This is a genomic window from Roseovarius sp. (assembly GCF_965228755.1).
In the GTDB taxonomy this organism is placed as follows: Bacteria; Pseudomonadota; Alphaproteobacteria; order Rhodobacterales; family Rhodobacteraceae; genus Roseovarius.
In genome coordinates, this window is the sequence record NZ_CBDDIG010000013.1 from 557,284 (window position 1) to 614,954 (window position 57,671).

The 57,671-nt window shown below is 67.8% G+C and carries 40 protein-coding genes (2 of these 40 only partly in view); 16 read left to right on the forward strand and 24 right to left on the reverse strand.

The window, feature by feature from the left end; translation table 11 throughout:
* The 5 genes in view from ACO07J_RS21035 to ACO07J_RS21055 are tightly spaced (at most 16 nt apart) and all read right to left on the reverse strand, a layout consistent with a single transcriptional unit that may run on beyond the window.
* Positions 1-951 carry the 5' portion of a class I adenylate-forming enzyme family protein gene (locus tag ACO07J_RS21035; protein WP_422032613.1) on the reverse strand. The gene continues 558 nt to the left of window position 1, outside the view, so the window shows 951 of its 1,509 coding nt (coding positions 1-951); its start codon is at positions 949-951; its stop codon lies off the left edge, out of view.
* A 16-nt stretch (positions 952-967) separates the two neighbouring features.
* Entirely contained in the window at positions 968-2,062 is a 1,095-nt protein-coding gene (locus ACO07J_RS21040; protein WP_422032615.1) for an acyl-CoA dehydrogenase family protein, read from the reverse strand.
* Positions 2,063-2,064: 2 nt separating this feature from the next.
* Positions 2,065-3,261, reverse strand: coding sequence for an acyl-CoA dehydrogenase family protein (locus ACO07J_RS21045; protein WP_422032617.1), 1,197 nt, complete (start codon positions 3,259-3,261; stop codon positions 2,065-2,067).
* A gap of 4 nt (positions 3,262-3,265) precedes the next feature.
* The gene (locus ACO07J_RS21050) at positions 3,266-4,444 is read right to left on the reverse strand and encodes an acetyl-CoA C-acyltransferase (RefSeq protein ID WP_422032619.1); all 1,179 of its coding nucleotides are present in this window, start codon (positions 4,442-4,444) and stop codon (positions 3,266-3,268) included.
* A gap of 16 nt (positions 4,445-4,460) precedes the next feature.
* The gene (locus ACO07J_RS21055; protein WP_422032621.1) at positions 4,461-6,551 is read right to left on the reverse strand and encodes a 3-hydroxyacyl-CoA dehydrogenase NAD-binding domain-containing protein; all 2,091 of its coding nucleotides are present in this window, start codon (positions 6,549-6,551) and stop codon (positions 4,461-4,463) included.
* A gap of 206 nt (positions 6,552-6,757) precedes the next feature.
* Here ACO07J_RS21055 and pcaC point away from each other — a divergent pair, with 206 nt between their 5' ends.
* The 3 genes from pcaC to pcaG are packed head-to-tail and all read left to right on the forward strand — an operon-like array spanning position 6,758 to position 8,489.
* On the forward strand, positions 6,758-7,144 hold the full coding sequence (gene pcaC / locus ACO07J_RS21060) for a 4-carboxymuconolactone decarboxylase (RefSeq protein ID WP_422032623.1): 387 nt from the start codon (positions 6,758-6,760) through the stop codon (positions 7,142-7,144).
* On the forward strand, positions 7,141-7,869 hold the full coding sequence (gene pcaH / locus ACO07J_RS21065; protein WP_422032625.1) for a protocatechuate 3,4-dioxygenase subunit beta: 729 nt from the start codon (positions 7,141-7,143) through the stop codon (positions 7,867-7,869). Before pcaC ends, pcaH begins: the two co-directional genes overlap by 4 nt.
* Positions 7,869-8,489 carry a protocatechuate 3,4-dioxygenase subunit alpha gene (gene pcaG, locus ACO07J_RS21070; RefSeq protein WP_422032627.1) on the forward strand — a complete coding sequence of 207 codons (621 nt, stop codon included), beginning with the start codon at positions 7,869-7,871 and terminating at the stop codon, positions 8,487-8,489. The genes pcaH and pcaG overlap by 1 nt, the downstream gene beginning before the upstream one ends.
* A 137-nt stretch (positions 8,490-8,626) precedes the next feature.
* Here the strand turns inward: pcaG and ACO07J_RS21075 are convergent, their stop codons facing one another.
* The 4 genes from ACO07J_RS21075 to ACO07J_RS21090 are packed head-to-tail and all read right to left on the reverse strand — an operon-like array spanning position 8,627 to position 14,591.
* Positions 8,627-10,123 carry an aldehyde dehydrogenase family protein gene (locus ACO07J_RS21075; RefSeq protein ID WP_422032629.1) on the reverse strand — a complete coding sequence of 499 codons (1,497 nt, stop codon included), beginning with the start codon at positions 10,121-10,123 and terminating at the stop codon, positions 8,627-8,629.
* Positions 10,120-11,163 (reverse strand): ACP S-malonyltransferase, encoded by a 1,044-nt coding sequence (locus ACO07J_RS21080; protein WP_422032631.1) that lies wholly within the window; start codon positions 11,161-11,163, stop codon positions 10,120-10,122. The genes ACO07J_RS21075 and ACO07J_RS21080 overlap by 4 nt, the downstream gene beginning before the upstream one ends.
* Positions 11,160-13,349 carry a dehydrogenase E1 component subunit alpha/beta gene (locus tag ACO07J_RS21085; RefSeq protein WP_422032633.1) on the reverse strand — a complete coding sequence of 730 codons (2,190 nt, stop codon included), beginning with the start codon at positions 13,347-13,349 and terminating at the stop codon, positions 11,160-11,162. The genes ACO07J_RS21080 and ACO07J_RS21085 overlap by 4 nt, the downstream gene beginning before the upstream one ends.
* A 21-nt stretch (positions 13,350-13,370) precedes the next feature.
* Positions 13,371-14,591, reverse strand: coding sequence for a pyridoxal phosphate-dependent aminotransferase (locus ACO07J_RS21090; RefSeq protein ID WP_422032635.1), 1,221 nt, complete (start codon positions 14,589-14,591; stop codon positions 13,371-13,373).
* Positions 14,592-14,692: 101 nt separating this feature from the next.
* Between ACO07J_RS21090 and ACO07J_RS21095 the strand changes: the two genes are divergently transcribed.
* Positions 14,693-15,574: a LysR family transcriptional regulator gene (locus ACO07J_RS21095; protein ID WP_422032637.1), complete on the forward strand. Its 882-nt coding sequence runs from the start codon at positions 14,693-14,695 to the stop codon at positions 15,572-15,574.
* An 87-nt stretch (positions 15,575-15,661) separates the two neighbouring features.
* Here the strand turns inward: ACO07J_RS21095 and ACO07J_RS21100 are convergent, their stop codons facing one another.
* Positions 15,662-16,945, reverse strand: a complete 1,284-nt coding sequence (locus ACO07J_RS21100) for an NAD(P)/FAD-dependent oxidoreductase (protein WP_422032639.1) — start codon at positions 16,943-16,945, stop codon at positions 15,662-15,664.
* A gap of 633 nt (positions 16,946-17,578) precedes the next feature.
* On the opposite strand from ACO07J_RS21100, the gene ACO07J_RS21105 reads away from it, so the two are divergent.
* The 3 genes from ACO07J_RS21105 to ACO07J_RS21115 all read left to right on the forward strand — a co-directional run bounded on the left by ACO07J_RS21105 (position 17,579) and on the right by ACO07J_RS21115 (position 20,627).
* Entirely contained in the window at positions 17,579-18,262 is a 684-nt protein-coding gene (locus tag ACO07J_RS21105) for a sugar transferase (protein WP_422032641.1), read from the forward strand.
* A gap of 59 nt (positions 18,263-18,321) precedes the next feature.
* A complete protein-coding gene (locus ACO07J_RS21110; protein ID WP_422032643.1) occupies positions 18,322-19,293 on the forward strand; it encodes a CpsD/CapB family tyrosine-protein kinase in 972 nt (323 codons plus the stop codon).
* A gap of 71 nt (positions 19,294-19,364) precedes the next feature.
* Positions 19,365-20,627: a GumC family protein gene (locus tag ACO07J_RS21115; protein WP_422032645.1), complete on the forward strand. Its 1,263-nt coding sequence runs from the start codon at positions 19,365-19,367 to the stop codon at positions 20,625-20,627.
* Between the two features lie 4 nt (positions 20,628-20,631).
* Here the strand turns inward: ACO07J_RS21115 and ACO07J_RS21120 are convergent, their stop codons facing one another.
* Positions 20,632-22,002, reverse strand: coding sequence for an oligosaccharide flippase family protein (locus tag ACO07J_RS21120; RefSeq protein WP_422032647.1), 1,371 nt, complete (start codon positions 22,000-22,002; stop codon positions 20,632-20,634).
* Positions 22,003-22,176: 174 nt separating this feature from the next.
* Here ACO07J_RS21120 and ACO07J_RS21125 point away from each other — a divergent pair, with 174 nt between their 5' ends.
* Complete coding sequence (locus ACO07J_RS21125) at positions 22,177-23,376, forward strand: glycosyltransferase (RefSeq protein ID WP_422032649.1); 1,200 nt, start codon at positions 22,177-22,179, stop codon at positions 23,374-23,376.
* A gap of 185 nt (positions 23,377-23,561) precedes the next feature.
* Here the strand turns inward: ACO07J_RS21125 and ACO07J_RS21130 are convergent, their stop codons facing one another.
* From ACO07J_RS21130 to ACO07J_RS21165, 8 genes are all read right to left on the reverse strand, one after another.
* On the reverse strand, positions 23,562-24,404 hold the full coding sequence (locus tag ACO07J_RS21130; RefSeq protein WP_422032651.1) for a glycosyltransferase family 2 protein: 843 nt from the start codon (positions 24,402-24,404) through the stop codon (positions 23,562-23,564).
* A gap of 1 nt (position 24,405) precedes the next feature.
* A complete protein-coding gene (locus tag ACO07J_RS21135) occupies positions 24,406-26,094 on the reverse strand; it encodes a hypothetical protein (protein WP_422032653.1) in 1,689 nt (562 codons plus the stop codon).
* The gene (locus ACO07J_RS21140) at positions 26,091-27,047 is read right to left on the reverse strand and encodes a hypothetical protein (protein WP_422032655.1); all 957 of its coding nucleotides are present in this window, start codon (positions 27,045-27,047) and stop codon (positions 26,091-26,093) included. The genes ACO07J_RS21135 and ACO07J_RS21140 overlap by 4 nt, the downstream gene beginning before the upstream one ends.
* A 25-nt stretch (positions 27,048-27,072) precedes the next feature.
* Positions 27,073-27,807: a 4'-phosphopantetheinyl transferase family protein gene (locus tag ACO07J_RS21145; protein ID WP_422032657.1), complete on the reverse strand. Its 735-nt coding sequence runs from the start codon at positions 27,805-27,807 to the stop codon at positions 27,073-27,075.
* Positions 27,804-32,399, reverse strand: coding sequence for a MupA/Atu3671 family FMN-dependent luciferase-like monooxygenase (locus tag ACO07J_RS21150; RefSeq protein WP_422032659.1), 4,596 nt, complete (start codon positions 32,397-32,399; stop codon positions 27,804-27,806). The genes ACO07J_RS21145 and ACO07J_RS21150 overlap by 4 nt, the downstream gene beginning before the upstream one ends.
* Complete coding sequence (locus tag ACO07J_RS21155) at positions 32,396-33,406, reverse strand: glycosyltransferase family 2 protein (protein ID WP_422032661.1); 1,011 nt, start codon at positions 33,404-33,406, stop codon at positions 32,396-32,398. The genes ACO07J_RS21150 and ACO07J_RS21155 overlap by 4 nt, the downstream gene beginning before the upstream one ends.
* 5 nt (positions 33,407-33,411) lie before the next feature.
* A complete protein-coding gene (locus ACO07J_RS21160; protein ID WP_422032663.1) occupies positions 33,412-39,858 on the reverse strand; it encodes a type I polyketide synthase in 6,447 nt (2,148 codons plus the stop codon).
* A gap of 348 nt (positions 39,859-40,206) precedes the next feature.
* A complete protein-coding gene (locus ACO07J_RS21165) occupies positions 40,207-41,643 on the reverse strand; it encodes a hypothetical protein (RefSeq protein ID WP_422032665.1) in 1,437 nt (478 codons plus the stop codon).
* A gap of 113 nt (positions 41,644-41,756) precedes the next feature.
* Between ACO07J_RS21165 and ACO07J_RS21170 the strand changes: the two genes are divergently transcribed.
* Entirely contained in the window at positions 41,757-42,521 is a 765-nt protein-coding gene (locus ACO07J_RS21170; RefSeq protein WP_422032667.1) for a WecB/TagA/CpsF family glycosyltransferase, read from the forward strand.
* Here the strand turns inward: ACO07J_RS21170 and ACO07J_RS21175 are convergent.
* Together ACO07J_RS21175 and ACO07J_RS21180 are read right to left on the reverse strand one after the other, a co-directional pair.
* Entirely contained in the window at positions 42,518-43,492 is a 975-nt protein-coding gene (locus tag ACO07J_RS21175) for a glycosyltransferase (RefSeq protein WP_422032669.1), read from the reverse strand. The two genes, ACO07J_RS21170 and ACO07J_RS21175, sit on opposite strands and share 4 nt — an antisense overlap.
* Positions 43,493-43,504: 12 nt before the next feature.
* Positions 43,505-44,614: a glycosyltransferase family protein gene (locus ACO07J_RS21180; RefSeq protein ID WP_422032671.1), complete on the reverse strand. Its 1,110-nt coding sequence runs from the start codon at positions 44,612-44,614 to the stop codon at positions 43,505-43,507.
* 283 nt (positions 44,615-44,897) lie between these two features.
* Here ACO07J_RS21180 and ACO07J_RS21185 point away from each other — a divergent pair, with 283 nt between their 5' ends.
* Entirely contained in the window at positions 44,898-46,469 is a 1,572-nt protein-coding gene (locus ACO07J_RS21185; RefSeq protein WP_422032673.1) for a hypothetical protein, read from the forward strand.
* A gap of 10 nt (positions 46,470-46,479) precedes the next feature.
* Here ACO07J_RS21185 and ACO07J_RS21190 read toward each other — a convergent pair whose 3' ends face one another.
* Together ACO07J_RS21190 and ACO07J_RS21195 are read right to left on the reverse strand one after the other, a co-directional pair.
* Positions 46,480-47,700 carry a GNAT family N-acetyltransferase gene (locus ACO07J_RS21190; protein ID WP_422032675.1) on the reverse strand — a complete coding sequence of 407 codons (1,221 nt, stop codon included), beginning with the start codon at positions 47,698-47,700 and terminating at the stop codon, positions 46,480-46,482.
* Positions 47,701-47,702: 2 nt separating this feature from the next.
* On the reverse strand, positions 47,703-48,746 hold the full coding sequence (locus ACO07J_RS21195; protein ID WP_422032677.1) for a hypothetical protein: 1,044 nt from the start codon (positions 48,744-48,746) through the stop codon (positions 47,703-47,705).
* 381 nt (positions 48,747-49,127) lie between these two features.
* Between ACO07J_RS21195 and ACO07J_RS21200 the strand changes: the two genes are divergently transcribed.
* From ACO07J_RS21200 to ACO07J_RS21225, 6 genes are all read left to right on the forward strand, one after another.
* Positions 49,128-50,540 carry a hypothetical protein gene (locus tag ACO07J_RS21200; protein WP_422032679.1) on the forward strand — a complete coding sequence of 471 codons (1,413 nt, stop codon included), beginning with the start codon at positions 49,128-49,130 and terminating at the stop codon, positions 50,538-50,540.
* Between the two features lie 187 nt (positions 50,541-50,727).
* Positions 50,728-52,629, forward strand: a complete 1,902-nt coding sequence (gene speA, locus ACO07J_RS21205) for a biosynthetic arginine decarboxylase (protein ID WP_422032681.1) — start codon at positions 50,728-50,730, stop codon at positions 52,627-52,629.
* Between the two features lie 11 nt (positions 52,630-52,640).
* A complete protein-coding gene (locus ACO07J_RS21210) occupies positions 52,641-53,849 on the forward strand; it encodes a saccharopine dehydrogenase family protein (protein WP_422032683.1) in 1,209 nt (402 codons plus the stop codon).
* Between the two features lie 290 nt (positions 53,850-54,139).
* Positions 54,140-55,309 carry a carboxynorspermidine decarboxylase gene (nspC, locus tag ACO07J_RS21215; protein WP_422032685.1) on the forward strand — a complete coding sequence of 390 codons (1,170 nt, stop codon included), beginning with the start codon at positions 54,140-54,142 and terminating at the stop codon, positions 55,307-55,309.
* Positions 55,306-56,148 (forward strand): agmatinase, encoded by an 843-nt coding sequence (gene speB / locus ACO07J_RS21220; protein ID WP_422032687.1) that lies wholly within the window; start codon positions 55,306-55,308, stop codon positions 56,146-56,148. Before nspC ends, speB begins: the two co-directional genes overlap by 4 nt.
* A gap of 29 nt (positions 56,149-56,177) precedes the next feature.
* Positions 56,178-56,900, forward strand: coding sequence for a hypothetical protein (locus ACO07J_RS21225; protein ID WP_422032689.1), 723 nt, complete (start codon positions 56,178-56,180; stop codon positions 56,898-56,900).
* A 13-nt stretch (positions 56,901-56,913) separates the two neighbouring features.
* Here ACO07J_RS21225 and ACO07J_RS21230 read toward each other — a convergent pair whose 3' ends face one another.
* A protein-coding gene (locus ACO07J_RS21230; protein ID WP_422032691.1) for a helix-turn-helix domain-containing protein crosses the window boundary here: on the reverse strand, positions 56,914-57,671 show its 3' portion. Its footprint extends 55 nt past the window's final position; the window shows 758 of its 813 coding nt (coding positions 56-813); its start codon lies off the right edge, out of view — the gene reads right to left on this strand; it ends in the stop codon at positions 56,914-56,916.

Below are 57,671 nucleotides of genomic sequence, written 5' to 3' on the forward strand. Positions count from 1 at the left end.
GCCGACGCTGATGTCGGGGTCGCCGATGGGGTTCTTCGTGGCGCAGATGCCGGCGGCGGTTTCGGTCAGGCCATAGCCGTTCTGCATGGCGGTGCCGTAGAACGCCTCGGCCTTGCGTTTCCAGGTCGGGTCGAGCGGGGCGCCGCCGGAGGAGACGTATTTGAGGCGGTTGCCGGAGGGGCGGGGGAGGTTGTTGGTTTCGGTGTAGTGGAACAAGTGAGCGTGCATCTGCGGTACGGTGGGCAGGACGGTGACATCCTGTTGCACCGCGTCATAGAGGCGTTCGGCCGAGAAGCGGGTTTCGAGCCGGCAGGCGCATTGGCGCGACGCCACGGCCATCAGGACGACGACGCCGAAGATATGGCTGGTGGGCAGGACGAGATAGACCACGTCATCGGCGGTCATGTCGCGCTGGTGGGCGGCGGCGTCGCCGGCGGCGATCATGTTGGCGTGGGTCATCATCGCCGCCTTGGGCGTGCCGGTGGTGCCGGAGGTGTAGAGCAGCATGGCGGTCTGCTGGGCCGGGTCGTCGGGCGTGGCGCCGGGGTGGGAGAGCAGGGCGGCGCGGCCGAAGCTGCCGGAGATGTCGCGCGCGCCGAGGGTGGCGGCGTGGCGCGCGGCGTCGGCGGAGGCGGCGGTGGTGAGGATGGTGACGCGCGGTTCGCAATGGCCGGTGATGCGGGCGATTTCCGGCTCGGTCTGGCGGGCGTTGGTGAGGACGGCGCTGGCGCCGATCAGGCTGGCGGCGAAGAGGAAGGCGGTGGCTTCGACCGAGTTTTCGGAGATGAGCAGGACGCGGTCGCCCGGGCCGGCGCCGGCGTCGTGGAGGTGGTCGGCGGCACAGGCCGCGTGTTCCGCGAGGTCGGCCCAGGTGACGTGGCGCGTGCCGTTCTCGAGGATGGCCAGCGCCTCGGGCCGGGCGCGGGCGGCGGCGAGGAGGAGATCATGCACCCGGCCCGTCATCGCGTCAGCCGCCCGAGAGGTGGATGAAGCGTTCGAGATGGTGGTCTCTGTCGCCGAAGAGGTGGTCGGCCATTATGAGGCGGCGGGCGTGGTGGGAGAGGGCGTATTCCTGGGTCATGCCGATGCCGCCATGCATCTGGATGGCTTCCTCTGCGACAAGCGCGGCGACGCGGCCGATCAGGTTCTTGGTGGCGCTGACATGGCGTTCGCGGATGTCGCGGGGGGCGTCGAGGTGGCCGGCGAGGTTGAGCACGGCGGAGCGGGCCTGTTCGATCTCGGTCAGCATATCGGCGAGGCGGTGTTGCAGGGCCTGGAAGGTGCCGATGGGGCGGCCGAATTGCTGGCGCTCCTGCAGGTAGGCGAGGGTGAGGTGCTTGGCGGCCTCCATGGCGCCGAGGGTTTCGGCGGAGAGGGCGAGGATGGCGTGGGCGGTGGCGGTTTCGAGGAGGGCGTGGCCCTGGCCGGGCGCGCCTATCGGCGTGGCGGCTTGGGTGTCGGTGAAGGTGACCTGGGCCGAGGCGGTGCCGTCGACATTGGTGATGGGCGTGATGGCGATGCCGGGGGCGTCGGTGGGAACGAGAAAGAGGGAGATGCCCTCGGGGGAGAACCGGTCGCCGGTCTCGCGGGCGGAGACGATGAGATGTGTCGCCTGTGCGCCGTAGAGGACGTTGGTTTTGGTGCCGTTGAGGGTGGGCTTGGCCGGAAGGGTGACGTCGGCGAGGTCGTAGCGGGCGTGGGGCTCGGTGTGGGCGAGGGTGACGATGCTGTCGCCGGCGATGATCTGCTGGGCGAGGTCGGGGTGGTCGGTGAGCAGCGGCGCGGCGAGGGCGGCGGGGAGGATGGGTTCGAGCGTACCGGCGCGGCCGAGGGTTTCGAAAACGATGGCGAGGTCTGGGCCTTTGCCGCCGAAGCCGCCCGCCTCTTCGGTGAAGAGCGCAGCGAGCACGCCAAGGTCTGCGAGGCCATTGAAGAGGTCGGCGTCGTAGGGGGCGCCGCTGTCGAGTGTCTTGCGGCGGCGCTCGTGGTCGAGGTTGTCGGCAAGGTAGCGCGAGAGGCTGTCCTGCAGCATGCGGCGTTCGTCGGAGAGGGTGAAATCCATCGTCAGCTCCCCAGCACGGATTTTGCGACGATGGTGCGCTGGATTTCGTTCGAGCCGCCGAAGATCGAGAGCTTGCGCATGTTGAAATAGGCCGGCGCCGCGCCGGGGGCCTGTTCGTGGCCCAAGGGTTCGGCATTGTCGCCGCCGTCGAGGAAATCGGGCTGGTGCGGCAGGGCGTGGGGGCCGAGCGCGCGGCGGAGGAGGGAGGTCAGCTCCTGCCGGATGACGGTGCCCTTGAGCTTGAGCATGGAGCTTTCCGGGCCGGGCGCGCGGCCTGCTTCGGCGGCGGCGAGGATGCGGAGGTTGGTGGTGGCCATGGCCATCAGGTCGATCTCGACCTGCGCGAGGCGGGCGGCGAAGAAGGGGTTTTGCGCCAGCGGCTTGCCGCCCGAGGTGACCTCGGAGGCGACGCGCTTGACGGTGGCGAGGGCCGCGTTGGAGAAGCCCACGCCCGCGATGTTGGTGCGCTCGTGGGTCAGCAGGTACTTGGCGTAGGTCCAGCCCTTGTTCTCTTCGCCGACGAGGTTCTCGGCCGGCACGCGCACGTCGTCGAAGAAGACCTCGTTCACCTCCGCCTGCCCGTCGATGAGGGTGATGGGGCGGAGGGTGACGCCGGGGGTGTCCATGTCGATCAGCAGGAAGGAGATGCCTTCCTGTTTCTTGGCGTCGGGGTCGGTGCGGACGAGGCAGAAGATCTTGTTGGCGTATTGGCCAAGGGTCGTCCACGTCTTCTGGCCGTTGACGATGTAGTGGTCGCCATCGCACACGGCGCGGGTCTTGAGCGATGCGAGGTCGGAGCCGGCGCCGGGTTCGGAATAGCCCTGGCACCACCAGTCTTCGCCGCTGAGGATGCGGGGGAGGTAGTGGTTCACCTGTGCGTCGGTGCCGAAGGCGAGGAGGACGGGTGCGAGCATGGTGATGCCGAAGGGCACGGTGCGCGGGGCGTGGGCGAGGCAGGCTTCTTCCTCGAATATGTGCTTTTGCACCGGGCTCCACCCTGCGCCGCCGTGCTCGGGCGGCCAGCCCGGGGCGAGCCAGCCCTTGTCGTTCAGGATGGCGTGCCAGCGCTGGAAGTCGTCCTTGCCCAACCGCTTGTTCAGGCGGACCTTTTCGGACAGGTCGTGCGGCAGGGCGGTGGCGAGGAACTCGCGCACCTCCTGCCGGAAATCCTGTTCGGCCTGCGTGAAGGCAAGGTCCATGGGATCAGTAGATCTCGAAAAGCCCGGCCGCGCCCATGCCGCCGCCGATGCACATGGTGACGACGCCGAGCCTGGCGCCGCGGCGCTTGCCTTCGATGAGCAGGTGGCCTGTCATGCGGGCGCCGGTCATGCCGAAGGGGTGGCCGATGGAGATGGAGCCGCCGTTGACGTTGCAGATCTCCGGGTCGATGCCGAGCCGGTCGCGGCAGTAGAGGGCCTGGCTGGCGAAGGCCTCGTTCAGTTCCCACAGGTCGATATCCTCGACCTTGAGGCCGTGGCGTTCGAGCAGGCGGGGAACGGCGAAGACCGGGCCGATGCCCATCTCGTCGGGCTCGCAGCCGGCGGTGACGAAGCCCTTGAGGGCGCCCATGGGTTCGAGCCCCTGTTTCTCGGCCAGCTCGGCATCCATCACGACGAGGGCAGAGGCGCCGTCGGAGAGCTGCGAGGCGTTGCCGGCGGTGACGTAGTGGCCCTCGCCCTGCACCGGTTGCAGCTTGGCGAGCCCCTCCAGCGTGGTGTTCGGGCGGTTGCAGTCGTCCATCCCGAAGGTGACTTCCTTGCGGGTGACCTCGCCGGTTTCCTTGTCCTTGAAGGCCTGGGTCACGGTGATCGGCACGATCTCGTCATCAAGCCGCCCGGCTTCCTGCGCGGCGGCGGTGCGCTTCTGGCTTTCCAGCGCCAGCTCGTCCTGTGCTTCGCGGCTGATGTTGTAGCGCCGGGCGACGATGTCGGCGGTCTGGATCATCGAGAGGTAGAGGTCGGGCTTGTGTTCCTCGATCCACTTCTCGCGGGCCTGCGGGGGTCGGGTCGGGGGCATCTGGCTGATGCTTTCGACCCCGCCGGCGATGGCCGCGGGGGCGCCGTTCTGGGTGATGGCGTTGGCGGCCATCGAGATGGCTTGAAGGCCGGACGAGCAGAAGCGGTTGACCGTGGCCGCCGCGACGGTGACGGGCAGGCCCGCGCGGATCACCGACTGGCGCGCGATGTTGGCGCCAGTCCAGCCTTCGGGGTAGCCGCAGCCGATGAAGGCGTCCTCGATGAGCGCGGGGTCGAGTTTGGCGCGTTTCACGGCGTGCTCGATGGCGTGGCCGGCCATGGTGGCGCCGTGGGTTTCATTGAAGGCGCCGCGATAGGACTTGGCGAGCCCGGTGCGAGCGGTCGATACGATAACGGCCTGTTTCATATTGGGTTTCTCCTTCTCAGCCGTTCAGGCTGGCAAAATTCCGGTCGCTCTTGACAAGCTCTTTCAGCAGGGGGGCGGGTTGCCAGAGGTAATCGTCCTCCTGCTTGAGAATGCCGATATCGTTGAGGATCTTGGGCAGACCGACGGTGTCGGCATAATGCATCGGGCCGCCGCGCCAGCGCGGGAAGCCGTAGCCGTTGAGCAGGACCACATCGACATCCGAGGGGCGCTGGGCGATGCCGTCGCCCACCACGCGGGCGGCCTCGTTGACCATGGCGGCCATGTAGCGGTCGACGATCTCCTGATCCGAGATGGTGCGCGGGGTGATGCCCTTCTCGGCGCGTTCGGCGGCGATGATCTCCTCGACCTCGGGGTTCGGCTCGGGCTTTTCGCCCTCGGCGTAGATGTAGAAGCCCTTGCCGGTTTTGCGGCCGAAATGGCCCTGTTCGCAGAGCTTGTCGGCGAAGGCGGCATATGTTTCGCGGGGGTCGCGGGTGTCGGCGAGGCGCTTGCGGTTGGCCCAGCCGATATCGAGCCCGGCGAGGTCGCTGACGGCGAAGGGGCCCATGGCGAGGCCGAACTTGGTGAGCGCGCGGTCGACGTCGAAGGGGCTGGCGCCGGCGAGGACGGTGGCGAACATGGCCTTCTGGTAGTGCGACAGGATGCGGTTGCCGATGAAGCCGTCGCAGACGCCGGCGCGCACGGCGATCTTCTTCATCCGCTTGCCGAGCGCGAAGCCGGTGGCGGTGATCGCCGGGTCGGTCTTGTCGGCGACGACCACCTCGAGCAGCTTCATCACGTGGGCGGGCGAGAAGAAGTGCAGGCCCAGCACGTCGGCGGGGCGCCTGGTGGCGGCGGCGATCTCGTTGATGTCGAGATAGGAGGTGTTGGTGGCCAGGACGGCGCCGGGCTTGCAGACGGCGTCGAGCTTGCCGAAGACCTCGCGCTTGACCTCCATGCTTTCGAACACGGCCTCGATCACCAGGTCGCGGTCGGCGAAATCGGCATAGTCGGTGGTGGTGCGGAAGGCGTTCGCGAGGATGGCATCGTGCTTGTCCTGCGCGAGCTTGCCGCGTTTCACGGCGCCGGCGAGGTTCTTCTCGACCGTGGCGCGGGCCTTGTTCGCCGCGTCGTCGTCGCGCTCGGCCAGGGTCACGTCGATTCCGGCCAACAGGGCGGAGGTGGCGATGCCCGCGCCCATGGTGCCGCCGCCGACCACGCCGATCCCGTCGGTCGGGCGGGGGTCGGTGCCTTCGATCTCCTTGACCTTGGCGACGGAGCGCTCGGCGAAGAAGGCGTGGATGAGGGCCGCGCGCTGGTCGGAATTGAGGAGGTCGGTGAAGAGGTCGCGCTCGTTCCTGAGACCCTCGTCGAAGGGCATGGTGGTGGCGCCCTCGACGGCTTTCAGCGCCGTGACCGGGGCCTTGATGCCGCGGGCGGATTTCTTGACCTTGGCGCGGAGGGCGTCGAAATCGACGGCGTCGGCGTCTTTTGCCGGGTTGTCGGAGGTGCGGCGGGGGCCGGCGCCCTCGGCGAGGAGGTCCTTGGCATAGGCGAGGCCGGCGGCGCGGGGGTCGTCGCCCTCGTCAAGCCGGTCGATCAGGCCGAGGTCATGGGCTTCCTTCGCGCCGATCATGCCGGCGGAGGTGATCATCTCGGCGGCCTTCGCCACGGGGATCAGGCGGGGCAGCCGTTGCGTGCCGCCGGCGCCGGGGAGGATGCCGAGATTGACCTCGGGCAGGCCCATCTTGGCGGAGGTAAGCGCCACGCGGTAATGCCCGCCCATCGCCACCTCGAGCCCGCCGCCGAGGGCGGTGCCGTGGATGGCGACGATGACCGGCTTGGTCGAGGCCTCGATCTGGTTGACGAGGTCGGGCAGGCCGGGTTCCTGCGGGGGTTTGCCGAATTCCTTGATATCGGCGCCGGCGATGAAGGTGCGCCCGGCGCAGCAGATGAGGATGGCCTCGACGGCCGGGTCGGCCTCGGCCTCCTTCACCTTGTCCTGCAGCCCCAGCCGGACGGCGTGCGAGGCCGCGTTGACCGGCGGGTTGTTGACTTCGACGATGGCGATATTCGCGTCGCGCGTGATGGTTACGGGGGTGTCCACCGTGCCTCTCCCATTCGAATCCTGTTGACGTGGTCTTAACGTACTCGGTGCCGAATTTCAAAATATGAAAATGAATTTCGCATAGTGGAATTTAAGAGTGCGCCGCCGGCCTGGCAATGATGACACTGAGAAAGACGTTTTCAAGTCTCTCGCCGCGCTGTCATAGTGGCCGGCAAAACATGGCCAACAGCGCGGGAGGCAGTTGGATGTCGGAAAAATACGAGGCCGGGATGGCGGTGCGGCGCCGGGTTCTGGGCGCGGCGCATGTCGACCGGGCTGAGGCGGCGAAGACCCCGCTGGACGTGCCGTTCCAGGAGATGATCACCGAGGGCGCCTGGGGCACCGTCTGGGCCAGCGACGCGATCAGCCTGCGGGAGCGGTCGATGCTGACGCTGGCGCTGTTGGCGGCGACGGGGAACTTCGAGGAAATCCCGATGCATATCCGCGCCACCGCCCGCACCGGGGCCAGCCCGCGCGACGTGGCGGAGGCGTTTCAGCACGTGGCGGTCTATGCGGGCGTGCCGAAGGCGAACCACGCGCTGAAGATCGCCAAGAGCGTATTTGCCGAGATGGAGGCGGAGGAGAGCCGATGACCAAGCCAGCCGAGTATTACCAGCGCGACCGGGAATGGCATCCGCCGGCGCTGGCACGGGATTACAAGACCTCCGTTGCGCGCTCTCCGAACTATGCGTTGATCAGTCTTGAACAATCGGCGAGCGAGATCACCGGGCCTGTGTTCGGGCATGAGGACATCGACCTGGGCGACAACGACCTGCTGACCAATTATGCGCAGGCGGGCGAAAGCCCGATCGGCGAGCGGATCATCGTTCACGGTCGGGTTCTGGACGAGAACGCGCGGCCGGTGCCGGACACGCTGGTCGAGATATGGCAGGCCAATGCGGGGGGCCGGTATCGGCACAAGAAGGACATGTACCTTGCGCCGATCGACCCGAATTTCGGGGGGTGCGGGCGGACGCTGAGCGACGAGAACGGGTATTATTTCTTTCGGACGGTGAAGCCGGGGGCGTATCCTTGGCGGAACTGGGTGAACAACTGGCGGCCGGCGCATATTCACATCTCGGTCTTCGGGAGTTCGTTCTCGCAAAGGCTGATCACGCAGATGTATTTCGAGGGAGACCCGCTGATCGCGAAATGCCCGATCGTGCAGACCATCCCCGACCCGGCGGCAGTGGAACAGTTGATCGCGCCGCTCGACCTGAATGCGACGATCCCGCTCGACACCATTGCCTACAAGTTCGACATCGTGCTGCGCGGGCGGCGGTCGACGCTGTTCGAAAACCGTCCGGAGGGGAACTGATGCCGCAAAAGCTTGAATACCTTAAGGAAACCGCGTCGCAGACGGCGGGGCCGTACGTGCATATCGGGTTGGCCCCGGGGGCGGCGGGGTTCGATATCTACGAGCGCGAGCTGGGCTGGGACATCGCCGGGCCCAATGCCGGGGGCGAGAGGATCCGGGTGGAGGGGGTCGTGATCGACGGCACCGGGAGCCCGGTGAAGGATGTGCTGCTGGAGGCCTGGCAGGCGAATGCGGAGGGTGTTTATGCGCATCCCGAGCATGATGGCGAGGTCGAGGAGGGGTTTCGCGGTTGGGGCCGGGTAATCACGGATTTCGAGACCGGCGAGTGGGGGTTCGACACCGTCAAGCCGGGGCCGGTGATGGGCCGGAACGGCAAGATGATGGCGCCGCATATCAACCTTTGGATCGTGGCGCGGGGCATAAATGTCGGTTTGAATACAAGGCTTTACTTCTCGGACGAGGCGGAGGCCAACGCCGCGGACCCGGTGATGGGGCTGATCGAGTGGGAGGTGCGGCGGCAGACCCTCGTGGCCGAGCGGGCGGAGCGGGACGGCAAGGTCGTCTATCGCTTCGATATCCGATTGCAGGGCGAGGGGGAGACGGTTTTCTTCGACATTTGAGCGGGTCGGGAAGGCCGGGGTCGGCCCGATTTCCAACGTCGGTATAACGTCGGTATTTTGTCGGTATTGCGTCGGTGCGCGGGACCGGCCCGGGGCCCCGGCCTTGTGGCCGGGGCGGGGTCGCGTGCGGGGTCGTGTCAGATGTCGAACTTGACGCCCTGCGCCAGCGGCAGCTCTGACGAGTAGTTCACCGTCGAGGTCTGGCGGCGCATGTAGCCTTTCCATGCGTCCGAGCCGCTTTCGCGGCCGCCGCCGGTTTCCTTCTCGCCGCCGAACGCGCCGCCGATCTCGGCGCCGGAGGGGCCGATATTGACGTTGGCGATGCCGCAGTCGGAGCCGACCGCGGACAGGAAGGTTTCCGCCTCGCGCACGTTCAGGGTGAAGATGCAGGAGGAGAGGCCCTGCGGCACGTCGTTCTGCAGCTCGATGGCTTCTTCGAGGGTCTCGTAGCCCATGACGTAGAGGATCGGGGCGAAGGTTTCGGTCTGCACCGTTTCTGTCTGGCGGGGCATTTCGACCAGCGCGGGGGAGACGTAGACGCCGCCATCGACGCCCTTGGCATCGCCTCCGCCATGGACGGTGCCGCCTTCGGATTTGGCGGCCTCGAGCGCGGCGGTCATCGCCTTGCGGGCAGTCTCGTCGATCAGGGGGCCGACGAGGGTGCCCTCGGTGCGCGGATCGCCGATGGTGAGCGAGGCGTAGGCCTGTTTCAGCTTCTCGGTCAGCTCCTCGCGGATCGAGTGGTGGACGATCAGGCGGCGGAGCGAGGTGCAGCGCTGGCCGGCGGTGCCGACGGCGGAGAAGACGATGGCGCGCACCGCCATGTCGAGATCGGCGGAGGGGGCGACGATCATGGCGTTGTTGCCGCCGAGCTCCATGATCGGGCGGCCGAAGCGGGCCTGGACCTTGGGACCGACGATGGCGCCCATGCGGGTGGAGCCGGTGGCCGAGAGGACGGGCACGTCGCGGCTGTTGACCAGCGCCTCGCCGATGTCGGCGCCGCCGATGACGACCTGGAGGAGGTCGGCCGGGGCGTCGGACCCGAAGCGGGCCAGTGCGCGGTCGAAGATGCGTTGGGTGACCAGCGCGGTCAGCGGCGTTTTCTCCGACGGTTTCCAGATCACCGGGTCACCGCAGACCAGCGCGAGGGCCGCGTTCCACGCCCACGGTGCGACGGGGAAGTTGAACGCGGTGATGACGCCGCAGGGGCCCATCGGGTGCCAGGTTTCCGACATGCGGTGGCCGGGGCGCTCAGACGCGATGGTGAGGCCGTAGAGCTGGCGCGAGAGGCCGACGGCGAAATCGCAGATGTCGATCATCTCCTGCACTTCGCCTAGGCCCTCGGAGGTGATCTTGCCGGCCTCGAGCGTGACGATGGCGCCGAGTTCTTCCTTGGCGTTGCGAAGCTCTTCGCCGAGGAGGCGGACAAGCTCGCCGCGTTGGGGGGCGGGCACGGTGCGCCATTGCTTGAACGCTTTCTGGGCGCGGTCGATCACCTCGGGCATCTTGTCGGCGGGGGTTTCGTGGATTTTCGCCACCTCGGCACCGTCGATGGGGGAGCGGACGGCAAGGGTGCCGCCAGTGAGGTCCTTCTCGGTGAGGCCGGCTGCGGTGAGGGCGTCTTGATGGTTCATTTGGCGTCTCCTTTCGTGACCCACGCGCGCTGGTCGGCATGGCCCATGCCGGCCAGAAGGGGCGTGGCGTTCTGGTGTTTCGTGAAGTCCTGTTTGCTGCCGATCCCGCGCCAGTTGGCGAGGACCAGCGATTGCGCCACCGCCCCGCCCAATGTGGTGCCGGGGCCGGTGACGATGAAGAGGTCGGGGGCGAATTCGCGGGCCGCGACGGTGATGGCGCGGGTGAAATCGTAGGGTTCGGTGACCTGGTGGCCGAGCGTGTAGTCGTGGAGTGCGGCGGTGTCGGTGGCGCCGGGCCACCAGATGGCGCCGCGGCCGTCGATGAGCGGCAGGTTTGGCTGGGTGAAGAGGGTTTGCGGCAGGGCGGCGCGGCCCTTTTCGGCGACGGGGCGTTGCAGGTGGGTGTGGAAGGCGGCGTGGCCCTTGAGGCGCATCGGGAAGCGGTCGTCGATCTTGGGGACGGCCTGTTCGAAGGCCTTGAGGCCGTTGGTGTCGCCGGCGAGGACGAGCATGCCGCCCAAGTCGATGGAGAGGGCGAGTGTGTGGTCGTCGCGGGTGTTGATGTCGGCGACCAGCTGGAGAAGTTCGGATTTGCGGGCGGGGTCGGGACGCCAGTCGTCGCCGAGGAAGGGATAGACGAGCTGGCCGCCGATGAGCGCCTCGTGCATGAGTGTGCCCATGGTGTTGGCGATCCGGAAGCCGTTCTCGGGCGTGGTGGCGCCGCCGCAGGCGAGCGCCGAGTACCAGCCCATCGAGTTGCCGGTGACGGCGACGGGGCGGATTTCCTCGGCGTTGAGGGAGAGGAAGTCGCCCAGCGTGGCGGCGTAGATCAGGCCGGCGGCGTTGTCGCCGCGGGAGAATTCGGACGGCGAGAAGCGGGGGGCGCCGTCGAGGGCGGTCAGCGGTTTCTGGTCTGCGTCTTCGCGGAAGGCGTCGAATTCGGCGAGGAGGCCGGCGTCGGGGAAGTGGCGGGAGAGGTAGCCGAGCTCGGGTTTGTTGTAGGTGCCGCGGCCGGGGCAGATGATGACGGCTGTTTTCATTTCTTGGCCCTCACCAGTTGGGTGGCGGCTTCGACGATGCTGTCGGCCGAGGGCATGGTGGCGGCGTAGGCGGGGCCGGTGGCGATGAAGCTGTCCTCGGCCGTCAGGCGGGCGTGGGGGAGGTTGGTGCGCTCGGAGATCAGGGCCATCAGCGCCTCGGCGATGCCGCCGGTGCGGCGGGTCTCATCGACGATGAGGACGCGCTCGGCGCCCTTGATGGCGTCGAGCAGGGCCTCTTCGGGCAGGGGCGAGAGCCAGCGGAGGTCGATGGTGCGGGTGGTGATGCCGTCGGCCTCGAGGCGTTTGGCGGCCTGGCGAGAGAGATAGTGGCCGTTGGCGAAGCTGACGATGGAGAGGTCGGTGCCGTCGCCGTGTTTGCCGACGGAGCCCAAGGGAATGGTTTCGCCACGCTCGGGGTAGGTGGCCATCCAGCCGCCGTCTTTCTCGTCATGCAGGTCGCGCATGGGGTAGAGGGCGATGGGTTCGAGGAAGACGACGACGCGCTGTTCCTCGCGCGCGAGGCGGACGCATTCACGGAGCATTTTCGCAGCGTCGGCGCCGTTCGAGGGGCAGGCGAGGATGACGCCGGGGATGTCGCGGATCACGGCGACGGAGTTGTCGTTGTGGAAATGCCCGCCGAAGCCCTTCTGGTAGCCCAAACCGGCGATGCGGATCACCATGGGGTTGGTGAACTGGCCGTTGGAGAAGAAGGGGAGGGTGGCGGCCTCGCCCCGGATCTGGTCCTCGGCGTTGTGGAGGTAGGCGAGGAACTGGATTTCCGGGATCGGGGTGAAGCCGTTCTGGGCCATGCCGATGGCGAGGCCGAGGATGGATTGCTCGTCGAGCAGGCTGTCGATCACGCGGTCGGGGCCGAAGCGGGTGATGAGTTTCTGGGTGACGCCGTAGACGCCGCCCTTGCGGCCCACATCCTCGCCCATCATGACGATTTCGCCGTGTTCGAGCATCAGGTCGGTGAGCGCCCAGTTGATGAGGCGCGACATGATCTGGGGCTCGGATTGCGCCTTGAGGTCGGGGCCGAGGGCGGCCTCTCGCGTGGCGGCGTCGGGGCCGTTGGTGGGTTTGCAGGGGCGCGCCGGGGGGATGAGGCTGGCCATGACGTCGGAGGCGGTTTTGAGGCGGGGGCGGGTGATGGCCTCCTCCGCCACGCGTTCGACGCGGGTGCAGGTGTCGTTGTAGATGTCGAGCGCCTGTTGCGGCTCCAGCGCGCCGGATTGGGAGAGCAGGCGGACGGAGTGGAGGAGGGGGTCGTTGGCCTCCTCGGCCTCGACCTCGGCCTTGGGCATGTAGGTGGTGGGCATGTCGGCGCCGGCGTGGCCGTAGAGGCGCACGGTGCGGACATGGAGGAAGGCGGGCTTGCGGCGGGTGCGGACGTAGTGGGCGGCTTCCTGGGCCGCGCGGTAGGTGTCGAAGATGTCGAGACCGTCGCAGGAGAAGTATTTCAGGCCCGGGCGGTGGGCGAAGCCTGCGGCGATCCAGCCCTTGGGTGTTTTGACCGAGATGCCGATGCCGTTGTCTTCGCAGACGAAGAGGAGGGGCAGGGGGATTGACTGGTAGGAGGTCCAGCCTGCCGTGTTGAAGGCGCCCTGGGCGGTGGAGTGGTTGGCCGATGCGTCGCCGAAGGAGCAGATGGCGATGGCGTCCTCGGCATATTGGCGGTGTTCGGGCGGGCGGCGTTTGGCCAGCCCGATGGCATAGGCGGCACCCACGGCCTTGGGCAGGTGGCTGGCGATGGTGGAGGTTTGCGGGGGGATGTTGAGGGCCTTGGAGCCCAGCACCTTGTGGCGGCCGCCGGAGATCGGGTCTTCGGCGGAGCAGGCGAAGGAAAGGAGCATGTCCCACGTGGTGGTCTGGCCGGGCACCTGTGCGCTGCGGGCGATCTGGAAGGCGGCGTCGCGGTAGTGGAGGAAGGCCGGGTCGGTGGGGCGCGTGGCGGCGGCGACGGCGGCCATGCCTTCGTGGCCGGAAGAGCCGATGGTGTAGTAGCCCTGGCCCGCCTTCTGCATGGCGCGGCTGTGGCGGTCGAGCGCGCGGGAGAGGCATTGCGAGCGGAAGAGGGAGACGGCTTCGGCGTTGCTCAGCCCGTCGGCCGGTGGGGCGCCTGCGGGGAGGTCGCCCGCCGCCACGCGGCGCAGGAAGTTGTCATGTACGATCTGGGCTCTGTCCATCGGGGGCGCCTCGTTCTGTCGTTAGCCGGTGTGGCCAGCGAAGGCCGGGGCGGGGGTGGAGGTCAACCGGTCGATGGCGGTTTTCATGCGGGTGAGCGCCTCGCGGATCTGGGATTCGGCGTAGGCGAAGGAGAGGCGGACGTGGCCGGGCATGCCGAAGGCGCGGCCGGGGACGAGGGCGACGCCGGTTTCCTCGAGCAGCCATTGGCAGAGGGCGGCGTCGTTGTCGAACCGGCCTTCGATCAGGGCGGAGCAGTCGGGGAAGGCGTAGAAGGCGCCGTCGGGGGCCGGGCAGGCGAGGCCGGGGATGGCGTTGAGGCCGTCGATGGTGGCGTCGCGGCGGGCGAGGAAGGTGGCGCGGCGATCTTCGAGGAGTTGCCGGTCGGATTGCAGGGCGGCGAGCGCCGCGGCCTGCGAGACGGAGGGAGCGCCTGAGGTTGTCTGGCCCTGCACGGAGATCGTGTCGCGGATCAGCTCGGCCGGGCCGATGCCCCAGCCGATGCGCCAGCCGGTCATGGACCAGGCTTTCGAGACGCCGTTGACGATGAGGGTGCGGTCGCGGAGGTGCGGCGCGGCCTCGGTGAAGCTGGTGAAGGGGGTGTAGCTGAGATGCTCGTAGATCTCGTCGGCGACGACCCAGACATGGGGGTGGGCGGCGAGGATGTCTGCGAGTTGTGCGTATTCCGCGGCCGAGTAGATGGCGCCGGAGGGGTTGGAGGGCGAGTTCAGCATCAGCCAGCGGGTTTGCGGCGTGATGGCGTCGGAGAGTTGTTCGGGCGTCAGCTTGAAGCCCTGCGAGAGGGGGCAGGGCAGGACGACCGGCGTACCGCCCGCCATGCGCACCATGTCGGCATAGCTGGTCCAGAAGGGGGCGGGCATGATGACCTCGTCGCCGGGGTTCAGCGTGGCGAGCATGGCGTTGGCCAGCACCTGCTTGGCGCCGGTGGAGATGATGACGTTGGCGGGCTCGGCGCCGGCCTGGCGGGCCACTTCGGCGCGCAGCTCGGGCGTGCCGGCGGTGGGGGTGTAGCGGGTCTGGCCGGCGAGGGCGGCCTGGTGGGCGGCCTCGATCACCTCGGGCGGGGTGGGGAAATCGGGCTCGCCGGTGCTCAGCGCGATGACATCGCGGCCCTCGGCGCGCATCTGGCGGGCGCGTTCGGAGATCTGGACGATTTCCGACAGGGCGATGCCCGACAGGCGGTCGGCCGGGTGGTGGGCGGCGGAACTGTTCGCTTTCGTCATGGTGGAGTGGGGCCCTGTGTGACGCGTTTGCGCGCAATTTGGGTGGAAACTTGGGAAAGGAAAAGCGAAACTAGCTGACATAACCTGGAGAAAAACTCACAATGCTGACGCCGCGCCGCTTTCTGCCTTCGATCAGTTCGCTTCTGGCGTTGGAGGCGGTGGACCGGCTGGGGAGTGCCAGCGCGGCGGCGGAGGAATTGTCACTCACGCACAGCGCGGTGAGCCGGCAGTTGAAGGTGCTGGAGGGGCAGTTGGGCACCACGCTGGTGCAGCGGCGGGGGACGCGGCTGCACCTGACGCCGGCGGCGGAGGATTATTGCCGGAAGGTGCGGAAATACCTGCGGGACCTGGCGCATGCGTCGCTGGAGCTGAAGGCGAACCCGACGGGGGGCGGGCTGAACCTGGCGATCCTGCCGGCCTTCGGGATGCACTGGTTGGCGCCACGGCTGCAGGATTTCGCACGGGCGCATCCGGAGGTGACGGTGAACCTGTCGACGCGGCTGGCGCCGTTCGATTTCGGGCAGGAGAGTTTCGATGCGGCGATCCATTTCGGGGCAAGGGACTGGCAGGATGTGGAGTACCTGCCGATCCGGGAGGAACGGGTGGTGCCGGTATGCTCGCCCCGGCTGGCGCCGGAGCCGTTGGGGTCTGCGGAGGATTTGCTGGAATTGCCGTTGCTGCAGCTCGAGACGCGGCCGGGGGCGTGGGAGCAGTGGTTTGCGGCGCATGGCGTCGAGGTGGGCAGCGTGACGGGGATGCTGGTGGACCAGTTCGCGACGATGACGCAGGCGGCGGTGCACGAGATGGGGGTGGCGCTGTTGCCCGATTACCTGGCGCAGGTGGAGCTGGAGCGGCAGACCTTGGTGGTACCTTATGGCGAGGCGAGCCTTGTGGAGGGGCGGTATTACCTTGTCTGGCCGTCGGAGGCGGCGGTGCGGCCGCCGCTGGAGAAATTTACCGGGTGGTTGCGGGGGATCTTGTGACGGCCCGGAGGCGAGCAGCGCCTTGGCGCGGCGCCGGGCAGTCGGTGCGCCCACCCGCGGTCGGGCGATGCCCGGCGCCATGGCTGCTCAGGTGAAGGGCAGCGGCTTGGTCAGGTGGGTGAGGGCCGCGCCGGTTTCGTAATAGGCCTGCCGGATCGAGGTGAAGCGCTCGGCATGGCCGGTGGTGACCGGCAGGGGCAGGTGCGAGGGGTCGTCGGTCAGGAGCGCCTTGGCGGCGGCGGTGCCGAAGACGGTGCCCGGGGCGATGCCGCGGCCGGAATAGCCGAAGACTGCCAGCGCGTTGGGCCCGAAGGAGACGATCTTGGGGATGTGGTCGCTGGTCATGGCGATGCGGCCGCTCCAGGCGTGTTCGAAGGGCTGGTCGGCGAGGTCGGGGTAGACCTCGCGCAGCTTGCGGCGGGCCCAGGCGGCGTGGATCGGGCTGGCAGGGCCGGTGGCGTCGCCGATGCCGCCGACGATCATGCGGCCGGCCTTGTCCATCCGGAAGGAGGACATGACCAGCGCGGTATCCCAGCAGCCCTCGCCGCCCGGCAGGATGGTCTTGCGCAGGCTGTCGGGCAGGGGGGCGGTGGCGAACTGGCTGAAGCAGACGGGCACGAAGCCAGGGGCGGCGGCGCCCTTGACGTCGCGGTGATAGGCGTTGGTGGCGAGCAGCAGGTGCCGGGCGCGGAGGCGGTGGCCGGCGGCCTCGATCACCCAGGTGTCGCTGTCGCGGCTGAGGCGGGTGACGGGGGTGTTCTCGTGGATATGGGCCCCGGCGGCGATGGCGGCGCGGGCAAGGCCGCGGCAATAGGCGAGCGGCTGGATTGTGCCGGCGCGGGGGTCCCAGAGGGCGCCGTGGAACCTGGACGAGCCGGTGCGGCGGGCGGTTTCCGCGGCGTCGAGAAGCTGGATCGGGGCGCCGAGGCGGTTGCCCTGCCGGAAGCGGTCGCGCAGGTCGTCGAGGCCGGAGGGGGCGTGGGCGAGATGCAGGGTGCCGGCGCGGGTGGCCTCGCAGTCGATGCCCTCGCGCTCGATGATGTCGAAGACCGTCGAGGGGCCCTCGGCCAGCGCGGTCATCAGGCGCATGCCGTCGGTTTCGCCGATATGGGCGACGATCTCGTCCGGGGGGAGCCAGAGCCCGGCATTGACCAGCCCGACATTCCGGCCCGAGCCGCCGTGGCCCACGGTATCGGCCTCGAAGACCGAGACCGCGGCGCCGCGGCGGGCGGCGTCGAGCGCGGCCGCGCAGCCGGTGAAGCCGCCGCCGATCACGGCGAGGTCGGCCTCGGCTTCGGCGTCGAACCTCGTGGAGGGCACGGGGTCGGCCACGGTCGCCCGCCACAGGCTGCGGTTGGTCTCGGAGGTCACGGGGTGTCGCCCTTTCGCATGTTCGCGTTCCCCGGTTCTAGTGGCCATTCGGCACCGGCTGCAAGGGCCGTCCTGCAGGCGGGGCCGGGCCGGGAGGCGCGGGCCGGTGGCGATATCGGGGCGGGCAGGTGACGCGGGGGAAGGGAATCGGGCAAAAGAATGTGGCGACATTTGGGCTGAAATGCACAATCTGGCCAAATTTGGGCCTTTATCCCCGCCGGCGAGAACACCACCTTGGCGTGAAACACGTGCATTATCGTCGGGTTGGGTGCCTTGGTTAATGCAAAAATGGTTTATTTACAATGATGTATCTCCAATGATAGAACAGATAGAAACAATTTGTTTCCATTTAGAAAGTTTAAGATTGTCCGCTTTCCGTTAGGTTCAATTGTGTCAAGTTCAAGGCGAAATTCCGCCTTAATTGGGGACCGCTGCCCAAGTTGATAGGTTTGACCGGCCGGATCGTCCGCGGCCGGGGTGGTGGTTTTGTGTGCCTGGATACGGGGCCTTGCGGGCTGTTTTCCTCCGCTCGGTATCGTCTCCGTTCGAGTGTGTTTGAGTAATCAGTGGGGGTGTCTCGTGGCTGCCGACCTTTACCTTCATTCTGCGCCTGCGCGCGTTTCCGCGCCTGCCGTGCTCCAGGGGCTGGATGCGGCGCGGGGAGCCGCGTCCGCTCCGGCGCAGACGATCGACCTGCCGCGGCGCGGGCGGGTCTACCGCCGGGCCGGCAAGCGGGCCCTCGATATCCTGCTGGTGCTGGCGTTTCTGCCGGTCTACCTGCCGCTGATCGCGGTCGCGGCGGTCCTGTTGTTCCTCGAGGGGGGCAACCCGTTCTATCGCCAGCCGCGGCTGGGCCTGAACGGCGAGCGGTTCTCGATCCTGAAGCTGCGCACGATGGTGCGCGACGCGGACAAGAAGCTGAACGACCTGCTGGCGAAGGATCCCGAGCTGAAGCGTGAATGGGACGTGTCGCAGAAGCTGAAGAAAGACCCGCGGATCACCCGCGTGGGCGCGCTGCTGCGGATGACGTCGATGGACGAGCTGCCGCAACTGTGGAACGTGCTGAAGGGCGAGATGAGCCTTGTCGGCCCGCGCCCGATGATGCCGGACCAGCTGCCGCTCTATGGTGACCCGCAGCATTACTTCGCGGTGCGGCCGGGAATCACCGGCTACTGGCAGGTCGATCGCCGCAACGAAAGCTCTTTCGCCGACCGGGCGCATTACGACGCGGCCTATGACGCCGAGATGTCGCTGCCGAAGGATGCCTGGGTTCTGTTGCAGACGATCGGCGTGGTCCTGAGGCGGACCGGCCATTGAGTTGACAAAAAGCGGTGGGGGCGTGCCCGAGGGGTCGGGCCGCAGAGATTGGATGGAAGATGTTCGAGAGGTACGAGGTGTCGTTCGACTGGGCGAAAACAAGTGGCCCGACAGACGATCAGGACACCGGTTTCGGCCGCGCGCCCGAACCGGGCTTGCCGTTTGACCGCAAGCTGAAGCATTCTTTGCTTGGTGCCGAGGCCGCAGGGCCCGGTGCCGGGCCAGCCGCCGCACAGGGCCAGGGCGCAACCGCCACGGCCCTTGTTGCCGTGGCGGCGCAGGATGTCGAGGATGACGACGAACCGATGACCGAGACCGGAACGGACCTTCTAGAGCTTGGCTCGTGGCAGATCCTGAAGCCCGCATGGCGCGGGCATCAGAATGCCGCGCAGAAGCTGCGGAGCCGGTCGGACAGCGTCAAGAAGGCGACGGATTCCCTGCGCACCCAGCTTTTGCAGACGATGAAGTCGCACGGGATCGGCCGGGTCGCCGTGACCGCGCCGACCTCGGGGTGCGGCACGACCTATACCGCGCTGAACCTCGCGCTCAGCATGGCGGCTATCCCGGACGTGACGACGGTGCTGCTGGACCTCAACCAGCGCAAGCCCGGCCTGGGCGAGGCGCTGGGCCACCAGCCGGTGCAGAGCATGCCCGCGCTGCTGAGCGGCGAGGTGCCGTATTACGACTACCTGGAGCGCTATGGCGAGAACCTGGCCGTCGGGCTGAATTCCGACGTGCCGCCGAACCCTTCGGAGCTGTTGCAGAGCCAGAGCACGGCCGACGTGCTGGACGAGATCACCGGTGGGCTGACGCCCGACGTGATCCTTTGTGACATGCCGCCGCTGCTTGAGTATGACGACGTGATGGCCTTCCTGCCGCAGGTCGACGGCGTGCTTCTGGTGGTCGATGGCACCAGGACGGTGGCCGAGGATATCGCCCAGTGCCAGAAGATGCTGAACGACCGGGTGCCGTTGCTGGGCGTGGTGCTGAACCGGGGGCGGCTGCCGCGCAAGAAGGCGCGGCGGCGGTGATGCGGGCCGGCGCGGTTCGTGTCGGTCGTGTTTGGTAAAAAGTGTCTTGGTGACAGGTTAGGACGTATCCCATGAGCCTTTCGGACTGGATTGAAGAACTTCGCGACATGGCGCGGCGCCGCTTCTGGCTGATCGCGCGGCTGACGGTTCTTGGTTGCGTGGCCGCGCTTCTCTACGCGCTGTCGCAGACGCATGAATACACCTCGCAGGCGGTGTTGCAGGTCGAGGATGCCAAGGTGGCCGGCGCGCTGGCGCGGCCGACCGTCTCGGGGGCGGATGCACGGCAGTTGCAGATCGTCGAGCAGCGCGTGATGTCGCATGACGCTGTTCTCGATATCGCCGCCGCCGTGGGCGTGCTGGACGAGCTGGCCGGGTTGCCGGACAGCGAGAAGGTGTCGGTGCTGCGCCGGTCGCTGAGCGTGTCGGGCGTGGCCGCGGCGCGGACGGGCGAGACGGGCGACGGGGCAATCTCGCTGGTGCGGGTGACGGCGACATGGGGCGATCGCGAGACCGCGCAGGCGCTGGCCCGGGAAGTGACCCGGCGGACGGTGGCCCTGAGCCAGAACAAGCGGCTGGAGCGGGCGGAGGAGACGCTGTCTTTCTTCACCCTGCGGCAGAGCCGGCTCGAGGCCGAGGTGGCCGACCTGGAAGAGAGGCTGGCCAATTTCCGGCGGCAGAACGGGATGCCCGAGGAGGGCGCGCGCGCCTCGCAGGAACGCGAGATCGAGGCGCTGCGGGCCGAGATCCTGTCGGTCGAGCGGCAGATGATCGTGCTGGAACGCCAGTTGGAGCGCGAGGCCGGCGGCGGCAACCTGACCCGACTGGAAGAGCGGGAGCGGGACGAGAACATCGCCCGGCTCAACGACCTGACCGAACAGCGCGATTACCTGAACGAGAGCCTGGCCGCCGTGTCGGCCGCCAGCGAAATCGACCCGGCCCTGCAGGCGCAGCTGACCAGGCTGACCCGCAACCTCGAGACGATGAAGGAAGAGCTGGCCAGCGTGAGCGAAAGCCGCAAGGCCGCCGAGATCGGGTTCCAGTTGGAATCCGAGGGCCAGTCGGAGCATCTGAGCGTGTTGGAGCCGGCCTCGTGGCCGGATTACCCGTCGACCCCGTCGCGGACGAAATTCGCCGTGCTGGGCGCGTTCGGGAGCCTGTTGGTGGCGTTCGGCATCGCGCTGTTGCTGGACCTGATGAACCCGGTCATTCGCAGCGCCGCGGTGATGGAGCGCGACCTTGGCTTTGCGCCGGTGGCGGTCATTCCGGAGGCGCCGCGCAGCAAGCGGCGGACGGCCCTGATGCGGGCGTTCCGGGGGCGCCGGCGGGCGGTCTGAAGCCTCAGCCCGTGACCGGCGTCGAGGAGATGCCCAGCAGTGCGTCCCAGTGAAGCCAGATGGCGCCGGCCGCCAGCAGGCCGGCTAGGGCGAAGCTGACGATGTCGTGCAGCGGATCCCATGCATTGTGGCGCAGGCCGAGGGCGATCAGCATCGGATGCGCCAGCAGCATGGCGACGCCGAAGGAGGCGACGCCGCCCACCAGCCCGAACCAGTGCAGCCCGAGGATCAGCAGCACGATCTGCAGGGTCGAGCGGATGCCGGTCAGGAAGAACACGCGCCGCGAGTCGCCCGCCGCCAGCGCCGCCTGATCATAGCTCATGCCGATGATCTTGGGCAGGAAGCCGCAGGCCATGATGACGATGATCGGCCCGGCCTCGATATAGCGGTCGTCGTAGAGAAAATCGACGAGCGGCGGGCCGACATAGGCCATCAGCAGCAGAAGCGCGGAGATCCCGCCGGTGAGCAGGAAGCGCATCCGCTGGAGCTTGCGGCGGTTCTCCTCGGATTCGGCGGGGGGCCGGTTGCGGTAGATGGGGATCAGCAGGTCCTGTGCCACCGACTGCCCCAGCGCCATGGGAAAGCTGGCGAGGAAGAAGCCGATATTGTAGATGCCCAGCATCTCGAGGCTGAGGAGTTTGCCGAGGACCGCCTTGTCGCCCTGGGTGCTGACGAAGGCGAAGGCGGTGCCGAGGAAGATCCACTTGCCGAAGCTGACCAGCTCGGTCAGGGCCGGTTTCTCGATCTGGAAGCGGTCGCGGCGGCCGGGCAGGCCGTACCACATGACGACAAGCTTGATGAGGTTGGTCAGAACGCTGCCCACCACCAGGGCGAAGACCGAGCGGGTCCAGAGCGCGAGCAGCACCATGAGGGTCAGGCCGAGAAGCTGGCTGGCGAGGTCGAGCATGGTGGCCCGGCCCATCTGGAGGTGGCGGCGGGCGAGTTCCATCCGGGTGGGGAAGAACCCCGTGAGGACGAGCGAGAGCCCGGCGACGGGGAGGTAGAGGGCCAGTTCCTCGTAGCCGTAGAGCTCGGCGAAGGGGTAGGCCAGCGCCAGCGTGACGAGCCAGAGGGTGACGCCGCGGATGAGCTGGAGCGACCAGGCGGTGTTGAGGAATTCCGGGTCGTCGCCGCGCGGGCTGCGGGCGAGGGCCGGGCCGATGCCCATGTCGGAGAACATCATCAGCCCGACGGTGACCATGGTCACCAGTGCCATGATCCCGAACGCCTCAGGGAAGAGGATGCGGGTCAGGATCAGGTTGGAGCCGAGGCGGATGGCCTGGGCCCCGCCATAACCCACCATCACCCAGGACGTGCTGCGGAGGATCCGGCCGGTCAGGGTTTCGCCCTGGAATGCATGGAGGATGCGTTTCATGTTCGGGGGTGACCGGATGCCTTTTCATGCCTGTCACCACGCTAGGCCCAGCCGGTAGCGTGGTCAATTGCACACGGATGCGGCGGCGTCGCCTATGTCCTTGAGGTCGCGCCTTTTCTTGGGGTCGTGGCGGTTGTAGCGTGAGGTTTAAATGCTCGAGGTTCGGTACCGCCCGTGAAGATTGCCTATATCCTGAACACCTATCCCCAGCCGTCGCAGAGCTTCATCCGGCGCGAGCTGAAGGGGCTGGAGCGGCTGGGCCTGTCGGTGGAGCGGATCGCGATGCGGCGGGGGGACGTGCCGCTGAAGGATCCGCAGGACCGGGCGGAGCAGGGGCGGACGCAATACGTGCTGGAGGCGGGGAAGGGCGCGCTGCTGATGTCGCTTCTGGCCGCGATGCTGGGGCGGCCAGGGGCGTTATTCGCGGCGCTGAAGGGGGCGCTGGAGCTGGGCCGGGTGTCGCCCGCGGGGCGGTTGCGGCATCTGGTTTACCTCGTGGAGGCGTGCCATGTGCTGAGGCTGGTGGAGGGGGTGGAGCACATGCACGCGCATTTCGGCACCAACGCCGCCGCCGTCGCGATGCTGGTCAGGCTGCTGGGCGGGCCGGGCTACAGCTTCACCGTGCACGGGCCGGAGGAGTTCGACGCGGTGCATTCCCTGTCGCTGGCGCGGAAGATGGAGCGGGCGGCGTTTACCGTGGCCGTCAGCTCCTATGGCCGGAGCCAGCTGTGCCGGTGGCTGCCGCATGAGGCGTGGGACCGGGTGAAGGTGGTGCATTGCGGGATCGACCCGGAGGCGTTTCCGGAGCCGGGGCCGATGCCGGAAGGAGCCTTGCGGCTGGTGAATATCGGGCGGCTGTCGGAGCAGAAGGGGCAGTTGATCCTGATGCCGGTGATGGGCCGGGTGGCCGGGGCGGATGTGCACCTGACGCTGATCGGGGATGGCGAGCTGCGCGGGGCGCTGGAGGCGGAGATTTCGGCGCGCGGGCTTGGGGGGCAGGTGACGCTGGCCGGGTGGCAGACCGAGGAGGAGGTGCGGGATGCGCTGGCGGGGTGTCATGCGCTGGTGCTGCCGAGCTTCGCCGAGGGGCTGCCGATGGTGATCATGGAGGCGATGGCGGCGGGGCGGCCGGTGATTGCCACTTACGTGGCGGGTATTCCGGAGCTGGTGCAGCCGGGCGTGACCGGCTGGCTGGTGCCGGCAGGGGATGACGCGGCGCTGGCCGAGGCGGTGGAGGCGCTGGCGGCGATGCCGGCGGAGGCGCGGGCCGAGGTGGGGCGTGCCGGGCGGGCGAGGGTCCTGGAGCGGCATGACATGTATCGCGAGGCGGAGAAGCTGGCGGGGTATTTCCGGGCGGCGGTGGATCAAACATGACGGTGAGGAGCCGGGCAGGGCCCGACCGCGGGTGAGCGCGCCAACGCCTGTGTTAGTTGATTTATGGTGCGGTCCACATCCGACTAATAGTTTGCATGGCCCCGTCGCAGAAGCGCCCGCCCGGGGGGCGGTCGGGCGCTGCCCGGCGGCGCGCCCTTGGCGCGCCTTGATTCCGGGCGAAGAGGCTACCGCCCCCGCGCCCAGTCGCCCTTGCCGCCGGGAAGGCGCACGCATAACGCTATGAAGCCGTAGACGAGGAAGCCCAGCGGATCGCGCAGGATGGCCTTCAGCTTGGCCCCGCCGGAAGACGCCGCCGGGTCGGCGTTCTGAAGCAGGCGGGGGAATTTCTCTCCGATCTCGCGCACGCCGCGATCCTGCCGGCGGCGGACGCGGATCAGGCCGGAAAGGCCCTCGATCATCGGCCAGCGATAGGTTTGCGGCAGCCTGACCCGTTCTTCCGGCGAGAAGTTCAGCCGGGCGAAGGTGTCGTCGGAAATGATCTCGGGCCACGTATCCCAGCGGGCGCGGCCCGGGCCGTTGACGGCGAAGATGCCGAAGCCCGGCACGCCGGTCGTGACGAAGGGGAGCTTTTGCCAGAACCGTGCATAGGCACGGGTGACGGGGCTTTGGGCCGGGGCGATCCGGGGCGTGCCGCTGGCGTAGCGGGGCGCGCCGGTGTCGAGCATGGCGATCAGCGCCGGGATCAGGCCCGGGCTGACGGTGACATCGGCGTCGAGGTAGATGCGGATCGGCGCACGGGCCGCGTCGTCGCCCAGTTGCAGGGCGCCGAGCTTGCCGCCCTTGTCGGTGTCGATGATGCGGACGGGCCGGGCCGGGTTGGTCGAGAGGTCTGCAACCTCCTGCGCGATGGCGACGGTGCGGTCGGTGCAGGCGTTGGCGACGACGAGGGTTTCGAACGGCGCATCGCCGGCGGAAGCGGCGAGCCGGTCGAGGCAGGCGCCGATATAGGCTTCCTCGTTATTGGCCGGGATGATGACCGAGGCTTTCGGGGCGGGGGCAGATGCCATGCTACTTGAACTCGTCCACCACCTGCCAACGCGGGTTCTCCGCGTCGCCGAGGTGGCGGAGGTGGCCCCAGCTTCCCCATTTCACCGGCACGCCGACATCGTTGAAAAGCGCGAAGGGCCCGTCGCTGACCTCGGCCCATTTCTCGAACAGGGTGCGGTAGAGGGTGGCGATCTCGGGCGTGTAGTTGAAATGGGTGAAGAAGGCGGTGAGCGTGTCGTCGCCCACCTGTGCGCCGACGCCGACGAGATGGGTGCCGCCCTCGTAGACGATGAGGTCGAGCCCGTATTCCCTGGCAACCTCGGCCTGGTAGGTGAAGAACGTGTCGGCGGCGCGGTCGAGCCCGTCGAACTCGTCGCCGTACTGGAGGGAGTTCGTCAGCGCGTCGACGGCCCAGTCGGTGGCCTTGTCGAAGCGGTGCGCCGCGACATGGGCGGCGAGCGCCTCGCCGGTCAGGCCCTGCTGGCGGGCCTCGGCCTCGGCGGCCTCGCTGCTTTCGGCGATCTTCGCCAGCGTGATGTCGCGCATCTCGTCGCGGCCGAGATAGGAGCCGAAATAGCCGGTGATGGCGTAGGCGTCGGCGAAGGTATGGGGCGGTTCGTTACCCTCGGCCACCCAGAGGGGGGCGTCGAGGATGGCGCGTTCCAGCCCCAGCCAGCCGGTCTGGGTGGCGATCACGGTGACGAGGCGGTTGCGGGCATCGGCGAAGACATCGGCCCAGATTTCCGCCATCTGCGCGGTCTTCATGCCGTAATAATCCTGGCCCTTGTAGCGCTGGCCCCAGCGCTCCTGTGCCCGGGCCTCGGCCCATTCGGCCTGGGTGAATTGCCAGTTCCAGACCTCGTTGGAATACTCGACGTAAGCCTTCAGGCCGGGATCGAGCCGGGCCTCGACCATTTCGGCGAAGCGGCGCTGGTAATTCTCGTCGCTCAGGTGGGGCATGCAGAACCACGGGTCGGCGCCCAGCTCGTTGGCGAGCGCGATCATGATCTCGGCGGGGGCGCCGTGGCGGGTGTAGGAGAAATCATCGGGTTTCGGGCGGTTGGCCCAGTCCTGCTGATCGGAATTGTTGGTGTGCATCCAGTCCATGAAGCGCAGGGCGGCGAAGCCCTGCATGTGATCCAGCCAGAGCGGGTTGAAGATGGCGCCGCTGGCGAAGGCCTCCTGGTGCTCTTCGCGCACGACGGTGATGTTGCGGATGTAGTCGCCGGTCTTCATCGGGTCGGACCGCTGGATCTTTATGAGGACCATCCGGCCCGTTCCCGGCTGGAAATCGAAAGCGACTTGGCCATCGCCATAGCGGACGTTGCTGGCGGCGCCGCCGACCTCGACGATGCCTTCGCCCTCGAAGCTGAGGACGTAGCGGCCGGCATAGATGTCGGCGTCGTCGGGCAGGTCGGTGAGGATCAGCGTGCCGATCGAACCGAGGTCGTGCGGTACGGAGGTGGGCCAGCCCTGGGCGTCGAGCAGGCCGCGTTCTTCCAGCTCGTCGAACTCGACGCCGCCCCATTGGCCGGGCTTGTGCCCGATCCAGCGGCGGGCGGTCTTGAAGACGTCGATGAAGGGTTGCCCGGTGCTCCAGTCGTTGATCTCGGAGAGGTTCATGGCAAGGGGAAAGTCGCGCGCGCCGGACTGGGACAGGGCCGGGGCGCCGGCGAAGACCAGGGCGATCAGGGCGAGGATGCGGATCATTGCGGCACTCCTGTTTCCGGGCGGCTGGTCACCACGTCCCAGACGACGCGCTGCATCAGGCGGGCGGTGGCCTCGGTCGGGGCGTCGGCCGGGGTGCCGTCGGCGCGGTCAAGCCGGTGGGGCAGGCCCAGCGGCGAAGCCTGGTAGAGGACGGCGTAATGGGTGAGCGCCACGAGGTAGGCGCCGAGGTCGTTGATGTGGATCGGGTCGAGGCTGCCGTCGTCCTTGCGCTGGAACAGGTCCTCGCGCGAGGTGATGCCGCCGGTGCCGCCGGTCTTTTCCAGTTCGCGCACGAAGCGGGCCATGACCTGGCCCGCGGGGATCAGGAAAACCGGGCGTTCGGGCGTGTTGCGGGTGAGATCGCGTTGCAGCAACTCGCCGATCCAGTAGCGGTCGATGTCGCGGTCGAGCCGGTCGAGCCAGCCGTCGGGATCGTCGAGCTTGTGCCACGTCTCGTAGAGGTAGAGGCGGGTTTCGGGGTTGGCGTCGCGCGCGAGCGCGGCCCAGCGGGCGAGGTACTTGCCGCTTTGGTGATACCTGATGGCGTCGCGGATCTCGACCATCTCGGTGAAGACGATGGCATCGTATTCGCCCGAGCCCACGGCTTCGCGCGCAGGGCGGAAGCGGGGGTGGTCATTCTCGGTCTCGAAGCCGTTGATGGTTTCGCCGGGCTCGTAATGTTCCTTGAGCGAGGTGCCCCAGCCTAGCTGGCTTTCGTAGCGGTGGCCGTCATTGGCAAGCTGGGCCAGCATGGCGGGCATGTCGCGGCCCACGAGGCTGTGGCCGAGATGGAAGACGTGCAGCCCCCGGCCGGGCGGTTCCGGCGCGGGGTGGGCATAGGTCTCGCGCAGCTTTTCCGGCGAGAGCGCGGGGCGCCACAGCACCACCCAGAGCGCGACGGCGGCGGCGGTCACGACGGCCAGCCCGAGAAGAATGGTCGTTCGGTCGATCATCATCGGTATCCGGTCGCCGCCATGCCTACCAGTAGGACACGCGCCGCCGCTGCGCGGCGAGGCTCGGGTGCTGTTCGGCGGTGATCGCGGTGATGATCTGCCCCTCGGCCACCACGTAGCGGCCATAGAGCCGCGCGCGGCGCTCGAAGCCGGGCACCGGGCGCATGAAGGTCGCCTCGAACTGGCCGGTTTCGAGATCGGCGGTGATTTCCAGGTCGTGGAATTCCAGGAAGGTGCGGCTGAGCGGGAACTGGCACTTGTAGGCGCATTCCTTGGCGCTGAAGATCAGCTTGCCCAGCAGGCCGCGGGTGTCCTCGGACTGCAGGGAAAGCCAGGCGCGTTCCGGCAGGGTGCAGATCTCGGGGAAGAGATCGGGGTCGAGGGGGGTGGCCTCCTCGATGTCGATGCCGATGCCGGGGACGTTGCGGCGCTCGGCCACGGCGGCGATGCAGAGGCTGTCGTTGTGGCTGATGCTGCCGGTGATGGCATCGGGCCAGACCGGCGCGCGGCTTTCGTCGGCGGGGATCGGCATGGCGGGCAGGCCCATTTCCTGCATCGCCTGGCGGGCCGCGGCACGGCCGGCGCGGAATTCGCGGCGGCGCTTGTCGTTGGCGCGGGCGACGGCGGCGCCTTCTTCCTCGAAAGGGGCGTCGTGATCGGCCGACGGGTCGGTCATGGCGACCGAAACGGCGGGGGCGAAGAGGGCGGCGATATCGTCTTCCAGACAGCCGGTCGAGAGGGTTCCGGGATGCATGCTCATGACAGTTGACGCTCCCGTCCGGCGCGCATGGCGCGGCGTTTCGACATGGTGGCGGCGCGGGCCTCGCTGGTCTCCTCGCGCTCGGGCGGGGTGGGGTCGGTGCCGCTGCCGCCTTCGAGGTGGCGGGCAAGGTCGCGCAGCACCGGGAAGCGGAAGATGTCGGTGATCGAGAGCGTGGGCGTGTCGAGCGCCTTGCGGATGTCGCGATGCGCCTGCACGGCCAGCAGGGAGTGGCCGCCGAGGTCGAAGAAATTGTCCTCCGGCGCGATCTGCTGCACGCCGAGGACGGTGGACCAGACCGCGGCGATGCGGCTTTCCAGCCCGGTCGTCTGGACGGTGGTGCGGGCGGCGGGTTTTGCCTTGCGCACCGGCGCGGGCAGGGCCTTGCGGTCGATCTTCTTGTTGGGGGTCAGCGGCATGGCGTCGAGCGGCACCAGGTCGGCGGGCACCATCGCCTCGGGCAGGTGGGCCTTGAGATGGGCGCGCAGGGCGTCGTCGGAGGCGGTGCCGGTGAAGTAGCCCGCCAGCCGCGTGTCGCCGGTGTGGGAGGTCAGCGGCACGACGACCGCCTCGGTGATGCCGGGGAGGCGTTTCATGGCCTCCTCGATCTCGCCCAGCTCGATCCGCTGGCCGCGGATCTTCACCTGGAAATCGTCGCGGCCGAGGAAATCGAGCGTGCCGGAGGCCGTCCAGCGGGCAAGGTCGCCGGTGCGGTACATGCGGGCCGTGCCGCCGTCGAAGGGGTCGGGCACGAAACGCTCGGTAGTGAGCTCGTCGCGCTGCCAGTAGCCGCGGGTGACGCCGTTGCCACCGATGCAGAGCTCGCCCGCCACGCCGACGGGGGCCGGGTTGCCGGTGTCGTCGAGGATGTAGGTTTGGGTGTTGGCGATGGGCGTGCCGATGGGCACGGTGTGGCCGTCGGTGCCGGGGTCGACCCGTTGATGCGCCGACCAGACGGTGGTTTCGGTGGGCCCGTACATGTTGTCGATCCGGGCCTTCGTGGCGCCGCGCAGGTCGCGGGCGAGGTCGGCCGGGAAGGCTTCGCCCCCGATCAGGAGCTGGCGGACATGGCGCAGGGCCATGCGCGCCTCGTCATTCTGCGTCAGGATGCGCGCCATGCTGGGCGTGCATTGCAGGTGGGTGACGTCGTGGCGGATGATCTGGGCGGCGAGCGAGAAATCGTCATCGGCCAGTTCCGCCGGGGCGTTGGCGGTCACCATCACCTGCTTGATCAGGTCCATGCCCGCCATCACCGTTTCGGGTGCGATGCCATAGTCGATCAGGCAGGCGATCTCGGTCACGCCGATGCGGCGAAGCTGATCGGCGCGGGCCACGCCATCGGCCACGGTGCCGAAGAGGCCGGAGTCCTCGAAATACCGCTCGAAGGCGAAATCGAGGATGGCTTCCATCTCGTCCTCGGCCAGCGATCCGAGATCCATCTCGAAGGGGGATTTCACGCCCTCGGGTTTCTTGAAGGCCGGGAAGGCCCAGGCGTATTGCTTGATCAGGCCCGCGGCGCTGCGCAGGTAGTTTTTCATCGGCTCGCGGGCGACGGCGCGGGCGTGTTCGCGGCCGTCGGCGATGAAGCTGTGCAGCATCATCGTGACCTTGAAGTTCGCCGGATCGTGTCCCGCGCCGCGCAGGGCGTCGTGGTAGATCGCGATCTTCTCGGCGACCTCGTCGATCGACTGGCCGAGGAGGTGGGTCAGGATATGCGCGCCCTGTTCGCCGGCCTCGCGCCATGTCTGGGGGTTGCCGGCGGTGGTGACCCAGCATTCCAGCTCTTGCGAGACCGGGCGGGGCAGGGTCTTGACGGGCAGCATGTCGCCCGATTGAGTGGGGAACTCGACCGCCTCGCCGCGCCAGAGGCGGCAGGCCTTGTCGAGCGCGTCGTAGAGGGCGGGCTTGTTGTTGGGCGGCGTGTTCTCGGGGCGGAGGACGAAATCGTCGGGATGCCAGCCCGAGGCGAAGGCGAGGCCCGCGCGCCCGTTGGTGAGGTTGTCGATGACCGCCCAATCCTCGGCAATGCGGGCGGGGTGGTGGAGGGGGGCCACGATGCTGCCCGCGCGGACGGCGATGTTCTGTGTCACCGCCGCGACGGCCGCGCCCGAGACGGCGGGGTTCGGGTAGGGGCCGCCGAAGGCGTGGAAGTGGCGTTCGGGGGTCCAGACGGCGGCGAAGCCGTTGGCGTCGGCATAACGGGCGGCGTCGAGGAGGAGCTGGTATTTCTTCGGCCCCGGTCCGTCATCATTGCCCCAGAAATAGACCGAGAAATCCATCGGCTCGCCCGAGGCGGCGATCGGACCGTTCGACACGGCGGCGCGGTTTTCCGAGCCGGTGATGACGACCTTGAAGCCGCGGGCGAGGGTGTAGAACAGTTCCAGCACCGAGATGTCGAAGGAGATCGATGTGACGGCCAGCCAGGCGGAGCCGGCGTCGCGGTCGACGCAATCGTCCATGCCGCGGAAGAAGTTGGCGACGTTGCGGTGTTCGACCATCACGCCCTTGGGCTTGCCGGTCGAGCCGGAGGTGTAGATGAGGTAGCCGAGGTCTTCGGCGTCGGCGCCTCCGTCGACATTGGCGGGGGTGTCGGCCTGGTCGATCTGGTCGAGCAGGATCCGCTTGGCGTCGGTCTGCGGCAGGTTGCCCTGCGTCGCCCCATGGGCCAGCAGGACGCGCGCGCCGCTGTCGCCCATGATATGCGCCAGCCGGTCGGCCGGGTGATCGGGGTCGAGCGGGACATAGGCGCCGCCCGCCTTGAGGATAGCCAGCGCGCCGATCAGCAGGTCGGGCGAGCGGCGCAGGCAGAGGCCGACATTGACGCCGCGGCTCACGCCGGCGTCCTGCAGGGCCTGCGCGGCGCGGTTGGCGCGGGCGTTGAGCTCGGCATAGGTGAGCGCGGTGTCCTCAAAGACGAGGGCCGTGGCGTCGGGGGTTGTCTCGGCCTGTTGTTCGAAGGCGCGGTGGATGGTGAGGGCCGGGTCATAGTCGGCTTGCGTGGCGTTCCAGGTGGTCAGTTGCAGCGCGCGCTCGGCCTCGGGGAGGGCGCAGAGCGCCTGCATGGTGACGGGGGTGCCGTTGGCAGCCCGGGTGAGCATGGCCGACAGGCGCGCGGTCAGCAGGCCGATCGCCGCGTCGTCGAGGCGGGCGCGGTCGATATGCAGGTGGCAGGTGCCGCTGTTGTCGAGCGCGGCGAGGATGACGGCGCCGGGGATGGTGGCGGGGCCGTCGGTGATGGCAATGGCGGGGGTTTGCGGCGTGCCGAGCGCCGGGTCGCGCAGGGCGAGGTCGTCGGGGAAGCCCGGTTTGGCTTCGGCGGTGGCGAGGTCATCGGCGACGGCGGCGGTGAGGTCGGCCAGCGTGGTGTCGTCGGTGGTCTCGATATGCAGGGGCATCCACGGGGTGGTGATCGACGGCGCGTGCGCGTCGCGCTTGAGGCTGGCGGGGGCGTAGGCAATATCGCCCGCGCGCTGGCCGGCGCCCTGCAGGGCCCATGCGGCAAGGACGGTCAGCGCGGTCGTGCGGTCGAGGTCTGCGGGCAGGGCCACGTCTTCGACGGCCCAGTCGGCCGGGCCGGTGGTGGCGCGGGCGAGCGGGACCTGGACCGGGGTCATGTCGGTCAGACGGGCGCGCCAGTGGCGCTGGTGCCTGGCGAGGCGCTCGGCGGTGGCGGTGAGTTGGTCCGCTGCCTCCGGGGATAGGGCGGGCAAGATGTCACCGGTGTTGAACAGGGCCTTCGGGGTGACCGGCTTGCCCTCGGCGTCGAGGAGGGAGGTCAGGCGGATGGCGCCGTCGGCGGTGGCGACGGTGAGGCTGTCGGCGGTGGCCTCGGTCACTTCGCCGGGTTGGGCGCCGGCGTCGGTCGGCAGGGCGGTGGCGCTGCGGGCGAAGAGCGTGCCCTTTGCCGTCAGCAGGCGGGGCAGGCCGAGGGGGTTCCAGTAGCCGCCGAAATCGAGCGCGCGGACGGTACGGGCGAGCGTTGCGGCGGGTTGGGTGAAGTCGAGGAAACCTGCGGCATGGGGCCGCTTGGCGCCCGCGAAATAGCTGCGCGTGGTGAAATCCTGCGGGCGGGGGGCCAGCGTGCCGGTTTCGATCTGGCCCAGCAGCTCGGCGAAGCTGTCGAGGCCGGCGGCATAGCATTTCGCGTTGAGGGAGTGGGCGGTCTCGTCGGCGTCGATGGCAAACTCGCGGGTGACCAGCAGGTCGCCCTTGTCGATGCCGGCCTCGATCACGTGCCAGCTGATGCCATGCTCGGCCTCGCCGTTGAGCAATGCCCAGACCGGCGTGTTGAGCCCGGCCATCTGCGGCAGGGGGCCGTCGTGGAAGTTGATCGCGCCCTTGGCGGGCAGGGCCAGCACGTCGTCGGGGATGACCGAGAGGTTGGCGATGCTGAAGAGCCAGTCGAAGCCCGTGCTATCCAGCAGGGCAGCCGTGGTGTTATGCACCGGCACCCCTTTGGCCGCCGCCCAGCCGCGTATCTGCGGGTTGGTGGTGATCACGGCGGCGATGCCATGGCCGTGGTCGAGCAGCTGGTCGCCACAGCCGATCAGGAGGGTTTCTTCGCCAACAAGCGCACTGGTAAATCGGGTCATTTCGACTCCTCCACAAGAGGTTTTGTCATCGGGGTGGCCGCGACATGGTCGGGCCGCCGGCGGATGTTGCCGGCGAAATGGGTGACGAGATCGCGCAGGAAATGCGGCGGGTCGCCGATCGACCGGCGCGACAGGATCGCGCGGGTCCGCCACAGGAGCGCGCCGGTCAGCCGGGCCAGCGTGGCCCCGGCGGCATAGGCGCGGCCGTGGTTCTTGGTGAAGTAATGCAGGCGGGAATCGAACCAGTAGGTCGGCGTCCGTTTCCACAGTTTCATGCCGGTCGAGGAGGAGCCTTCGTGCAGCACCTCGCTGTTGCGGACGTACCAGGTTTCCCACCCGGCGCGGGCGGCGCGCAGGCAGAGGTCGGTTTCCTCGAAATAGAGGAAGAAGGTCTCGTCGAAGAGGCCGATCTCGTTCAGCATCCGGCGGCGCAGCAGGGCCGAGGCCCCGGCGACCCAGTCGACGCGGATCGTGCTGTCGGGCAGGGGCAGGGGCACGACGGAGTTGCGCAGCAGGCGGGTGAAGAGGCCGGTGCGGATGGCGCCCTCGAACTCGCCCGCGATGGTGGGGAAGCGGAAGGCGGTCTGGTGCGGCTCACCATCGACGCCGCGGATCGCGCTTCCGGCGATGCCGCAATGGCGGTGCGTTTGCATGTGGGCGATCAGGTGGCGGATCGCGCCTTTCTGCGGGAAGGCGTCGGAGTTGAGGATGTAGTAGAAATCGGGCTGCGAGCCGTCGGAAAGGCCGGCGTGCATGCCGAAATTATTGCCCGCGCCGAAGCCGCCGTTGCGGGCCGAGGCCTTGAAGCGGACGGGAACGGGCGGGTTGGCGAGGCCCTCGATGGCGCGGGTCAGCACCTCGCGGGAATCGTCGCCCGAGCCGTTGTCGACCACGAGGATCTCGCCGCGGATGCCCGCCATTTCACGCAGGGCGGCGTCGAGCGCCTTCAGCGTCAGCTCGGGCGTGCGGAAGTTGAGGATGATGGTGAGAACGGAGGGGTCTGTCATGGCCGTCACTCCGCCGCCGTGCGCGCCGCCGTGGCGGGCGCGCGGGGTTTGTTGCGTTCGATGTCGCGGACAAGGCCGTTCAGGTGTTTGGCCAGAACGCTGACATTGGGCATGAGAACCATGCTGTCATGGTCACCCGGCACCTCGATGACGTTCACGCCGGGGGCCCATGGTGTCCACTGGTTGTCGTCGAAGACGTATTCGCGCTCGCGGCTGACAAAGTTGCCGCCGGTCACCTTCCAGTGCCGGTCGAGCGGTGGGCGGAAGAGAGTGAGCGGGCCGTCCCACGGGGCGAGCTCGTAGCGGGCGACGGCGCCGCGGAAGGCCATCTCGATCTGGCGATTGTTGAAATTGCCGCTGTCGGCGGCGGGGGCCGTGCCATCGGCCTGCGCGCGCTTGGTCTTTTCCCAGGCCCAGCGGTTGCGGGCCCATTCCAGCAGGTAGGCCGGGCCCTTGCGGCGGATATCGTGCAGCTTCATCAGCGCCTTGTCGGCCGGTTTGAGCGACGGCCGCACCGGCAGGGGCGTGTCGAGCATCACGACCATCGCCACCTCCTGCCCGGCCGTGTCGAGCTGGCGGGCGATCTCGTAGGCGGTGATGCCGCCGCCCGAGAAGCCGCCGATCATGTAAGGCCCCTCGGGCTGGATGCTACGCATCTCGGCGATGTAGTCGGCGGCGGCCTCCTCGATCGTGTCGTGGGGCGCCTCGTCGCCGATCAGGCCGCGGGCCTGAAGGCCGTAGACCGGGCGGTCTTCCATGCTGAGGGCAAGGTGGCGCAGGTTCAGGACGTTGCCGAACATGCCGGCAACGATGAAGAAGGGCATGCGCGACGATTTCGTGCCGTTGAGGGGCACGGCATAGCGGAAGGATGTGGGGGCCGCGGCCTCGGGTGCTGTGCCGGTGTCCGTGGTGCCGCCGGTGCGCGCGTCGAGCATGGTGGCGAGGCCGGCGATGGTGGGGGCCTCGAAGAGAACGGAGATGGGGAACTGCACGCCGAAGTCGCGCTTGACCGCCGCGAAAAGGCGGACGGCGAGGAGCGAGTGGCCGCCGAGGTCGAAGAAGCTGTCATCCACCCCGATCTGCTTGACGCCGAGGAGGTGTTCCCAGGTCTCCGCCAGCTTGATCTGGGTGGCCGTTTCGGGGGCCGCGTAGTCGGAGGTCAGTTCCGGCCGGTCGAAGGATTGTGTTTCCTTCGCCTCGTCGCGGGCCTCGGCCAGTTGCACCAGCGTGGTGAGGTCGACCGGCGAGATGGCGATCTGGGCCCCGGGGCGGGCGAGCGCGCGGCGCAGGGCCTCGGCGCCTTCCTCGGGGCGGATGCCGAGCGCCACCATGCGCTGCATCTGCGCCTCGGCGGGCGAGAGGGCGCGCGCCGTGCGGTCCTCGGGGAAGCGGACGTCGTCCTTGGCGGTGACGGCAGTGACGCCGAGCGTCGCCTCGCCGGAGAGGCGCTGCATCTGGAAGTCGGCGATCTCGGCGATGACATGACCTTGCGCGTCGCAGATCACCACGTCGAAGCCGGCCATCCCGGTGTCCCAGTCGCTTTCGCTGCGGACCTGCACCCAGCTGAACACCTCCGCCGGCATCGGGCGGAAGACCCGGATCGAGCCATAGGAGACCGGCACCCAGAGGCGGTTGCCGGCATAGCCGTCGATCAGCTCGATCGCCCAGCCGGTGGCGAGGTCGAGCATGGCCGGGTGGAGGATGTAACCGGCGTCGAGGTCGCCCCGGGCGGCCTGCGGCAGCTCCAGCCGGGCCAGCCCTTCGCCGGAGCCCGTCTTGGCATCCTGCACCACGCGCCAGCGGGGGCCGAAATTCAGGTGCGCCTCCTGCGGGGAGACGAAGCCATCGTGGCCGTGATGCGCCATGAGGTTGGTGCAGCGAGCGGAAAGGGCGGCGAGGTCGATCCGTGCGGGCACCTCGTCGATGGCGCCCATGGTGCCTTGGGCGTTCAGGACCATGCCGTCGCGGCCATCAACGCTACAGGCGCTGCGGGTTTCGAAGGCCATGTCGGCGCCCGAGGGCGTGAGGCAGGTTTCCACGCCGCGCGGCGCGGTTTCCGGCACGTCGAGCGGGCGGAGGAAGACGAGGTCGCGCAGTTCGACCGGCAGGGCGCCGCCCGAGGCGAGGTAGGATTCCATCGCCAGTTCCACGAAGCCGGTGCCGGGCAGGACGGCCGCGCCGGTCGACATGCGGTGTTCGTTGACGATCCAGTCGGCCTTGGCGTCGAGCGTCAGGCGGGCGCGGCGGTCGCCCGAGTGCTGGGCGGTTTCGTCGAGGAGCGGCTGGGGGGCGGGCTGCCACTCGGGCGCCGCGCCTTCGGCGTTGCGCTCGGCCACGGCGGTGGCGGCCATGCCGACGGTGTTCCAGACGCCCCAGTCGACGGCGAGCACGCGGGTCTTGCCGCCCTGCCGCGACTTGGCGAAGGCGTTCAGGAACTCGTTGGCGGCGATATAGTCGATCTGGCCTTCGGGTTTGGTGATCGTGCTGGTCGAGGAGAAGAGGACCATGAGGTCGAGCTCGTCTTTCCCGAACAGGCTGTCGAGGACGCGGAGACCGTGGAGTTTCGGGGCCAGAACGCGCTCGACATCGAAGGTGCTCTTGCCCAGAAGCGGGGCGTCGTCGATCAGGCCGGCGGCGTGGATGACGCCGTTGATCGCGCCGAAATCGGCCTTGGCGCGGGCGACGGCCTGTTGCATCTGCTCGATATCGCAGACATCGGCCACCTCTACGCGGACAGCACCGCCGAGCGCCTCGAACTCGCGGATTGCGGTGATGCGGGCGACGACGGGGTTGCTGGCCGGCATGGTGTCGATCAGCGTCTGCCACTGGTGGCGCGGGGGCAGGGCGCTGCGGCTCAGCAGCACGATATTGGCGCCGTGGGTTTGGGCGAGGTCGCGGGCGACGGTCAGGCCGATGCCGCCCATGCCGCCGGTGATCAGGTAGGTTCCGCCGTCGCGGAAGGCGGGTTCCTCGGGCGTGGCAGGCAGGTCCGCGGCTTTCCACGCCTGCGCGAAGCGGCGGCCGTCGCGGATGGCGGCGACGCTGTTGGCGGGCTCGGCGAGGAGGTCTTCGAGAAGCTGCTCGGTGGGGAACGCGACCGGCGCGGGTTTGCGGCGGCGCGACGGGGCCGGCGTGGGCAGGGCGATGTCGAGCGTGGCCACGGTGACGCCCGGAAGCTCTTTCGGGATCACGCCTGCCGGGCCGGCGATGGTAGCTTTCTCGGGGTAGGGCAGCGCCTCTCCCTGAACCTGTGCCGCGCCGGTGGTGAGCACGGTGAGATGCATCTCATCGGGGCGGTCGACGCTTTCGATGGCCTGGGCGAGGTGCATCAGGCTGTGAAAGCCGTGCTCCATGTTGCGGGTGAAGAAGTTGCTGCCGGGGCGGAAGCTCTCCTTCTCGGTGACAAGCCACGCGTGGACGATGCGCGTCGGCAGGCGGCCCTCGGCGGCGAGTGCGCGGAAGAGCTGGGCATAGCCCTCGGGCCCCTGGTCGGGGGCGAGGCGGTAGCTGTCGTCGCCGAGGCGCGCGAAGCTATCGCCGGGGCGGACGGTGGTGACCGTATGGCCGGCGGCGGTCAGCCGGGCAGTGGCGGCATCGGTGAGGCCGGTGTCATCGGCGAAGACGAGCCATGTTTGCGGGTCTTCGGCGCCGCAGGTGGAAAGCGTCTCGGCGTCGCAGTCGGCATAGCGGGGCTGCCAGACGGGGCGGAAGCCCCACTGCGTAATGTCTTCGCTGCGGGTCAGGTCGGGCGCGGCATCGGCCAGCCGGGCTTTGCCGGGTTCGATGAAATAGCGGCTGGTCTGGAAGGCGTAGGTCGGCAGGATCACGTGGTTGCGCCGTGCCTCGCCCCAGATCTGGCTCCAATCGGCCTCGATGCCAGTGGCCCAGAAGCGGCCGATCACGCCGAGCAGGAACTTGTCGTCGGCGATGGCGTCGTCGGGGTGGCGCAGGGCGGACAGCACCTGGCCGGGCTGGACGGCGTCGCACATCTGCGACAGCGAGCTGAGCGCGCGGCCGGGGCCGACCTCGAAAAACACGCGGTCGCGCTTGGCGGCGAGGGTGGTGATGCCGTCGGCGAAGCGGACGCAGTTGCGAAGCTGGCCTGTCCAGTAGTCGGGGTCGGTGGCCTCGTTCTCGGTGATCCAGTCGCCGGTGCGGTTGGAGATGAAGGGGATTTCGGGCGCCTGCAGGTCGAGCGTCTGTAGGAAGGCACGGAACTCGGGCAGGATCGGGTCGAGCATCCGGGAATGGGCCGCGATGTCGATGTTGATGCGCTGGCAGTCGATGTCTTTCGCTTCAAGCTCGGCCTGAAGCCGGTCGAGCCGGTCCTGCGGGCCGGTGACGGCGCAGAGATCGGGGGCGTTGATGCTGGCGATGTCGAGGGTGTCGCCGATGATCTCCTGCACCTCGCTCGCGGGCAGCGAGACGCTGAGCATACCACCTGGGGCGACGGTGTCGAAAAGACGGCCGCGCAGGAGGACGAGGTCGATGCAGTTCTCGAAGCTCATGACGCCGGAGAGCGCGGCGGCGGTATTCTCGCCCATGGAATGCCCGATCAGGGCGGCGGGTTTGATGCCCCAGGACATCCAGAGTTTCGCCAGGGCGAATTCGACGATCATGATCAGCGGAAGCTGGGCCGAGGGCTTCTTCAGCGTCTCGTTCGCGGCCTCCATGTCGCCCGCCTCGGGGAGCCAGATGGCGCGGATATCGTAGTCGAGCTTCGGGCCAAGGTGGTCGAGGCCGCGATCCATCCATTCGGCGAAGACCGGCTCGGTCTCGTAGAGGTCGCGGGCCATGCCGGCATATTGCGCGCCGCCGCCGGGGAACATGAAGACGGTGTCGGGTGTCTCGCCCAGCTTCTTGTGGGTGAAGACGCGGTGGGGGTTGCCCTCTTCCAGCAGGGCGGCCGCTTCCTCGTGGGTTTCGGCGACGACGACGCGGCGGTCGTCGAAGGCGTGGCGGCCGGTTTTCAGGGTGTACGCCACGTCTTCGAGCGGCTGCTCGGGATGGGCGCGCAGGTGGGCGGCGAGGGCTTGCGTGTTGGCGTCGAGGGCGGCTTTGCCCTTGCCCGAGATGGTCAGCACGTGGAAGGGCCAGTCGCCTTCCTCGGAGGCGGCGCGTTCGGGCGCTTCCTCGAGAATGGCATGGGCGTTGGTGCCGCCGACGCCCAGCGAGTTGACCCCGGCGCGGCGGGGGGTGGGGCCTTGCGGCCATTCCGTCAGCCGGTCGTTCACGCGGAACGGGCTGGTTTCGAAATCGATGGTGGGGTTGGGTTTCTCGAAGCTCAGGCTGGGCGGCATCGCCTTGTGATGCAGCGCGAGGCTGGTCTTGATGAGGGAGGCCACGCCGGCGGCGGTGTCGAGGTGGCCGATATTGGTTTTCACCGAGCCGATGCGGCAGAAGCCTGATTTGTCGGTGGTTTTCCGGTAGGCCTCGGTCAGCGCGGCCACCTCGATCGGGTCGCCGAGATAGGTGCCGGTGCCGTGGCATTCGACATAGCCGATGCTATCGGCGGTGACGCCGGCGGTGTCGATGGCGCGGGAGACGGCTGCGGCCTGCCCGTCGACGCTGGGGGCGAGGTAGCCGGCCTTGGCGGCGCCGTCATTGTTGATGGCGGAGCCCTTCACCACGGCCCAGATGTGGTCGCCATCGGCGATGGCATCCTCCAGCCGGCGGAGCGCGACGACGCCCGCGCCGCTGCCGAAAACCGTGCCCTTGGCGCGGTGGTCGAAGGCGTGGCAATGGCCGTCGGGGGAGAGAATTTCGTTTTCCTTGAAGAGGTAACCGCGCCCCTGGGGCAGTTCGATGGTCGAGCCGCCGGCGAGCGCCATGTCGCATTGGCCCGAGCGCAGCGCCTCGCAGGCGTAGTGGACGGCGACGAGCGAGGTGGAGCAGGCGGTCTGGATGTTGACGCTGGGGCCCTTGAGGTCGAACACGTGGCTGACGCGGGTGGTCATGAAGTCCTTGTCGTTGCCGGTATGGCGGAGGAGGAACATGCCCACGTCGTCGACAAGGTCGGGGTTCGAGCAGATGTTGAAGTAGAAATAGCTGCCCATGCCGCAGCCCGCGAAGACGCCGATATCCCTTGTTTTGTTGCCCGGAAGGTGGCCCGATTGCTCCATCGCCTCCCACGCCACCTCGAGGAACTTGCGGTGCTGCGGGTCGAGGATGGCGGCGTCTTTCGGGCCGAAGCCGAAGAACTCGGCGTCGAACTGGTCGTAGCCGTCGAGGCGGGCGGTGGCGGGCACGTAGTTGGGGTCGGCGATGCGGTCGGGGCGCTCGCCGGCGGCCTTGAGCGCGTCGGCGTCCAGCCGGTCGATGCTCTCGGTGCCGGATTCCAGATTTTTCCAGTAATCAGAAATATTTAGCGCGCCCGGCACCTTCAGTGCCATGCCGACGATCGCTATGTCCTGACCACTGTTTGCATATACTCGTTTACCAATCATACTCATCCTGCGCGAAGTCGTGACTTCGGCCCCCACACTGGTTTTGCATCGAACGCAGCCCCTGGCCCAAGTTCATGTTCATGACTTCGCCACATTTCGACGCAAGTAACTGGAAAACATAACTAAAAATTTTCGCAACTAGAGGGCGAACACCGACATGGATGCGACAATTTCCTATTCGGTTCCAAATTGTTTTCTATATCAGAACAATCGATTCTGCGAGCCCGACGGCAGGGCAGGGCGATTCTTTTCGGAGGGCCCGGGGAGGCGGTTTTAGCCGGGAAACCGACGTCGGTATAACGTCGGTATTTTGTCGGTATTACGTCGGTGCGGGGGGTGTCACCCCCAGCCCCCTCACCCGATCAGCGGTTTCGCCAGGCCGGGCCGGCCCGCCCCGGGGCGCAGGTGGCTCTCGTCCTCGGCCTCCTGCCGGCGGGTGGATTCGGTGTAGCCGAGCACCGCCCCGGCGATGAGCCAGGTGTAGGGGGTGAGGATGGCGTTCACCAGCATGTCGATCAGGGTGATGGCGAGGATCAGGGCCAGCGCCGCCACCGCGCGGGTGGGCCGGTCTTGGCGGGCGTGGCGCAGGAGCAGGAAGAGCGGGACCGCGAGCAGGCCCATCTTGCTGAGGTAACCCAGCCAGCCGAAGGTGCCGAAGACGATGATCCATTCGCCGTCGGGGATCGAGATGATCTCGCCCGTGGTCAGGTCGCGCACGAGGTTGCGGCCCCAGCCGCCCCAGCCGAAGAGCCATTTCTCGTGCGCGCGTTCCAGCAGCAGCTCCTCGTTCTGGAAGCGGAAGCCGAGCGACTGGGCGCGGTCGGGGTGGATCGCCTCGGCCCAGCCGAGGATGCGGTCGAGCGGGACGAGGCCGTAATCGCGCAGGACGGGGTAGAGGACGGCGATGCCGGCGAAGAGCACCGCGATGCGGATCTGCATCTTGGGCGCGGCGAGCAGGATGGCGGGCACCACGGCAAGGCCATAGGCCAGCGGCCCGAGGCTCTTGCAGAGGATCAGCACGCAGAAGAGATAGCCCGTGGCCGCCAGCAGCCGGGGCCGGGCCTTGCGGTCGGCCATGCGGAAGAGCACCGCGGCGGCGGCGGCGGCGGTCATGAAGAAGAAGGCCATCCACAGCCCGTGCGGAAGGAAGACGATGGGGCGGAAGCCGCCCTGCCGCATCATCTGGCCGAAATCGTGCTGGAAGAAGCCGTAGACCCAGATGTTGATCTGCGGGCTTAGCCGGATTTCCAGCAGCGCCGGCAGGGAATAGACCAGCCCGCCCACCAGCAGCGCCAGCAGCAGCTCGCGCTGGCCCGTCTGCGAGGACAGGAAGGCGCGGCCCAGCACGAAGGGGATGAGCGTGATCGCCTGTTGCGAGGCGATCGAGAGCACGTCGATGAGGCGCAGCCCCGGCAGGCCGCCGGTGACGAAGGAGACCGGTTCGGCATCGAAGACCGAGTAGAACAGGATCGGGTCGGTATTGGTCAGAACGGTGGGGATGGTGCCGGCGAGAAAGAGGAAGAGCAGCACCTTCATCACCCGGCTTTCCGGCCAGATCGGCACGCGGCGCCTGGCCACCCACAGGCAGCAGGCGAGCGCGCAGAGATTGGGGATCGAGGTCTTGTTGAAATCGGGCACCAGCGGCAGGTCGAACACCGCGCGGGGCGGCAGCAGGAGGTAGCCGCCGAGGATCGCCCAGATGATCGCCCGTTCGATGCCCATCCGGCGGAACATCACCACGCAGGCGACGGGCCAGATCATCAGCATGAGATATGCGAATGCGTTGGGCATCAGGCGAGGATTGCCCGCAGGCGCGCTTTTGACGGTGGCCCGGGCGGGCATTCCCGGTATAGGTGGACGGGCCGGTCAGGTGTCGGATGCGGCGAAAGCGGGGTCGTCCTTTCTTGGAGTTCACGGTTCGGGATCAGGTGGTTCGGGTGAACCTGCGCGACTTTGCCGAATTGGCGGAGGCGGTCGGCGCGAGATTTGCCGCGCGCGAGGGGTTCGCGCTGGCGACGATCAACCTCGACCACCTCGTGAAAATGCGGAGCGATGCCGCCTTTGCCCGTGCCTATGCGCGGCAGGACATGGTGGTGGCCGATGGCAACCCGATCGTGTGGCTGTCGCGGCTGGCCGGGCGCCCGGTGGAGCTGTTGCCGGGGTCCGACCTGATCCGGCCGCTGTGCCGGATGGCCGGGGAGGCCGGGGTGCCGGTGGCGATGGTGGGCAGCGACGAGGCGACATTGCAGGAAGCGGGCGAGCGGCTGGAGGCCGATATGCCGGGGCTGCGGGTGGTGCTCCGCCATGCTCCGCCGATGGGGTTCGACCCGGATGGCGCGGCGGCGGGCGAGATACTGGAGCGGTTGGAGGCGGAGGGCGTGGGCCTGTGCTTCCTTGCACTGGGGGCGCCCAAGCAGGAGCGTTTCGCGGCACGGGGGCGCGAGCTGGCGCCGCATGTGGGCTTCGCCTCGATCGGGGCGGGGCTGGATTTCATCTCGGGTCGCCAGACGCGGGCGCCGATGTGGGTGCGCCGGCTGGTGGTGGAATGGGTCTGGCGCGCGCTGGGCGATATAAGGCGGCTGGGGCCGCGCTATGCCCGCTGCATCGCGATCCTGCCGCGGCTGGTGATCGGGGCGCTGCGCCTGCGTATGTCGACGGGCGGGCACTAGCGGTACTCGATCAGCGTGGCGCGGCGGCGCAGGAGGCGGGAGGCGTGGAATTGCAGCGCCCCTTGGGCCTCGGCGAATTTGCCCAGCACCGTGAAGGCGGCCCATTCCCATGCGGCGCGCGAAGCCGGGCCGCGGCGGGCGGCGAGGCGGGCGACCTGTAGCGGATAGATGAGCGCGAGCAGCAGCGCCGCCGGGTGGATCAGCGCGGCGATCAGGATGGCGAGCGGCAGGGCGGCGCCCCAGAGGAGCGCGCGGCGCGTCTCGGCGACCCAGTGGCGTTCGGGCGGGGCGCCGTGGAGGTGGGCGCCCTCGGCGAAGGCATGGCCGGCGCGGCGGGTGCGTGTCCACCATTGGCCGAGCTTCGTCATGCGGGCGTCGTGGCGGGTCATGGGGGCGTCGAGGCGGTGGATCTTCCAGCCCTGCCGGCGCAGGCGGACGCAAAGCTCGGGCTCCTCCCCGGCGATCAGGTCGTCGCGGTAGAGGCCCGCGGCGTCGAGCGCCGAGAGCCGGGCGAGGATGTCGCCGCCGCAGGCGCTTGTGTCGCCGGGGGGCGTGTTCCACTCGATATCGCAGAGCCGGTTGTAGAGCGAGGCCTCGGGGTGATCCTCGCGCCGGCGGCCGCAGGCGATGGCGGTGTCGGGGTAGGCGTTAAGGTAGGCCGAGGCGGTGGCGAGCCAGCCGGGTTCGACGGTGCAATCGCCGTCGACGAGCTGGACGAGGTCGGTCTCGGTGCGGTCGAGGGCCTTGAGCCCGGCGTTGCGGGCGCGGGCGGCGGTGAAGGGCTGGGAGGTGTCGAGGTCGATGACATGGGCGCCGATGCTGCGGGCATGCTCGGCGCTGCCGTCGGTGGAGCCGGAATCGACGTAGATGACGGGGGAGGCCCCGGAGAGAGAGGCGAGGCAGGCGCGGAGGCGCGCGCCCTCGTTACGGCCGATGACGACCGCGGCGATGCGGGGGTGGGCGGAGGTCATTGGCCCGCGCCCTCAACCCACCAGCGGGGCCATCTGGGCGGCGAAGCGGCCGGAGCGGGCATAGTCGTGCAGCCGGTCGAAGGCCTGCCGGGCGATACGGTCGCGGGCGGCGGGATCGTTGATCAGCCAGCGGGCCTTTTCCTCGAAATCCGACAGGTCCCAGCGCAGGGGCACGTAGGTTTCGTTGGGCACGAAGATGTTCGGCTTGGTCTCGACATGCTGCATGTCCTGCTTGAGGAGGACGGCGCCGGTCAGCACGGCCTCGAAATCGCGCCAGCAGACCTCGCCATAGCCGAAGGGGCTGAAGCAGATCTTGCTTTGCTGCAATTCGGAGATGAAGCGGTGGTGCCCGATGCCCGTGCCGGTGACGGTTTCGGTGTCGGGCAGGGATTCGGCGGCGGCGAGGGATTCGGCGCGCATCGCCTCGTACCAGGGGGAGCCGTCCACCGCGATGCGGGCGTGCAGGTCGATCGGGCGGGGGCCGTCGGGGCGCTGGCCGGCGGCGAAAGCGGGCAGCATGAAATCGGCGGTGACGAAGGACGGGCCGAGATGCAGCTTGTCGCGGAAACCGGGGGGGATGGGGAAGCGGGTTTCGTCATGCGGCAGGTCGTACTTGCGGCCGTAGTAATCCATCAGCGTGGTGTCGCCATAGAGCGGCTTGGCATAGCGGTCGCGGTCGCGCAGGACGTGCTTGGTGACGTAGTGGTCGATCTCGGGCAGGCGGTGGGCCATGCGCAGGTCGGTGGGGGCGAACCAGTCGAGATAGACGAGCCGGGCCTTGGGGTTCCGGTCGCGGATGGCGGCCATGGTGCGGGCCAGCTCGTCATCGGGGATGTCGAACGGGGTCTGGAAACAGACGGTGGTGGCATCGCGCGGCCCGTCGGGCAGGCCGGCCACGTAATCGGAGATCTCGACCTCGCGGATCTCGGTGTCGAGCGCATCGCGGAAATCGCGGGCGTAGTAGTGGAACGGGAAGATCTGGCTTTGCGGGATGCGCTCGCCGATGGTCAGCAGCAGCAGGCGTTTGGCCGAGTTGCCGCTGAACGGCTTGCGGAACGCGCCGCGCCGGCGCCGCTGGTGCAGCGCCGCGTTGATTTTCCGACTGATTCGCCACGCGATCATGCCGTGCCTCCGTTTCCGCGCGCAGGAAACACCCGCACACGGCCCCTGACAAGGGGCGCGTCGGCCCGCCGAGGGGCGGGACGGGAAACAATACGGGGTTCAGTCATCTATTGTTCCTGCTCGTATTGTTGCAGGAAACCACGTTCCGGGGTCAGAAAAATGGCGAAAAACGGTCTGTGTGGTGGCCGCGCCGCATCGCCGCGGCGGGTTTGGTGATTGTGCCCTTGCCGCGGGGCCGGGTTTTGCGTTCCATGCCGCCAGAATGCCCGAAAGGACGCCTGACGTGCCCGCAATGCCCGATGACGACCCGCCCTTCCTGATCCTGCGCCGCGACGGGGAGCGGGTGGTCGTGCGGGGGGCGGAGAGCTGGGCCTCGGGCCCGCACGGCAAGGCGGCGACGGTCTGGGCGGAGTGGGGCTGGACCGACGGCCGGTTGACCGCGCGGGTCGACCGCTACGGGTTCTACACGCTTTTCTGGTACGAGAAGGACGGGGTGGTGGCGGTCTCGCCCTCGCTGGTGAAACTGGTGGCCGAGGGGTGCGACGCCACGCAGGACGCCCGCGCGCTGGCGGTGTTTCACCGGATCGGTATTTTCGTCAACGACGACACGCCGCTGAAGCACGTGAAGACATTGCCGCCCGGCGGCGTGCTGACATGGGACGGCACGGGCGCCGTCCGGGTCGAGAGCGGCGCCACGGTGCCCGGCACGCAGGAGATCAGCCGCGAGGGCGCCGTCGACGGCATGATCACCCATTTCCGCAGCGCCGTGGCCCGCGCGCTGGAGGAACACACCGGCCCGTTCCACGTGCCGCTGAGCGGCGGGCGGGACAGCCGGCATATCCTGCTGGAGGTGCTGCACCAGGGGCGGCGGCCCGAGGCTTGCGTGACCTTCCACCACAACGGCGCCGTTCCCAACCGCGAGGCGATGGCGGCGCGCGCCCTGTGCGAACGGCTGGGCGTGACGCACGAGATGCTGGGCTTTGGCCGGCCACGGCTGGCCGACACGCTTCGGGCGCTGGTGATGACCAGCCTTTGCGCCGACGAGCATGCGCAGATGATGCCGCTCAACGATTATTTCCTCGGCCGCGATGCCGTGAGCTTCGACGGGATCGCCGGCGATATCCTGACCAACCCCGACGATTCCGCCGACTGGTTCATGGGCCTGTCGCGGAAGGGCGACTGGAAGGGGATCGCGCAGGGGATGATCGACGGGCACGGCAGGGTCGTCTCGCAATCCCATTGGGGCAAGGGCGCCGGCCCGATCTATTCACCGGGGATGGACGAGGAGGTGCGCGATTACGTGGCGCCTGCGATCGCGCAATATGCCGATGCGCCCGACCCCTACCAGATGTTCTGGATGTTCCACCGCACGCGGCGCGAGATCAATTTCGTGCCGCAGGCGATCCTGGGCAGTGCGCGGCACGTGTTCTGCCCCTATCTCGACCCGGAGTTCGTGGAGTTCTGCATCTCGCTGCCCTACAGCGTGACCAAGGACCAGCAATTGCACAACGACGCCATCGCGCGGGCCTATCCGGAGGTGGCCGACATCCCCTACCAGGAGGGGTTCCCCGAGCCGCGGGTGCGGCGCAATTCCAAATTGCGCAAACTGGGCGGGGTTCGCGATGCCGCGCAGATCGTGGCGGCGCTGGGCGGGGAAAGCCGGGTGCGGGCGTTCCTTGGTTTCGTCCGGTTTCCGGACAAGCTGACCCGGCATCACGGCGATATCTACGCGCTGCACGCGCTGAGCCTGGACGGGCTGGATGCCGCCAAGGCGCGGCGGCTGCTGGACCTGGCCGCGCGGCTGCGGGCGCGGCGGCCGGGGCGGCTGATCTCGGACCGGTACGAGGGCGCCTAGGCCCCGGCGGTCAGGTCAGCAGGCCCGCAAGCTGGGCGCAGGCGCGGGCCGCGCGGTCGGTCTTGCCGTCGCGGATGAAGCCTTCCATGCGCTTGAGCGCCTCGCCGAGGCAGAGCACGTCGAGCATGCCGGCGCTGCCCGCCTCGGCCCGGCGGATATCGAAATAGAGGGTTTGCAGGTCTTCGGCGCCGTAGCTGTATTTGTAGCGCTCGTTGCCGTGGCCGAAATCGTAGCAGATGAAGCCCTGGCCGATGGCCCATTCGATGGCGTGGAAATGCAGGGCGTCGCCGATGAAGGTTTCCTCGGCCTGCGTGTCGCGGCCGGCGACGATGAAATGCAGGATGCCGTTCTGGCGGTCGATGACGTGGCCCAGCGCGCCGAGCCGGCGCTCGCCCCGTTTCAGGACCGGCAGGAACAACGCGCCGCACTGGTGCGCCGCGGTCAGGACGCTGCGGTAGTTCGCGGCCACCTGTTCGGCGGTCTCGCGGCCCTTGGTTTCGGCCCACTTGGCCGTCCAGAAGGTGAGGAGGGCGGTGATGTCGTCGTTCAGCGTGGCGTCGTCGGCATGGGTGACGTGGTAGTCGCCGGTCTCGAGGTGGCGGCGGCGCATCTTGTTGAACCGCTGGCGGGTGTTGGCGCTGACCTGGGCCTTGAGGTAGCTGTCGAACGCCTCGGGGAGGTCGACCTGGGGGCTGACGAGGTTGTCGGCCTCGCCCTTGTTGATCCGGTAGTCGCGGTAGCGCACGGTGAGCCCGCGCGCCGCCAGACGGTCGGTGAAGATGCGGGCACGGCGGCTTTGGGCGACGTAGCGCATGGAGAGGCGCGACCAGGGCATCGCGGCCAGCTTGTCGGCGGCGGCGGCGAGGCCCGCCTCCTCCTGCGAGGGGTCGCAGAGGAAGCCGGTATACTCGCTGAACAGAAGCCGGCCGCCGGCCTCGAGCTGGGTCTGGAATTCCTGTTGGCTCCGGCTCCAGTGGGTGCGGTACTTGAGCGGGACGATGCAGATCGCCTCGTCGCTGTCGACGGGGTCGCGGACGACCAGCACGCTCCACCGCCAGGGGTTCTGGCGGAAGGCCAGCGCCAGCCAGTCCCATGTCAGGAAGACGGTGGATTCCATGTCGCGCGCCTGCAGGCGCCGCCAGGCGGGGGCGAGGGCGTCGAAGGCGTCGGGCGTGTCGACGATATCGACCTGCAGGCCGGTGGCGGGGCGGGGGGCCTTGTCTTGCAGCATGGTTACGCCTTCTCGAGCATCTTCTGTTTCATGCCGTCGCGCAGGAGGGTGACGAAGACCTGCTCGGCCTCCTCGAAATCCCTGGCGATGGGGGCGGTCATGGTGTTGCGCCGGGCGAAGAGCGCGCCGACGCGGCAGAGATGGGCGGCGAATTGCGGGTGGACGCCGGCATCGTCGTACTTGCGGATGCGGCGCATGGATTGCCAGCCGCGCTTTTCGGATTCGCGGACCACGAGCTGCAGGCGCTGGATGCAGTGGAAGGTGGTGTAGAGCGCGAGGTAGTCGAGATAGGCGTCGAGGGTGTGGCCCAGGGCCGGGTCGTAGGCATCGGTGATGATGTCGAGCATGTCCTCGGGGGCGATCGGCCAGACCTCGTCGCCCAGCAGCCAGGCCAGGTCCTCGGCGCCGTGGCGGATGCCGGAATATTCGAAGTCGAACCAGCGCAGGCGGTCATCCTCGCCCAGTGCGGCGTTGCCGGAGCGGCAATCCCACTTGACGAACTGCTGCGCCGGGGCGGCGATGCGGGCGCAGAGCTGGGCCTTGTCGATCTCGCGCCCGCGGCCGGCGGAGAGCTCGGCCAGGAAATCGGCGGAGTGGACGAGGTTCTCGATCCAGTCGTCGTTCTGGCCGAGATGGGGGAGGATGTCGCGCAGGCCGGCCTTCTGGCCCGCCATCTGGATGCGGAAGATGGCGGCGACCGACTCGGCGGCGAGCGCCAGGCGGTCTTCGGGGTCGCGGGCGATGATCTCGCGGTTGAGGCGGCGGGAGCCCACGTCGGACTGGAACAGGATCACCCCGTCGACGGCAAGGCATTCGGGGATGTCGTCGCAGAAGGGCGCCAGCCGGCGCAGGGTGTAGGCCTCGAGATGGGTGCGCTGGAAGGTGGGGCGCAGGGTGGCCACGACAGAGCGGCCGGGCAGGTGCAGGCGATAGCTCGACCGGTTCTCGCCGCCGGGGGCGGAGATGCTTTCGACCGGCTCGCGGAAGACCTTCTCGGCGCTTTCCATGACCCGGGTCATCCGCTTGTTGCGTGTCTTCTTTGCCATGCGTCCGTCACCCTCGCGTATCGGGGCCGCCGGTGGGGGCGGCCTGTCTGTGCCTCAGGGCGGCAGGGGTAGCGGCGCAAATGGGCGGTTTTGTGGAAAGCCCGTGGCAATTCGATTCGAGGTGATTCGGCCGTGGCCCGGCCGGAGGGCGGCGGCGATTGTTCCCGGTTTCAACGGATCGGCGCGGGATCGGCGCGGACTGTTTCCGGATATCGCGGGGTTTCGGGGCGACTGTGCCGATTCTGCGCCGGAAGTTTGGCGGAATTGTGACAAGGCCGTAGCGTCAGCCGATCAGGAGTAACCGCGGCCCCGCCGTTTTTCCGGGCCGCGACAGCAAATGCCGCGACTGTCGCGGTTACGAGTACGAGTGGAGTAGAAAACATGTCCTTCAGATACCGGTCACACCGCGAACACGATCACCGCGGCTCTCATCACCGCCATCACGGCTCGGGCGGCACGCGCGGCAGCTCGGCCTGCGAGAAGGCGAGCTCGACCAAGTCCTATCACAATGGCGGCGTCGAAGGGGATTCGCTGCACAAGTGGTACGACGCGCACATGAAGGACGAGTTCCGCGACGGCCATTGGGGCGACGACGGGAAGGACGGCTCCGGCGGGACGAAGGGGTCCGGTGGGACGAAGGGTTCCGGTGGCACCAAGGGCTCCGGTGGGACGAAAGGTTCCGGTGGGACGAAAGGTTCCGGTGGGACCAAGGGGTCCGGTGGGACGAAGGGTTCTGGTGGAACGAAGGGTTCCAGTGGGACCAAGGGGTCCGGTGGCACCAAAGGCTCCGGTGGGGCCAAGGGTTCCGGCGGGACCAAGGGGTCCGGCGGGACCAAGGGGGCCGGCGGCACCAAGGGCTCCGGTGGCACCAAAGGTTCTGGTGGGACCAAGGGTTCTGGTGGGACCAAGGGGTCCGGTGGGACGAAGGGTTCCGGTGGGACCAAGGGGTCCGGTGGAACGAAGGGTTCCGGCGGCACCAAGGGCTCCGGTGGGACGAAAGGTTCCGGTGGGACTAAGGGTTCCGGCGGGACTAAGGGCTCCGGTGGAACCAAGGGTTCTGGTGGGACCAAGGGTTCCGGTGGGACCAAGGGCTCCGGCAGGACGAAGGGTTCCGGCGGCACCAAGGGCTCCGGTGGGACGAAAGGTTCCGGTGGGACTAAGGGTTCCGGCGGGACTAAGGGCTCCGGTGGGACCAAGGGTTCCGGTGGGACCAAGGGCTCCGGCGGGACGAAGGGTTCCGGTGGCACCAAAGGCTCCGGTGGGACCAAGGGTTCCGGCGGGACCAAGGGCTCCGGCGGCACCAAGGGCTCCGGCGGCACCAAAGGGTCCGGTGGCACCAAAGGCTCCGGCGGGACCAAAGGCTCCGGAGGCACCAAGGGCTCCGGCGGCACCAAGGGCTCCGGTGGCACCAAAGGTTCTGGCGGGACCAAGGGCTCTGGTGGCACCAAGGGTTCTGGCGGCACCAAAGGCTCCGGTGGGACCAAAGGCTCCGGCGGGACGAAGGGTTCCGGCGGCACCAAGGGTTCTGGTGGGACCAAGGGTTCCGGTGGCACCAAGGGCTCCGGTGGCACCAAGGGGTCCGGCGGCTCCAAGGGCACTGGCGGCACCAAGGGGGACGAGTATGTCCAGGCCGGCACGTCCCTGCCCGCGTTCACGCCGCATGACGACGACATGGGCGAACTGACCGACGAGGACATTCAGGCGCTGATGAACCAGGAGGTGCCCGAGCACGGCACCGGCGGCACCTATGCCCGGATGGAGATGGACGACGAGTTGGACCACATGGACGTCTGATCCCGAACGGCCCTGAAACACCGACGGCGGCGGTCTTGCCATGAGCAGGCCGCCGCCGTTTTTCTTTTCGCCGCCATGCGCCGCGGCGTGACTGGACGCTTGGAAAGGCTAGCTGTTATCCGTATAAGCCGGGCGACGCCGGGCGGCACACGCCCTGACCCCGCCGATAGCAGGAAAGGCCGCTTTCATGGATCAGTCGCGTCCCGTTCCCGAGGATATTTATGGCGTCGAGAGGTGGAGCCGGGGGCTTGTCACCGTGACGGCCGAGGGCGAGATCGCGCTGTGCGACCCGGCACATCCCGACGCGGCGCCGATTCCGCTGCCCGGTATCCTGCATGACCTCGACGAGCGGGGGATCGCGGCGCCGCTTCTGTTACGGGTGAGCTCGTTCCTCGAGGCCGAGATCAAGCACCTGAACCAGAGTTTTGCCGATGCCATTGCGCGGATGAATTACAAGGCGCCGTACAGGGGCGTCTTCCCGATCAAGGTGAACCAGCAGGCGCAGGTGATCGACCGGATCGTCGAGTTCGGCAAGCCCTACCAATACGGGCTCGAGGCCGGGTCGAAGCCCGAGCTGGTGATCGCGCTGGCGCATCGGTTGTCGAAAGAGGCGCTGATCGTCTGCAACGGGGTGAAGGATGCCGAGTTCGTGCGGCTGGCGATCCTGTCGCGGCGGCTGGGGTTCAACACGGTGATCGTGCTGGAAAGCCCCAAGGAGGCCGAGACGGTCATCGAGGTGAGCCGGGAATTGGGCGAGGAGCCGCTGCTTGGCGTGCGGGTGAAGCTGACCCAGAAGATCGGCGGGAAATGGCAGGAAAGCTCGGGCGACCGGTCGGCCTTTGGCATGAATTCGGACCAGTTGCTGCGGGTGGTGGACCGGCTGCGCGACGAGGGGCTGCTGCATTGCCTGAAGCTGCAGCATTCGCACCTGGGCAGCCAGGTGCCCGACGTGATCGACGTGCGCCGAGCGGTGGCCGAGGCGTGCCGGTATTTCGTGGCGCTGACGGCGGAGGGCGCGCCGCTGACGCACCTGGATTTGGGCGGTGGCCTGGGGGTGGATTACACCGGCGAGAAGAAGGCCAGCGAGAATTCGATCAACTACACGGTCGAGGAATATTGCCACAACATCGTCGAGACCGTGACCTACGCGATGGACGAGGCGGGGCTGACGCATCCGGTTCTGGTGACGGAAAGCGGGCGGGCGCTGGTGGCCACCTCGTCGATGCTGATCTTCGAGGCGATGGAGAGCACCAATTACGACGCGCCCGATACGCCGGAGCCGGAGGCCGAGGATCATCACCTCATTTCCGACCTTGCGGCGGTGGCGGGCTACCTGGGCCCGCAAAGGGTGCAGGAATGCTGGAACGACGCCATTTACTATCGCGACGAGCTGCGGGCGCTGTTCCGACGGGGTGTGGTCGACCTGCGGCAGATGGCGCGGGGCGAGCGGATCTACCTTTCTCTGATGTCGCGGATCAAGGGGATCGTGGCGGCGCAGGGGGAGGAGAGCGACCTGGGCGAGGACATGCAGAAGATCGCGGATGTGTATCACTGCAACTTCTCGCTGTTCCAGTCGCTGCCGGATGTGTGGGCCATCGACCAACTGCACCCGATCGTGCCGCTGCAAATGCTGGACGTGGCGCCCGACCGGCGGGCGGTGCTGTCGGACATCACCTGTGACAGCGACGGCAAGATCGACCGGTTCATCCTTGGCGACGGGATTGCGCCCTCGCTTCCGGTGCATTCGCTGCCCGAGGACAGGCCCTATTACTTCGGCGTGTTCTTCGTGGGCGCCTACCAGGAGACGCTGGGCGATCTGCACAACCTGTTCGGCGATACCAACGTGGTGACGATCGACCTGCGCCCCGATGGCGGGTTCGACCTGCTGCACGAGCAGGAGGGCGACACGATTGCCGAGGTGATGGCGGCGGTGGAGTTCGACCCGAACGATTGCGTCGCCGCCTTCCGCAAGATGGTGGACGAGGCGACATCGGCCGGCACGGTCAAGACGCGTGAACGCAAGCTGCTGCTCGACGCCTATCGCGACTCGATCAACGGCTATACCTATTACGAGAGACATTCAGGCTGAGGAGAAGACCCATGAGCAAGACGCTAGTTGTGGGCGCCGGTGGCGTCAGCCATGCCGCGGTGCACAAGATGGCGATGAACAGCGATATCTTCACGGATATCACGCTGGCCAGCCGGACGAAGGCGAAGTGCGATGCGATTGCCAAGAGCGTGAAGGAGCGGGTGGGGGTCGAGATCAAGACCGCCGCGCTTGATGCGATGGACGTGGCGGCGACGGTGAAGCTGATCAAGGAGACGGGCGCCGAGCTTCTGGTGAACCTCGCGCTGCCCTATCAGGATCTGAAGCTGATGGATGCCTGCCTTGAAATGGGGTGCCATTACCTCGACACGGCCAACTACGAGCCGGAGGATGAGGCGAAGTTCGAATACAAGTGGCAATGGGCCTACCAGGACAAGTTCAAACAGGCCGGTCTGGTGGCGATCCTCGGCTCGGGGTTCGATCCGGGGGTGACGAGCGTGTTCGCCACGTGGCTCAAGAAGCACAAGCTGAAGTCGATCCGGCAGATCGACGTTCTGGATGCCAATGGCGGGTCGAACGACCAGGCGTTTGCCACCAACTTCAACCCCGAGATCAACCTGCGCGAGGTGTTGCAGGAGGCCAAGCACTGGGAAGGCGGCGAGTGGAAGTTCACGCCGGCGATGACCCACAAGGTGGAGTTCGACTTTCCCGGCATCGGGCCCAAGAACATGTACCTGATGTATCACGAGGAGCTGGAGAGCCTGTCCAAGCACTTCCCCGAGATCCAGCGGGCACGGTTCTGGATGACCTTTGGCGATGCCTATATCATGCATGCCAAGGTGCTGGAGAATGTCGGCATGACCCGGATCGACCCGGTGATGCATAACGGGGTCGAGATCATCCCGATCCAGTTCCTGAAGACGCTGCTGCCCGATCCGGGCGATCTTGGGGAACAGACCAAGGGCAAGGCGTGCATCGGCGATATCGTCACGGGCGAGTCGCAGGAGGGGGGCGAGAAGACCTTCTATATCTACAACATCTGCGACCACGAGGAATGCTATCGCGAGGTCGGGAGCCAGGCGGTGAGCTATACCACGGGCGTTCCGGCGATGATCGGGGCGGCGCAGGTGCTGAAGGGCAACTGGGTCGAGCCGGGGGTGTGGAACATGGAGCAGCTCGATCCGGATGACTTCATGGACATGCTGAACACGCAGGGCCTGCCGTGGCAGGTGCATGAGCTTGGCGGGCCGGTGGAGTTCTGAAGGCTCGGGGCTGAGGCGCGAGGCCCCGGGTCGGGCCCGGGGCGGGTGGCTTGGTGAGGCGCGAGGCCCCGGGTCAGGCCCGGGGCGGGTGGTTTGATGAGGCGCGCGGAATCAAGGCCGAAGGCCGCCGCGCATCGCCGGGCCGCCCCCCGGCACGGCGATTTGGTGAGGTAGGCGCGACGTCGTGAGCTTGGATGTGCCTGGCGGGGATAAAGTGGCAGCCACTGTCGTAGGTTCGCCGCACCGCGGCCCGTCGATGCGCGGCTTCGCAACGGAAACGGGAGGGCGATATGCCTGACATGATGCAGACACAGGCCGGTGAGGCCGGGGCGTTTCTCGAGTTCGACCTGAACCGCGTGCCGAGCCCCTGTTTCGTGGTCGACGCCGCGGCGGTGGAAAGGAACCTGTCGGTTCTGGCCGAGGTGTCGGAGCGGTCGGGGGCGCATGTGTTGTCGGCCTTGAAGGCGTTCTCGATGTTCGCGCTGGCGCCCTTGGTGCGGCAGTACCTGGGCGGCACCTGTGCCAGCGGCATCTACGAGGCGCGGCTGGGGCGGGAGGAGTATGGCGGCGAGGTGGCCACCTTCTGCGCCGGCTACAAGGACAGCGAGATCGACGAGATCATCGCGCTGTCGGATCACGTGATCTTCAACAGCCCGGCGCAGAAGGCGCGGTTTCTGGCCAAATGCCAAGAGGCCGGGCGTCAGGTGGGCCTGCGGATCAACCCCGAGCATTCCGAGGGCGAGGTCGAGAAATACGACCCCTGCGCGCCCTGTTCGCGGTTGGGCACGCCGGTGAGCCAGTTGAATGCCGAGGCGCTGGAGGGCGTGGACGGGCTGCATATGCATACGCTGTGCGAGCAGGGGGTCGAGCCGCTTTTGCGCACGTGGGAGGCGGTGGAACCGCGCTTGCAGCCGTTGCTCAAGGGGTTGAAATGGCTGAATTTCGGCGGCGGGCACCATATTTCGCGCGAGGATTACGACCGGGACACGCTGGTCGATTTCATCCGGCATATCCGCGAGACCTATGGCGTCGAGGTCTACCTCGAACCGGGCGAGGCGGTGGCGCTGGATGCCGGTATCCTTGTGGGCGAGGTGCTGGACCTGCCGGTGAACGGGATGCCGCTGGCGATCACCGATATCTCCGCCACCTGCCACATGCCCGACGTGATCGAGGCGCCCTACCGGCCCGCGCTGATGGGCGAGGCCGAAGCGGGGCAGACCTATCGGCTGGGCGGGCCGTCCTGCCTCGCCGGGGACGTGATCGGGGAGTATACCTGGGCGCATCCACTGAAGATCGGCGACCGGTTCGCGTTTCTCGACCAGGCGCATTACTCGATGGTCAAGACCAACACGTTCAACGGCGTGCCGCTGCCCGCCATCGCGCTGTGGGACAGCCGGACGGACGAGCTGCGGATGATCCGCGAGTTCGGCTACGAGGATTTCAGGGGGCGGTTGTCATGAGCGTGTTTCTCGACAGCGAGTTGACCGAGGCGGAGCGGGGCGAGGAGGCGCGGTTTCGCGTGATCCCGGTGCCGTTGGAGCGGACGGTGTCCTATGGGGCCGGGACGGCCCAAGGGCCGGCGGCGATTATCGAGGCGTCGAACGAGTTGGAGCGGCTGGTTGGGGCTGCGGAGCCCTGCGCGGACGGGATATTCACCGAAGAGCCGGTGGAGTGTGACGGGCCGTTGCCGGAGGTGATGGAGCGGCTGGCCAAGCGGACGGAAGCGGCGGTGAAAGCCGGCCGGGTGGCGGTGACGCTGGGGGGCGAGCATTCGCTGAGCTATGGCGCGGTGAGCGGCGTGGCCCGGGCGCTGGGCCAGCCGGTGGGGCTGGTGCAGATCGACGCGCATGCGGATTTGCGGATTGCGTACCAGGGGGAGAAGCACTCCCATGCTTCGGTGATGCATCTGCTGGCCGAGGACGGGGTCAGGCTGGCCCAGTTCGGCGTGCGGGCGCTGTGCCGGCAGGAGGTGGAGAGCCGCGACCGGAACGGGGTCTTCTTCGTCGATGCCGAGGAGCTGGTGACGGGGAATGTGCATGAGGTGGACCTGCCGGAGGACTTCCCCGAGCTGGTTTATGTGAGTTTCGACGTGGACGGGCTCGACCCCTCGCTGATGCCCGCGACGGGGACACCGGTGCCGGGGGGCTTGGGCTATTACCAGGCGCTGCACCTGGTGGAACACGCCCTGAAGGGGCGGCGCTGCGTCGGGTTCGACGTGGTGGAACTGGCGCCCGACGGCAACACGGCGTGGGATTTCACCACGGCGCAGATTGTCTACCGGCTGATGGCGGGGTGCTAGGGCGCGGGTTCATGGTCAGGCGGTGGGTCTTGGCGCTGGTGATGATGACGGGCGCTGGCGTCGGGCCAGCCGTGGCGGATGACCTGTCGTCTTACGACACGGTCATGATCTGCAAGGGGGACACGCTGTTCGCGGTTCCGGCGCATCCCGGGATTAGAATTAAGGGGATTTCCGTTTCCACACTGGAAGAAGACCGTGACAACCCACGGCGGTTGTTCTGGAAGAAGGGCGATGCGCCGCTCAGGGTCACCGGTTTCACGATCAACACCTTGGTAGGCTTTAACAAAACGGCACCGCCCATTCTCGATCTCCTCCTCGGACGGGCATCGGAATATCGGATCGTACAGCTCAGGATCGGAGCGTTTTACGAGGGAGATCTGGACGACTGGACGGAAGAGTCGCGGCCAAGCGATCTTCCCGATTTGCGGGAATTGCCAGGGCACAATGTCGATCGAATGGATAGTTACCTTCGGCAAAAGCCCACGTTGTTCGAGTTTCCGCTGAAGTTCCGGTGCAGTAAAGGGCTTCCAATCTATAGTGAGGACAGCGAGACGTACCACTGCGGTGCGTTCGGAATTTTGCCAGACGGAACGCGATTCATCGCCAGTTACGACACCGGGCGAGACCTTCCCGGGCACTGGCCGAATGTCGACCAGCCGACCTCCGACTGGGAGGCGCCGATTGCGGAGCTGGAGGAGGCGCTGGGCAATATCGTCGTGGCGTATGGTCCGGGGAACCGGGTGTGCGATTGACGGCCTGTCAGGCCTAGGGCGCGTCGATTTCCAGCACGAAATCGCCCGGCTCGATGGTGTTGACGATGGCGCTGGCGATGTCGTCGCGGATGGCGCCGGTGGAGGGGTCGAAGAGGCCGGTCTGGCGCAGGGCCTGTTTCACGTCGATGTTGCGGCCGAGGTATTCCAGCGCCACGCGGGAGGCGCCGGGTTTGCGGCCGCGGCGGGTGGGGACGCCGGTCTGGATGCCGTAGAGCGCGTCGAGCCGGTGCTGGTAGCTGGGGTAGAGCGTCATCTGGGTGATCGAATTCACCTCGAGGCTTTCGTATTCCATGATGTAGATCCGGTCGGCGAGGAAGAATACGAGCCCCTCGTACTTGTTAAGCCCGGTGGTGCGGCCGGTGGACTGATCGCGCAGGATCTCGATGTTCTTCCAGTAATAGCGCCCCTCGTCGCGGTAGATGGTGGCGAGCGAGCGGAAGACCATGCCCTTGTTGCCGAAGGAATAGAAGTAGCGGAAGTAGAAGCCCGTGTATTTCTGCAGGTCCTGCGAGTGGCCATAGAGGGTTTGCAGGTGGGTGAGGGGGCGTTCCAGCTCTGTCCGTTCGACGGGGCGGCGGCGCAGGGTGATCATCTGCTCGAAATGGGCATGCTCCATCAGGATTTCGGATTCGGTGACGCCGAAATGGTCGCAGATGCGGCGCATGTTGTGGCGCGAGGGGCGCGACTGGCCGTTGAGGTAGCGGTTGAACTGTTGCCGGTTGAGCTTGAGCTTGCGGCAAACCTCGGCGA

Excerpts from the sequence above, each read along its gene's own strand:
- ACO07J_RS21130 (WP_422032651.1), bottom strand. The coding sequence starts at position 24,404 with ATGGCATCTGCCCCCGCCCCGAAAGCCTCGGTCATCATCCCGGCCAAT.
- speA (WP_422032681.1), top strand. The coding sequence starts at position 50,728 with ATGGATCAGTCGCGTCCCGTTCCCGAGGATATTTATGGCGTCGAGAGG.
- speB (WP_422032687.1), top strand. The coding sequence starts at position 55,306 with ATGAGCGTGTTTCTCGACAGCGAGTTGACCGAGGCGGAGCGGGGCGAG.
- ACO07J_RS21095 (WP_422032637.1), top strand. The coding sequence starts at position 14,693 with ATGCTGACGCCGCGCCGCTTTCTGCCTTCGATCAGTTCGCTTCTGGCG.
- ACO07J_RS21145 (WP_422032657.1), bottom strand. The coding sequence starts at position 27,807 with ATGAGCATGCATCCCGGAACCCTCTCGACCGGCTGTCTGGAAGACGAT.
- ACO07J_RS21110 (WP_422032643.1), top strand. The coding sequence starts at position 18,322 with ATGTTCGAGAGGTACGAGGTGTCGTTCGACTGGGCGAAAACAAGTGGC.
- ACO07J_RS21135 (WP_422032653.1), bottom strand. The coding sequence starts at position 26,094 with ATGATCCGCATCCTCGCCCTGATCGCCCTGGTCTTCGCCGGCGCCCCG.
- ACO07J_RS21090 (WP_422032635.1), bottom strand. The coding sequence starts at position 14,591 with ATGACGAAAGCGAACAGTTCCGCCGCCCACCACCCGGCCGACCGCCTG.
- ACO07J_RS21045 (WP_422032617.1), bottom strand. The coding sequence starts at position 3,261 with ATGGACCTTGCCTTCACGCAGGCCGAACAGGATTTCCGGCAGGAGGTG.
- ACO07J_RS21150 (WP_422032659.1), bottom strand. The coding sequence starts at position 32,399 with ATGACCCGATTTACCAGTGCGCTTGTTGGCGAAGAAACCCTCCTGATC.
- ACO07J_RS21085 (WP_422032633.1), bottom strand. The coding sequence starts at position 13,349 with ATGGACAGAGCCCAGATCGTACATGACAACTTCCTGCGCCGCGTGGCG.
- ACO07J_RS21050 (WP_422032619.1), bottom strand. The coding sequence starts at position 4,444 with ATGAAACAGGCCGTTATCGTATCGACCGCTCGCACCGGGCTCGCCAAG.
- ACO07J_RS21165 (WP_422032665.1), bottom strand. The coding sequence starts at position 41,643 with ATGCCCAACGCATTCGCATATCTCATGCTGATGATCTGGCCCGTCGCC.
- ACO07J_RS21040 (WP_422032615.1), bottom strand. The coding sequence starts at position 2,062 with ATGGATTTCACCCTCTCCGACGAACGCCGCATGCTGCAGGACAGCCTC.
- pcaH (WP_422032625.1), top strand. The coding sequence starts at position 7,141 with ATGACCAAGCCAGCCGAGTATTACCAGCGCGACCGGGAATGGCATCCG.
- ACO07J_RS21120 (WP_422032647.1), bottom strand. The coding sequence starts at position 22,002 with ATGAAACGCATCCTCCATGCATTCCAGGGCGAAACCCTGACCGGCCGG.
- ACO07J_RS21210 (WP_422032683.1), top strand. The coding sequence starts at position 52,641 with ATGAGCAAGACGCTAGTTGTGGGCGCCGGTGGCGTCAGCCATGCCGCG.
- ACO07J_RS21140 (WP_422032655.1), bottom strand. The coding sequence starts at position 27,047 with ATGATCGACCGAACGACCATTCTTCTCGGGCTGGCCGTCGTGACCGCC.
- ACO07J_RS21180 (WP_422032671.1), bottom strand. The coding sequence starts at position 44,614 with ATGATCGCGTGGCGAATCAGTCGGAAAATCAACGCGGCGCTGCACCAG.
- nspC (WP_422032685.1), top strand. The coding sequence starts at position 54,140 with ATGCCTGACATGATGCAGACACAGGCCGGTGAGGCCGGGGCGTTTCTC.
- ACO07J_RS21160 (WP_422032663.1), bottom strand. The coding sequence starts at position 39,858 with ATGAGTATGATTGGTAAACGAGTATATGCAAACAGTGGTCAGGACATA.
- ACO07J_RS21080 (WP_422032631.1), bottom strand. The coding sequence starts at position 11,163 with ATGAAAACAGCCGTCATCATCTGCCCCGGCCGCGGCACCTACAACAAA.
- ACO07J_RS21115 (WP_422032645.1), top strand. The coding sequence starts at position 19,365 with ATGAGCCTTTCGGACTGGATTGAAGAACTTCGCGACATGGCGCGGCGC.
- pcaC (WP_422032623.1), top strand. The coding sequence starts at position 6,758 with ATGTCGGAAAAATACGAGGCCGGGATGGCGGTGCGGCGCCGGGTTCTG.
- pcaG (WP_422032627.1), top strand. The coding sequence starts at position 7,869 with ATGCCGCAAAAGCTTGAATACCTTAAGGAAACCGCGTCGCAGACGGCG.
- ACO07J_RS21195 (WP_422032677.1), bottom strand. The coding sequence starts at position 48,746 with ATGGCAAAGAAGACACGCAACAAGCGGATGACCCGGGTCATGGAAAGC.
- ACO07J_RS21155 (WP_422032661.1), bottom strand. The coding sequence starts at position 33,406 with ATGACAGACCCCTCCGTTCTCACCATCATCCTCAACTTCCGCACGCCC.
- ACO07J_RS21175 (WP_422032669.1), bottom strand. The coding sequence starts at position 43,492 with ATGACCTCCGCCCACCCCCGCATCGCCGCGGTCGTCATCGGCCGTAAC.
- ACO07J_RS21075 (WP_422032629.1), bottom strand. The coding sequence starts at position 10,123 with ATGAACCATCAAGACGCCCTCACCGCAGCCGGCCTCACCGAGAAGGAC.
- ACO07J_RS21190 (WP_422032675.1), bottom strand. The coding sequence starts at position 47,700 with ATGCTGCAAGACAAGGCCCCCCGCCCCGCCACCGGCCTGCAGGTCGAT.
- ACO07J_RS21200 (WP_422032679.1), top strand. The coding sequence starts at position 49,128 with ATGTCCTTCAGATACCGGTCACACCGCGAACACGATCACCGCGGCTCT.